This window comes from Ensifer sp. LC384 (assembly GCF_001695865.1).
Taxonomy (GTDB): Bacteria; Pseudomonadota; Alphaproteobacteria; order Rhizobiales; family Rhizobiaceae; genus Ensifer.
In genome coordinates, this window is the sequence record NZ_MBST01000001.1 from 337583 (window position 1) to 392684 (window position 55102).

Annotated in this window: 55 protein-coding genes and 1 riboswitch (1 of these 56 only partly in view); of the genes, 34 read left to right on the forward strand and 21 right to left on the reverse strand. The window is 63.4% G+C overall.

Annotation, left to right across the window (positions count from 1 at the left end; genetic code table 11):
- The 6 genes from BC363_RS01600 to BC363_RS01625 all read left to right on the forward strand — a co-directional run.
- Positions 1–1166 carry the 3' portion of an acetate--CoA ligase family protein gene (locus tag BC363_RS01600; RefSeq protein WP_065786666.1) on the forward strand. The gene continues 892 nt to the left of window position 1, outside the view, so the window shows 1166 of its 2058 coding nt (coding positions 893–2058); the start codon falls outside the window, past its left edge; its stop codon occupies positions 1164–1166.
- Positions 1167–1170: 4 nt separating this feature from the next.
- Positions 1171–1953 (forward strand): carnitinyl-CoA dehydratase, encoded by a 783-nt coding sequence (locus BC363_RS01605; protein WP_065786664.1) that lies wholly within the window; start codon positions 1171–1173, stop codon positions 1951–1953.
- A 338-nt stretch (positions 1954–2291) separates the two neighbouring features.
- Positions 2292–3881 carry an ABC transporter substrate-binding protein gene (locus tag BC363_RS01610; protein ID WP_053248331.1) on the forward strand — a complete coding sequence of 530 codons (1590 nt, stop codon included), beginning with the start codon at positions 2292–2294 and terminating at the stop codon, positions 3879–3881.
- On the forward strand, positions 3881–4996 hold the full coding sequence (locus tag BC363_RS01615; protein ID WP_065786662.1) for an ABC transporter permease: 1116 nt from the start codon (positions 3881–3883) through the stop codon (positions 4994–4996). Before BC363_RS01610 ends, BC363_RS01615 begins: the two co-directional genes overlap by 1 nt.
- Positions 4993–5820, forward strand: a complete 828-nt coding sequence (locus BC363_RS01620) for an ABC transporter permease (RefSeq protein WP_065786660.1) — start codon at positions 4993–4995, stop codon at positions 5818–5820. The genes BC363_RS01615 and BC363_RS01620 overlap by 4 nt, the downstream gene beginning before the upstream one ends.
- Positions 5813–7465, forward strand: a complete 1653-nt coding sequence (locus BC363_RS01625) for an ABC transporter ATP-binding protein (RefSeq protein WP_065786659.1) — start codon at positions 5813–5815, stop codon at positions 7463–7465. Before BC363_RS01620 ends, BC363_RS01625 begins: the two co-directional genes overlap by 8 nt.
- Before the next feature lie 95 nt (positions 7466–7560).
- Here BC363_RS01625 and BC363_RS01630 read toward each other — a convergent pair whose 3' ends face one another.
- Positions 7561–7815: a hypothetical protein gene (locus BC363_RS01630; RefSeq protein WP_065786658.1), complete on the reverse strand. Its 255-nt coding sequence runs from the start codon at positions 7813–7815 to the stop codon at positions 7561–7563.
- 170 nt (positions 7816–7985) lie between these two features.
- Here BC363_RS01630 and BC363_RS01635 point away from each other — a divergent pair, with 170 nt between their 5' ends.
- The gene (locus BC363_RS01635) at positions 7986–9437 is read left to right on the forward strand and encodes a LuxR C-terminal-related transcriptional regulator (RefSeq protein WP_065786656.1); all 1452 of its coding nucleotides are present in this window, start codon (positions 7986–7988) and stop codon (positions 9435–9437) included.
- A 7-nt stretch (positions 9438–9444) separates the two neighbouring features.
- On the opposite strand, the gene BC363_RS01640 is transcribed toward BC363_RS01635, so the two are convergent.
- Both BC363_RS01640 and BC363_RS01645 read right to left on the reverse strand, forming a co-directional pair.
- Positions 9445–9786, reverse strand: coding sequence for a PAAR domain-containing protein (locus tag BC363_RS01640; RefSeq protein ID WP_065786654.1), 342 nt, complete (start codon positions 9784–9786; stop codon positions 9445–9447).
- A gap of 172 nt (positions 9787–9958) precedes the next feature.
- Positions 9959–10753, reverse strand: coding sequence for a helix-turn-helix transcriptional regulator (locus tag BC363_RS01645; RefSeq protein WP_065786652.1), 795 nt, complete (start codon positions 10751–10753; stop codon positions 9959–9961).
- Between the two features lie 129 nt (positions 10754–10882).
- Between BC363_RS01645 and BC363_RS01650 the strand changes: the two genes are divergently transcribed.
- From BC363_RS01650 to BC363_RS01680, 7 genes are all read left to right on the forward strand, one after another.
- Positions 10883–12472, forward strand: a complete 1590-nt coding sequence (locus tag BC363_RS01650) for an ABC transporter substrate-binding protein (protein ID WP_065786650.1) — start codon at positions 10883–10885, stop codon at positions 12470–12472.
- A gap of 115 nt (positions 12473–12587) precedes the next feature.
- A complete protein-coding gene (locus BC363_RS01655; protein ID WP_065786648.1) occupies positions 12588–14582 on the forward strand; it encodes a CocE/NonD family hydrolase in 1995 nt (664 codons plus the stop codon).
- Positions 14583–14647: 65 nt separating this feature from the next.
- The gene (locus tag BC363_RS01660) at positions 14648–15142 is read left to right on the forward strand and encodes an HPP family protein (protein WP_065786646.1); all 495 of its coding nucleotides are present in this window, start codon (positions 14648–14650) and stop codon (positions 15140–15142) included.
- Positions 15139–15705, forward strand: a complete 567-nt coding sequence (locus BC363_RS01665; protein ID WP_065786644.1) for a TetR/AcrR family transcriptional regulator — start codon at positions 15139–15141, stop codon at positions 15703–15705. Before BC363_RS01660 ends, BC363_RS01665 begins: the two co-directional genes overlap by 4 nt.
- 139 nt (positions 15706–15844) lie before the next feature.
- A complete protein-coding gene (locus BC363_RS01670; RefSeq protein WP_065787016.1) occupies positions 15845–16306 on the forward strand; it encodes an SRPBCC domain-containing protein in 462 nt (153 codons plus the stop codon).
- A complete protein-coding gene (locus BC363_RS01675; protein WP_065786642.1) occupies positions 16299–17888 on the forward strand; it encodes an MFS transporter in 1590 nt (529 codons plus the stop codon). Before BC363_RS01670 ends, BC363_RS01675 begins: the two co-directional genes overlap by 8 nt.
- Positions 17889–18012: 124 nt before the next feature.
- Entirely contained in the window at positions 18013–18432 is a 420-nt protein-coding gene (locus BC363_RS01680; protein ID WP_065786641.1) for a GFA family protein, read from the forward strand.
- A gap of 75 nt (positions 18433–18507) precedes the next feature.
- Here the strand turns inward: BC363_RS01680 and BC363_RS01685 are convergent, their stop codons facing one another.
- Positions 18508–18909, reverse strand: a complete 402-nt coding sequence (locus BC363_RS01685) for an ACT domain-containing protein (RefSeq protein WP_065786639.1) — start codon at positions 18907–18909, stop codon at positions 18508–18510.
- Between the two features lie 175 nt (positions 18910–19084).
- On the opposite strand from BC363_RS01685, the gene msrA reads away from it, so the two are divergent.
- Positions 19085–19822 carry a peptide-methionine (S)-S-oxide reductase MsrA gene (msrA, locus tag BC363_RS01690; RefSeq protein WP_065786637.1) on the forward strand — a complete coding sequence of 246 codons (738 nt, stop codon included), beginning with the start codon at positions 19085–19087 and terminating at the stop codon, positions 19820–19822.
- Between the two features lie 60 nt (positions 19823–19882).
- Here msrA and BC363_RS01695 read toward each other — a convergent pair whose 3' ends face one another.
- A complete protein-coding gene (locus tag BC363_RS01695) occupies positions 19883–20782 on the reverse strand; it encodes an alpha/beta hydrolase (protein WP_065787015.1) in 900 nt (299 codons plus the stop codon).
- Positions 20783–20961: 179 nt separating this feature from the next.
- Here BC363_RS01695 and BC363_RS01700 point away from each other — a divergent pair, with 179 nt between their 5' ends.
- The 9 genes from BC363_RS01700 to BC363_RS01740 all read left to right on the forward strand — a co-directional run bounded on the left by BC363_RS01700 (position 20962) and on the right by BC363_RS01740 (position 29878).
- Positions 20962–21870 (forward strand): LysR family transcriptional regulator, encoded by a 909-nt coding sequence (locus BC363_RS01700; protein WP_065786635.1) that lies wholly within the window; start codon positions 20962–20964, stop codon positions 21868–21870.
- A 240-nt stretch (positions 21871–22110) separates the two neighbouring features.
- A complete protein-coding gene (locus BC363_RS01705) occupies positions 22111–23271 on the forward strand; it encodes an ABC transporter substrate-binding protein (RefSeq protein WP_065786633.1) in 1161 nt (386 codons plus the stop codon).
- A gap of 195 nt (positions 23272–23466) precedes the next feature.
- Positions 23467–24462, forward strand: a complete 996-nt coding sequence (locus tag BC363_RS01710; protein WP_139109881.1) for an ABC transporter ATP-binding protein — start codon at positions 23467–23469, stop codon at positions 24460–24462.
- Positions 24459–25409 carry an ABC transporter permease gene (locus tag BC363_RS01715; RefSeq protein ID WP_065786629.1) on the forward strand — a complete coding sequence of 317 codons (951 nt, stop codon included), beginning with the start codon at positions 24459–24461 and terminating at the stop codon, positions 25407–25409. The genes BC363_RS01710 and BC363_RS01715 overlap by 4 nt, the downstream gene beginning before the upstream one ends.
- On the forward strand, positions 25399–26214 hold the full coding sequence (locus BC363_RS01720) for an ABC transporter permease (RefSeq protein WP_065786627.1): 816 nt from the start codon (positions 25399–25401) through the stop codon (positions 26212–26214). Before BC363_RS01715 ends, BC363_RS01720 begins: the two co-directional genes overlap by 11 nt.
- Before the next feature lie 25 nt (positions 26215–26239).
- Entirely contained in the window at positions 26240–27667 is a 1428-nt protein-coding gene (locus tag BC363_RS01725; protein WP_065786625.1) for a gamma-aminobutyraldehyde dehydrogenase, read from the forward strand.
- A 68-nt stretch (positions 27668–27735) separates the two neighbouring features.
- A complete protein-coding gene (locus BC363_RS01730) occupies positions 27736–28227 on the forward strand; it encodes a nuclear transport factor 2 family protein (protein WP_065786623.1) in 492 nt (163 codons plus the stop codon).
- Between the two features lie 290 nt (positions 28228–28517).
- Positions 28518–29270 carry a siderophore-iron reductase FhuF gene (gene fhuF, locus BC363_RS01735; protein ID WP_065786621.1) on the forward strand — a complete coding sequence of 251 codons (753 nt, stop codon included), beginning with the start codon at positions 28518–28520 and terminating at the stop codon, positions 29268–29270.
- A gap of 86 nt (positions 29271–29356) precedes the next feature.
- A complete protein-coding gene (locus BC363_RS01740; RefSeq protein WP_065786619.1) occupies positions 29357–29878 on the forward strand; it encodes a hypothetical protein in 522 nt (173 codons plus the stop codon).
- Positions 29879–29953: 75 nt separating this feature from the next.
- Here BC363_RS01740 and BC363_RS01745 read toward each other — a convergent pair whose 3' ends face one another.
- A complete protein-coding gene (locus BC363_RS01745; protein WP_065786617.1) occupies positions 29954–30538 on the reverse strand; it encodes a cysteine hydrolase family protein in 585 nt (194 codons plus the stop codon).
- Positions 30539–30661: 123 nt separating this feature from the next.
- Here BC363_RS01745 and BC363_RS01750 point away from each other — a divergent pair, with 123 nt between their 5' ends.
- Positions 30662–31096 (forward strand): Lrp/AsnC family transcriptional regulator, encoded by a 435-nt coding sequence (locus tag BC363_RS01750; protein ID WP_244519790.1) that lies wholly within the window; start codon positions 30662–30664, stop codon positions 31094–31096.
- Between the two features lie 113 nt (positions 31097–31209).
- Here BC363_RS01750 and BC363_RS01755 read toward each other — a convergent pair whose 3' ends face one another.
- From BC363_RS01755 to BC363_RS01765, 3 genes are all read right to left on the reverse strand, one after another.
- On the reverse strand, positions 31210–32496 hold the full coding sequence (locus BC363_RS01755) for an aromatic ring-hydroxylating dioxygenase subunit alpha (protein WP_065786615.1): 1287 nt from the start codon (positions 32494–32496) through the stop codon (positions 31210–31212).
- A gap of 253 nt (positions 32497–32749) precedes the next feature.
- Positions 32750–35197, reverse strand: a complete 2448-nt coding sequence (locus BC363_RS01760) for an FAD-dependent oxidoreductase (protein WP_065786613.1) — start codon at positions 35195–35197, stop codon at positions 32750–32752.
- A complete protein-coding gene (locus BC363_RS01765; RefSeq protein ID WP_065787013.1) occupies positions 35194–37641 on the reverse strand; it encodes an FAD-dependent oxidoreductase in 2448 nt (815 codons plus the stop codon). Before BC363_RS01765 ends, BC363_RS01760 begins: the two co-directional genes overlap by 4 nt.
- 128 nt (positions 37642–37769) lie before the next feature.
- Between BC363_RS01765 and BC363_RS01770 the strand changes: the two genes are divergently transcribed.
- Positions 37770–38636 (forward strand): LysR family transcriptional regulator, encoded by an 867-nt coding sequence (locus tag BC363_RS01770; RefSeq protein WP_065793277.1) that lies wholly within the window; start codon positions 37770–37772, stop codon positions 38634–38636.
- Between the two features lie 93 nt (positions 38637–38729).
- Here the strand turns inward: BC363_RS01770 and BC363_RS01775 are convergent, their stop codons facing one another.
- From BC363_RS01775 to BC363_RS01790, 4 genes are read right to left on the reverse strand one after another with little or no spacing between them, the layout of a single operon-like run.
- Positions 38730–39416 carry an amino acid ABC transporter permease gene (locus BC363_RS01775; RefSeq protein WP_065786608.1) on the reverse strand — a complete coding sequence of 229 codons (687 nt, stop codon included), beginning with the start codon at positions 39414–39416 and terminating at the stop codon, positions 38730–38732.
- Between the two features lie 22 nt (positions 39417–39438).
- Positions 39439–40254: a transporter substrate-binding domain-containing protein gene (locus BC363_RS01780; protein WP_065786606.1), complete on the reverse strand. Its 816-nt coding sequence runs from the start codon at positions 40252–40254 to the stop codon at positions 39439–39441.
- Between the two features lie 11 nt (positions 40255–40265).
- A complete protein-coding gene (locus BC363_RS01785; RefSeq protein WP_065786603.1) occupies positions 40266–40568 on the reverse strand; it encodes a GYD domain-containing protein in 303 nt (100 codons plus the stop codon).
- A 60-nt stretch (positions 40569–40628) separates the two neighbouring features.
- On the reverse strand, positions 40629–41294 hold the full coding sequence (locus BC363_RS01790; protein WP_065786601.1) for an isochorismatase family cysteine hydrolase: 666 nt from the start codon (positions 41292–41294) through the stop codon (positions 40629–40631).
- Positions 41295–41443: 149 nt separating this feature from the next.
- Between BC363_RS01790 and BC363_RS01795 the strand changes: the two genes are divergently transcribed.
- Positions 41444–42334 (forward strand): LysR substrate-binding domain-containing protein, encoded by an 891-nt coding sequence (locus BC363_RS01795; protein ID WP_065786599.1) that lies wholly within the window; start codon positions 41444–41446, stop codon positions 42332–42334.
- Between the two features lie 19 nt (positions 42335–42353).
- Here BC363_RS01795 and BC363_RS01800 read toward each other — a convergent pair whose 3' ends face one another.
- The 4 genes from BC363_RS01800 to BC363_RS01815 all read right to left on the reverse strand — a co-directional run bounded on the left by BC363_RS01800 (position 42354) and on the right by BC363_RS01815 (position 47200).
- Complete coding sequence (locus BC363_RS01800) at positions 42354–44045, reverse strand: alpha/beta-hydrolase family protein (protein WP_065786597.1); 1692 nt, start codon at positions 44043–44045, stop codon at positions 42354–42356.
- Positions 44046–44289: 244 nt separating this feature from the next.
- Complete coding sequence (locus BC363_RS01805) at positions 44290–44922, reverse strand: LysE family translocator (RefSeq protein WP_065786595.1); 633 nt, start codon at positions 44920–44922, stop codon at positions 44290–44292.
- A gap of 173 nt (positions 44923–45095) precedes the next feature.
- On the reverse strand, positions 45096–46385 hold the full coding sequence (locus BC363_RS01810) for a mechanosensitive ion channel domain-containing protein (RefSeq protein WP_065786594.1): 1290 nt from the start codon (positions 46383–46385) through the stop codon (positions 45096–45098).
- 356 nt (positions 46386–46741) lie between these two features.
- Positions 46742–47200 (reverse strand): Lrp/AsnC family transcriptional regulator, encoded by a 459-nt coding sequence (locus tag BC363_RS01815; protein WP_065786591.1) that lies wholly within the window; start codon positions 47198–47200, stop codon positions 46742–46744.
- 126 nt (positions 47201–47326) lie between these two features.
- On the opposite strand from BC363_RS01815, the gene BC363_RS01820 reads away from it, so the two are divergent.
- Positions 47327–48610: a cystathionine gamma-synthase family protein gene (locus tag BC363_RS01820; RefSeq protein ID WP_065786587.1), complete on the forward strand. Its 1284-nt coding sequence runs from the start codon at positions 47327–47329 to the stop codon at positions 48608–48610.
- Between the two features lie 42 nt (positions 48611–48652).
- Here the strand turns inward: BC363_RS01820 and BC363_RS01825 are convergent, their stop codons facing one another.
- Positions 48653–49003: a VOC family protein gene (locus BC363_RS01825; RefSeq protein WP_065786585.1), complete on the reverse strand. Its 351-nt coding sequence runs from the start codon at positions 49001–49003 to the stop codon at positions 48653–48655.
- A gap of 68 nt (positions 49004–49071) precedes the next feature.
- Positions 49072–49653, reverse strand: coding sequence for a TetR/AcrR family transcriptional regulator (locus BC363_RS01830; RefSeq protein ID WP_065786583.1), 582 nt, complete (start codon positions 49651–49653; stop codon positions 49072–49074).
- A gap of 95 nt (positions 49654–49748) precedes the next feature.
- Here BC363_RS01830 and BC363_RS01835 point away from each other — a divergent pair, with 95 nt between their 5' ends.
- The 4 genes from BC363_RS01835 (at position 49749) to BC363_RS01850 (ending at position 52464) form a co-directional block, all read left to right on the forward strand.
- Positions 49749–50552 (forward strand): crotonase/enoyl-CoA hydratase family protein, encoded by an 804-nt coding sequence (locus BC363_RS01835; protein WP_065786581.1) that lies wholly within the window; start codon positions 49749–49751, stop codon positions 50550–50552.
- A 61-nt stretch (positions 50553–50613) separates the two neighbouring features.
- On the forward strand, positions 50614–51000 hold the full coding sequence (locus tag BC363_RS01840; RefSeq protein ID WP_065787012.1) for a metalloregulator ArsR/SmtB family transcription factor: 387 nt from the start codon (positions 50614–50616) through the stop codon (positions 50998–51000).
- On the forward strand, positions 50997–51557 hold the full coding sequence (locus BC363_RS01845) for an SRPBCC family protein (RefSeq protein ID WP_065786578.1): 561 nt from the start codon (positions 50997–50999) through the stop codon (positions 51555–51557). The genes BC363_RS01840 and BC363_RS01845 overlap by 4 nt, the downstream gene beginning before the upstream one ends.
- Positions 51558–51666: 109 nt before the next feature.
- A complete protein-coding gene (locus tag BC363_RS01850) occupies positions 51667–52464 on the forward strand; it encodes an SDR family oxidoreductase (protein WP_065786575.1) in 798 nt (265 codons plus the stop codon).
- Between the two features lie 45 nt (positions 52465–52509).
- On the opposite strand, the gene BC363_RS01855 is transcribed toward BC363_RS01850, so the two are convergent.
- A complete protein-coding gene (locus BC363_RS01855) occupies positions 52510–52989 on the reverse strand; it encodes an anthrone oxygenase family protein (RefSeq protein ID WP_065786573.1) in 480 nt (159 codons plus the stop codon).
- Positions 52986–53816 carry an NAD(P)H-binding protein gene (locus BC363_RS01860; protein ID WP_065786571.1) on the reverse strand — a complete coding sequence of 277 codons (831 nt, stop codon included), beginning with the start codon at positions 53814–53816 and terminating at the stop codon, positions 52986–52988. The genes BC363_RS01855 and BC363_RS01860 overlap by 4 nt, the downstream gene beginning before the upstream one ends.
- 103 nt (positions 53817–53919) lie before the next feature.
- Here BC363_RS01860 and BC363_RS01865 point away from each other — a divergent pair, with 103 nt between their 5' ends.
- Together BC363_RS01865 and BC363_RS01870 are read left to right on the forward strand one after the other, a co-directional pair.
- On the forward strand, positions 53920–54612 hold the full coding sequence (locus BC363_RS01865) for a TetR/AcrR family transcriptional regulator (RefSeq protein ID WP_065786568.1): 693 nt from the start codon (positions 53920–53922) through the stop codon (positions 54610–54612).
- Positions 54611–54880: riboswitch (cobalamin riboswitch) on the forward strand. It overlaps the preceding gene by 2 nt.
- 42 nt (positions 54881–54922) lie before the next feature.
- Positions 54923–55099: a CbtB-domain containing protein gene (locus BC363_RS01870; RefSeq protein ID WP_025427862.1), complete on the forward strand. Its 177-nt coding sequence runs from the start codon at positions 54923–54925 to the stop codon at positions 55097–55099.
- Positions 55100–55102: the final 3 nt, after the last annotated feature.

A 55102-nucleotide genomic window follows, 5' to 3' on the forward strand; every position in this document is an offset into this window, starting at 1 on the left:
AGATTTCGTCGATGAGCTGTTCGGGCGGCGAGGCCTCGCTGATGGCCGATGCCGGCGTGCGCTATCGGGTGAATTACCGTGCGCTTCGTGACGAGCAGCGCAAGCCCCTGAAAGAAGCGCTCGGCGAGATGGTGACGATCGCCAATCCGCTCGATTACCACACCTTCGTCTGGGGCAACCGCGAGAAGCAGACGACCGCCTTCGGCGCGATGATGAAGGGCGGCTATGCGCTCAACCTCATCGTGCTCGACTTTCCCCGCCAGGACCGCTGCGACGCCGCCGACTGGGTAACGACCTGCGACGCGGTGATCGACGCAGCGAAGGCGACCGGCGCGCGCGCCGGCATCGTCGCCAGTCTCAGCGAAAACATGCCGGAACAGACGGCGCTGACGCTGATGGCGGCCGGCGTCATCCCCTTTTTCGGCATCGACGAGGCGCTGGCGGCAGTGGAAACCGCGGCCGGCATCGGCGCGGCATGGGCCAGGCCCGCACCGCCAAAACTCCTGAACGGCGGCGCTTCCGACGGCGGCAATGCCATCACTCTTAGCGAGCATGAAGCCAAGACCGAGCTTTCCGCCTCCGGCCTCCAGATACCGCCGGGCAAGACCGCATCGACGCCGCAGCAGGCTGCCAGCGCTGCCGAAAACCTCGGCTTCCCCGTGGTGCTCAAGGGTTTGGGCGTCGCCCACAAGACCGAGGCCGGTGCCGTCAAGCTGAATCTGACAAGCCGCGCCGAGGTGCTTAGCGCCGCGGAGGGCATGGCTTCGGTGGCATCGGGATTTCTCGTCGAGAAGATGGTGGCAAAGCCCGTCGCCGAACTCATCATCGGCGCGATGCGCGACCCGGTGGCAGGCCCGGTGCTGACCATCGGCGCCGGCGGTATCCTTGTGGAACTGCTGGATGATTCCGCAATTCTGACGCTGCCGACGACGCCGGAGCTGATCCGCGAGGCGATCGACAGCCTGAAGATCCGCAAGCTGCTCGACGGTTATCGCGGCGGACCGAAAGGCGATTTCACAGCCCTTGCCGACGCTGTCGCCGCTGCGGCATCCTATGTCGTTTCAAACGCTTCAAAGCTCGAAGAACTCGATATCAATCCTTTAATGGTGTTACCGGAAGGCCATGGAGCCATCGCCGCCGACGCCCTGATCCGCCGGAGGAACTGACGCCATGACCGGACCGATCCTTACCCGCCGCGAAGGCGGCATTCTCGAAGTCACGATCGACCGGGCGAAGGCCAACGCCATCGACCTGAAGACCAGCCGGGTGATGGGCGAGATCTTCCGCGACTTTCGCGACGACGACACCCTGCGCGTCGCCATCATCACCGGCGCCGGAGAAAAGTTCTTCTGTCCGGGATGGGACCTGAAGGCGGCGGCGGCCGGCGATGCGGTCGATGGCGACTATGGCATCGGCGGCTTCGGCGGCATGCAGGAACTGCGCGACCTCAACAAGCCGGTGATATCAGCCGTCAACGGCATCTGCTGCGGTGGCGGTCTCGAAATCGCGCTCTCCACCGACCTGATCCTGGCGGCCGAGCACGCAACCTTCGCGCTACCGGAAATCCGCTCGGGCACCGTTGCCGACGCCGCCTCGATCAAGCTGCCGAAGCGCATCCCCTATCACATCGCCATGGACATGCTTCTGACCGGCCGTTGGCTCGACGTCGTCGAAGCCAACCGCTGGGGCTTCGTCAACGAGATCCTGCCTGCCGACAGGCTGATGGCGCGCGCCTGGGAGCTCGCCCGACTGCTCGAGAGCGGACCGCCGCTCGTCTATGCCGCCATCAAGGAAGTGGTGCGCGCCGCCGAGGGCGAGACCTTCCAGACAACGATGAACAAGATCACCCGTCGGCAGTTCAAGACCGTCGACATTCTCTATTCGAGCGAGGACCAGCTGGAGGGCGCAAAGGCGTTTGCTGAGAAGCGCGACCCGGTCTGGAAGGGCCGCTGACGGACGCTGCCACAGGCGGCGCAGTACTGACAACGAGCCGGTGGACCGGCGGAACGACGTCACCGAACGCGCGGGGCCATCTGCGTGCCGCCGAAGGCTTATCCATAAGCGCCACTTATGGAAATGAATTATAATTTAGGACGTTACAAGGCGCATCCAAGCGATTAGGCTTATCGATCTGGACCTGCAGCGTCCGCCCGAGAAAGGAGAAACAAGGCAATCGAAGACAAAGAATGGCCCAAACGGCCGATCCGAAAGCCATCCATAAGGTGGCGGTACGCAGCAATCTCTACCAACCACAACGAACGGCGAATGCCGACACAGAAGGGAACAGGGGAATGAGCGATTACAAGGATTACCTCACACGACAGGTCATGCTCGGCAAGATGAACCGGCGTGAATTTCTCGGACGCGCGGCTGCAGCCGGCATCCTCGCATCGACGGCAGGCACGCTGTTTGCCACCAGCGCCGCGGCCCAGGAGCCGAAGCGCGGCGGCCACCTGAAGCTCGGCCTCGAAGGCGCTGCCGCGACCGACTCGAAAGATCCGGCCAAGGCACTGTCGCAATTCATGTTCGTCGTCGGCCGGAACTGGGGCGACATGCTGGTCGAAAGCCACCCGACCACCGGCGCACCTGTGCCGGCGCTCGCCGAATCCTGGGAACCGTCTGCCGATGCCTCGACCTGGACCTTCGCCATCCGCAAGGGCGTAAAGTTCCACGACGGCAAGGAATTGACAGTCGACGACGTGATCAAGACCCTGCTGCGTCACACCGATGACAAGTCGGAATCGGGCGCACTCGGCGTGATGAAGTCGATCAAGGAAATCAAGGCCGACGGGGACAAGCTCGTGCTGGCACTGACGGAAGGCAACGCCGACCTGCCGTTGCTGCTTTCTGACTACCACCTCATCATCCAGCCGAACGGCGGCTTGGACAATCCCGACGCCATGATCGGCACCGGGCCCTACAAGGTGGCCAGCTTCGAACCGGGCGTGCGCGCCACCTTCGAAAAGAATGCCGATGACTGGCGCACGGACCGCGGCTACGTGGATACGATCGAAATCATCGCCATAAACGATGCGACGGCGCGTATCGCCGCGCTTTCCTCCGGTCAGGTGCACTTCATCAACCGTGTTGATCCGAAGACGGTCAACCTGTTGAAGAAGGCGCCCACTGTCGAGATCCTGAACACCTCTGGCCGGGGCCACTACGTGTTCATCATGCATTGCAACACCGCACCGTTCGACAACAACGACCTGCGCCTGGCGCTGAAATACGCAATGGATCGCGAGACCATGGTCGAACGCATCCTCGGCGGCTACGGCAAGGTCGGCAACGACTTCCCGATCAACGACACCTATGCCCTCTTCCCCGAAGGCATCGAGCAGCGCGCCTACGACCCCGACAAGGCGGCCTTCCACTACAAGAAGTCCGGGCACAGTGGCTCGGTGCTGCTGCGCACCTCCGACGTCGCCTTCCCGGGCGCGGTGGACGCGGCGGTTCTCTACCAGGAAAGCGCCAAGAAGGCCGGCATCGAAATCGAGGTCAAGCGCGAACCAGGCGACGGTTACTGGACCAACGTCTGGAACGTCCAGCCCTTCTCGACCTCCTACTGGGGCGGGCGACCGACCCAGGACCAGATGTATTCGACCGCCTACCACTCTGGTGCCGACTGGAACGACACGCGCTTCCAGCGCGAGGATTTCGACAAGATCCTGCTCGAAGCCCGCTCCGAGCTGGACGAGGCCAAGCGCAAGGACATGTACCGCACCATGGCGATGATGGTGCGCGACGAAGGCGGCCTGATCCTGCCGATGTTCAACGACTTCGTGAACGCCTCAACCAAGCAGGTGAAGGGTTACGTCCACGATATCGGCAACGACATGTCGAACGGCTACGTCGCAACCCGCGTCTGGCTCGACGCCTGATGATGGAAAGCGGACCGATGACTGGTCCGGTTCCGACGGATGGGACCGCGGATGGAGCACATCCGCGGTCCGCCGATCTTTCCGGTGCACCAGCGAAACCCAACCCCGCCGACGCCACGGGCGAAATCGGCGGCACCTTCTGGCGGCGCTTCACCTTTCGCCGCCCTCTCGCGGCGCTGATCCTTCAGCGCCTCGGTTTGAGCGTCGGGCTGCTCTTTGCCGTGTCGCTGATGATCTTCGGCGGCATCGAGGCTCTGCCCGGCGACTTCGCCACCACCTATCTCGGCCAGTCGGCGACCCCGCAGGCCGTGGAAAACATCCGTAAGGATCTCGGCCTCGACCGCCCCTGGAGCGAGCGTTATCTCTCCTGGCTCGGCGGCGCCGTGCAGGGTGACTTCGGCACCTCCTGGGCCAGCAAGAATTCGGTCGGCGAACAGATTTCCAAGCGTCTCGGCAATTCGCTGTTTCTCGCCTTCTTCGCCGCGATCGTCTCGGTGCCGCTCGCCGTCGGCCTTGGCATGCTGGCGGTGCAGTTCCGCAACCGGCTGCCGGACAAGATCATCAACGTCGTCTCGCTTGCGGCCATCTCCCTGCCCGAATTCTTCGTCGGCTATCTCCTGATCATGTTCTTCGCCGTCAAATTCGGCGTCGCGACCTTCCCGGCGACCGTCTATGACAGCATGAGCTTCACCGAACGGCTTTCGGCAATCGCGCTTCCGGTCGCAACGCTTGTGCTCGTCGTTCTCGCCCACATGATGCGCATGACCCGAGCGGCAATTCTCAACGTCATGTCGTCGGCCTATGTCGAGACGGCCGAGCTCAAGGGCCTCGGCATGTTTCGCATCATCGCCCGCCATGCCGCTCCCAATGCGGTGGCGCCCGTCATCAACGTCATCGCGCTCAACCTTGCCTATCTCGTCGTCGGCGTCGTCGTGGTCGAGGTGGTGTTCGTCTATCCCGGCATGGGCCAATACATGGTCGACGCCGTGACCGTGCGCGACATGCCGGTCGTGCAGGCCTGCGGCCTGATCTTCGCGGCCTTCTACATCTTCCTCAACATGGCGGCCGACATTCTCGCCATTCTCGCCAACCCGAGACTGAGGCACCCGCGATGAACCTGAAAGCCATTCCCATCAGCGCCTGGATCGGCATCGCCGGCATCGTGATCGCGATCTTCTGCGCCCTGTTCGCACCCGTCATCGCTCCCTTCGGCGAACGAGACATCGTCGGCGACATCTGGCTTCCCGCCGGCGGCGACTTTCTGCTCGGCACCGACAATCTCGGGCGCGACCTGCTTTCGCGCCTGATCTACGGCGCCCGCACCACGATCTTCGTGGCGCTGGCGGCAACCGTGCTGTCCTTCTCGCTCGGCATGATCCTTTCGTTCACCGCCGCGGTCATGGGCGGGTTCGTCGATCAGTTCTTCTCCCGCTTCAACGACCTGATGATGGCGATCCCGACGCTGATCTTCGCCCTCGTCGTGCTGGCGGTGCTGCCGCAGCATCTGTGGATCCTGATCCTGGTCATGGCCGTGCTCGATTCCACCCGCGTCTTCCGCATCGGCCGCGCGGTCGCGCTCGATGTCGCGGTCATGGAGTTTGTCGAGGCGGCACGGCTGCGCGGCGAAGGCAGCGCCTGGATCATCTTCCGCGAGATCCTGCCCAACACGCTGTCGCCGCTGCTCGCTGAGTTCGGCCTGCGCTTCGCTTTTTCCATCCTGTTTCTCTCCACTCTCTCCTTCCTCGGTCTCGGCATCCAGCCGCCGGCCGCCGACTGGGGCGGCATGGTCAAGGACAACAAGGACGGCATCATCTTCGGTATATCCGCCGCCCTGATCCCGGGTGCCGCGATCGCGACGCTGGCGATCTGCGTCAACCTCGTTGTCGACTGGCTGATGAAGAGAACCTCCAGCCTGAAAGGAGGGCGTGGCGATGCCTGAGTCTTCACCTGAAAAGAATGCGCTTCTTTCCGTCAAGAACCTGAAGATCGAGGCGACCAGCTACCCCCCCGGCGAACCGCCGAAAACCGTGACCCTGGTCGAAGGCGTGTCCTTCGACCTCCAGAAGGGCAAGGTGCTCGGCCTGATCGGCGAATCCGGCGCCGGCAAGTCGACCATCGGCCTGTCGGCGCTCGCCTATGGCCGCGGCGGCGTGCGCATCACCGGGGGCCACGTACTGCTTGACGGCAAGGACATCCTGACGCTCGACAAGAACGGCATTTGCTCGATCCGCGGTGCACGCGTCTGCTACGTCGCACAGTCGGCCGCCGCCGCCTTCAACCCGGCACACCGGCTCGGCGATCAGGTGATCGAGGCTTCGCTTCGCCACGGCATCATGAGCCGCGAGGAGGCGACGAAGCGCGCGCTCTATCTCTTTCAGGTCCTCGGCCTGCCGAGCCCGGAAACCTTCGGCGAGCGCTACCCCCACCAGGTTTCGGGCGGCCAGTTGCAGCGGGCAATGACCGCGATGGCGCTCTGCCCCAACCCGGAGCTGATCGTCTTCGACGAACCGACGACCGCGCTCGACGTGACCACCCAGATCGACGTGCTTGCGGCGATCAAGCACGCGATCGAGGAAACGCATACCGCCGCCCTCTACATCACCCATGATCTGGCCGTCGTCGCCCAGATCTCCGACGATATCATGGTGCTGCGCCACGGAAAGACGGTGGAATACGGCACCACGAAACAGGTGATCGAGGCCCCGGCCGAAGACTACACCCGGGCGCTGGTCAGCGTGCGCCAGACCAAGCGTGACGAGGCGCCGGACCAGACCGGCACGCAATTGAAGATCGAGCATGTCAGCGCTGGTTATGGCAACGGCTTCAAGGTGCTGCACGACGTTTCCATGCATCTGCCCAAGGGCCAGACGCTGGCGATCGTCGGCGAAAGCGGCTCGGGCAAGTCGACGCTGGCCCGTGTCATCACCGGCCTCTTGCCGCCGACCGAAGGACGCATCACCTTCGAAGGCAAGGAACTGCCGCGGGCGTTGAAGGGCCGCAGCAATGACGAACTGCGCCGCATCCAGATGATCTACCAGATGGCCGATACGGCGATGAACCCGCGCCAGACGGTGCGCGACATCGTCGGGCGGCCGCTGTCCTTCTACTTCGGCATGCATGGCGCCAAGAAGACGGCGCGGGTCAAGGAACTGCTCGACCAGATCGAGATGGGAACGCGTTTCCTCGATCGTTATCCGGCCGAGCTCTCCGGTGGCCAGAAGCAGCGTGTCGCCATTGCCCGGGCGCTGGCCGCAGAGCCGGAACTGATCCTCTGCGACGAACCGACCTCGGCGCTCGACCCGCTGGTGGCCGAGGGCATCCTGAATCTGCTTCTGAAGCTTCAGGAGGAAACCGCTGTTTCCTATGTCTTTATCACCCACGACATCGCCATCGTCCGGGCGATTGCAGACAGCGTGGCGGTGATGCACCGCGGCCGGCTGGTGCGGTTCGGGCCGAAGTCCAAGGTGCTGGCGCCCCCCTTCGACGACTACACCGACCTGCTTTTGAAGTCGGTTCCGGAAATGGAGATCGGCTGGCTGGAGCGCGTCTTGAAGACCAGGCGTATGGAAAGCGCCGGCAACTGAGGCAAGTCCGAAAGGCCAGAAACGACTTTCCTGGACTGCATGGCCAGGCTCAAGGGGAACCGACCGCGCGCGGGCGCCCGGTTCCCGCCTCGGCCCTAGCGCCGCCAGAAGGGCTTGGTCGTCTCGACAAAGACCTGGGCCTTTGTCAGGCCGACATCTTTGAGCAGTTCCGGTGTTTGTTCGGCCATCTTTGCAAGCTGGCGCCGAAAGCGGACACGTTCCTCCCAAACGGTCAGGATATCAAAGGGACCATGGCCGCCGGGTCGGCCGTCAAAGGTTCTGGCGGGCTCGTAAAGATCCTGCCAGATGGCGTGATAGAATTCGGACATTCCAGTCAGGAGGCCGCTCATCGTCGTTCTCGCATCTGCTGAGCCCCTCGGGGCGCGTTGAAGCAATGCCGAAACTCTAGGCCCGCCCGCCGATCGCCACATCGCGCAGTTGCTGTGTTTCCTCTCCTGCATTTGTAGTATTTTGCCTGGGCACCGTTGAAACCGGTCCGGTCGAATGGCAGGGAGCAGCCATGAACCACATCCAGACGTCACAGGCCGCCACCGAGGCGTTGTCAGACCGCGAGCGCTCCGTCGCGGAGCACTTTGCTGCCGGCCTCACCTATCGGCAAATCGGCGAGGCGCTCTTCATTGCGCCGTCAACGGTGCGCACGCACCTGGCGACGATCTACGGCAAGCTCGGCGTGCGCAACAAGATCGAGCTCGCGTCCTGCGTCGCGCAGATGGTGGCCGGCAGGACGACCACCGAGGCGGTGGCCCCAGTTCGGCTGGTCGAGCCGGCCTGGCCGGTGCTTGCCCTCTTTCCGATCGAAAGCCTCAATCCGGAGGAGCGTTGGCACCGTTTCGCCGACGGCCTGTCGTCCGATATCTGCGTCGACCTCGCCCGCTTTGCCGATATCCCCGTGATCGCCTTCCATACGATGAAGCTTCTCGGCAACCGGCCCGAGGCCTTCGAGGACCATGTCCAGGCGGTCGGGGCCGCCTATGCCATCACCGGCCAACTGCGCGCCGACGACCGGCGGGTTCGCCTGACGATCCAGCTTTCGGATACGCGCACCGGCATGATGCTTTGGAGCGAGCGCTACGAGCGCACCATGGAAGATGTCCTGACCCTGCAGGACAGCCTCTGCGAAAGCGTCATCAATGTCCTGGCGGGGTGTTTCGGCACGCTCGCGGCCCTCGGACGCAAGGCCAGCCGCCGCAAGCCGCCGGGCAGCCTGCAATCCTACGATTATTATCTTCTGGGCGTCGAGCAGCACAACCGGTTCAACCGCGAGGGCAACGCCGCCGCAATACAGTTGCTCTCGCGCTCGCTCGAATTGGACCCGGGTCGTGCGCGGGCCTGGACGGAACTTGCCTATGCCTATTCGGTCCAGGCCTGTAACGGCTATGCTAAGGATCTGGATGCCGCCCTTCAGGACTGGCGGCGTGCCGTCGACGAAGCGCTGCGGCTGGACCCCACCGACCCTGCCGGCTACACCTGTCTCGGCGATCTCAGGGCTTGCCTCGGCGACCTGACGGGTGCCGCCGAGGCGCATGCGCGCGCCTTCGAATTCGGGAAGAACCACGCCGATACCCTGGCGGTGCTTGCGGGAGGCAAGGCGCTGGTCGTCGGTGACCCCTTCGAAGCTATCCCCCTGATCGAACGCGCCCTCGCCTTGAACCCGCTCGGCCCGCCCTGGTACTACGGCATGCTCGGCCGCGTTCTGTTCGTCACCGGTCGCTACCGCGAATGCCTGCCGGCTTTCGAGAAGAGTTCGCAGGAATCGCCGAGCACGCTGATGTTCCAGGCCATGGCGCATGCTTGCCTCGGCGAAGCGCAGAAAGCGGCAGACGCCGCTCTCAGGCTGCGAAGCGAAATCCCGTCCTTCACCGTCGAGCGCTTCATCGCAGGCTACCCGGTCACCAACCCGCCCGCCCAGAGGGCCCTTCGGGAGGGGGCTCGGCTGGCGATGCTGGACTGACGGCGCGCTACTTCCGCCGGCAGTCGACGTCACCCACCCGTTGCGCCGCCTCACCTTCAAAGGTCACCGTGGCCTCACCCTTGGCCGAGCAATCGCCCTTGGCGCCGCTGCCAGCGCGGAAATGCACGACCGGTTGCCCCTCGATCATGATGCTCGGCACCACCTCGTAAAGCTCCGGCGGGCAGTTGGCGACGTCGGAAAGCCGGAGCGCCGGCTGCCCGCCGATCATGACGCTGGTGGAACCGGAAAGCGCGCAAGCCGGGATGGGCGGGCGCGCGTCTTCGGCGCCGGACGGCATGGCCGAGACCGCGAGCAGAAGTCCTGACATGGCGGCGATCGCAGCTTTCATCGGCTTGCCCTTCTTCGGTGCAGACACGGAATGCAACGCAATCTACAGCGCCGCGCGTCAAATATGACGCGCTAAGGACGCTGTAGCACTTATGCTTGGTGCATAATTTCACCCTTAAATCGGATCCGATTTAAGGAATTATGCAGTAGGCGGCGACGCCGACGCCGCTACCTCAATATACGGTCGGCACCGTCAGCACCTCGGCATCCGGCGTTTCGAGAAAGGCCCTGACCGTCTGGGGCATTTGCCGCGATCCGACGGCGAGCACGCCGCAGCGCGACAGCATCTGCCGGATATCAGGCTCTTGGCCGAGAGTGCGCCAGATCATGCGCGAGGCATAGGGCAGGTTTTCCTTGCGCCAGGAGACGCCCATGGTCGTGCCGCGCAGATAGACGCGCTGATGCACCTCGAACGGTATGAGGATCGTCTGCGACAGCATCGGCTGACGCCCGACGCTCCGCTCGGCGATGAAGATGCGATTGCGCCAGAAGGTGACGAGGCCGACATATTTCGAAAACTGCTGGATCTCGTTGGCGGCGTCACGGATGCGCTCGATCGATTTTACCCGGATCGAGCCGCTCTCCTCATGGATCCTGGCGCAGGAGCAGACGACGCGGCCGGGCCACGACGGCGAGAGATGATAGGTCTGGTAGTAGCCGACATGGCGGCGAAGCCCAGCGAGGTCGCCGGGAAATCCCTCGAGCAGCAGCCCGGCTTCCGAGCGGTCGCGATCGGGCCGGGTCATGCGGGCTTCGAACAGTTTCGACGACAGGGAAAAGTCCTGCGCCTGCAGCCCGAAGAAGCTGGCGATGCGGGCGACATTATGCGCCGACGGCCGCGCTTCGCCGCTGATGTAGCGGTTGAACTGCTGGCGATTGATGCCGATCTCGCGGCAGATCTGCGAGATCGAGCGCCGCGTTGCGCAGGCGAAACGAAGATTGGCGACGAATAGGTCGGCGTCGTGCAACACAGCTCTCCTGAAGTGTGATTTCAAGCAGCGTAAAGTCGCGTAAATCAGCGTCAAGTCGCGAAATTGTGCGACCTGTGGCAGCCGTTAGGTTTTCCCTTGAAACAAAACATCAGAGGGAACCTGCATATGAGCGAATTCACCAAGCGCCCCGACGGCCTTATCGTGCCGGTCGGCATCAACCGCCGCGGCTTTCTGGCGGGCACGGCGGCCCTGGGACTGGCGGCGGGCTTTGGCGGCACGATGGTGGCGGGCGATGCGCGCGCCGAAGAGCCCAAGCGCGGCGGCCATCTGAAGCTTGGCCTGAAGGGCGGCGCCACCACCGATACGCTCGATCCTGCCGGCTACAGCGGCTCGGTTTCCTTCGTCATCGGCCATCTCTGGGGCGACACGCTGGTCGAATCCGATCCGAAAACCGGCGCACCGCTGCCGGCGCTCGCCGAATCCTGGGAGCCCTCGGCGGACGCATCGCAATGGACCTTCAAGATCCGCAACGACGTCAGCTTCCACGACGGCAGCAAGATGACTATCGCCGACGTCATCGCCACGCTGAAGCGCCACTCGGACGAAGGGTCGAAGTCGGGCGCGCTCGGCTTGATGCGTTCGATCAAGACCATCGAGGAAAAGGCCGGTGCGCTGGTCCTTACGCTGACCGAAGGCAATGCCGACCTGCCGCTGCTTCTGACCGACTATCACCTGATCATCCAGCCGCGCGGCGGCGTCGACAATCCCGCCTCGCCTATCGGCACCGGCCCCTACAAGCTCGCAAGCTATGAGGCCGGCCTGCGCTCGACCTTCGAGAAGAACGCCAACGACTGGCGCCAGGATCGCGGCTTCGTCGACAGCGTCGAAATCATCGTGATGAACGACACGACCGCCCGTATCGCCGCGCTCTCCTCCGGCCAGGTGCATTTCATCAACAACATCGACCCGAAGACCGTGCCGCTGCTGAAGCGCGCGCCGCGCGTCGAGATCCTCCGGACCGCCGGCAAGGGCTTCTACAGCTTCCTGATGCATTGCGACACGGCGCCCTTCGACAACAACGACCTGAGGCTGGCGCTGAAATACGCCATCGACCGTCAGGCGATCCTCGACAGGGTCGTTGGCGGTTTCGGCACGCTCGGCAACGACTACCCGGTCAACGAGAACTATGCGCTGGCGCCTGAAGGCATCGAGCAGCGCGCCTATGACCCCGACAAGGCCGCCTTCCACTTCAAGAAGTCGGGCCACGACCGGCCGATCCTGCTGCGCACCTCGGATGCCGCCTTCCCCGGCGCCATCGACGCGGCGGTTCTGTTCCAGGAAAGCGCCAAGAAGGCCGGCATCGAGCTCGAGGTTCGCCGCGAGCCAGAGGATGGCTACTGGACCAATGTCTGGAACGTCCAACCCTTCTGCGCCTCCTATTGGGGCGGGCGGCCGACGCAGGATTCGCGCTACTCCACGTCCTACCTCTCCAGCGCCGAGTGGAATGACACCCGCTTCAAGCGCGAAGACTTCGACAAGCTCCTGCTTCAGGCCCGCGCGGAACTCGACGACGCCAAGCGCAAGGAGATGTACCGTACGATGGCGATGACGGTGCGCGACGAAGGCGGCCTGATCCTGCCCGTGTTCAACGACTACGTGAACGCCGCTTCGGCATCGCTGAAGGGCTTCGTCGACGACATCGGCAACGACCTTTCGAACGGCTATGTTGCCAGCCGCGTCTGGTTCGACAGCTAAGAGCAATTCCGGCGAAAGCGCAAAAAGCAAAGAGAGTGAGCATTTCCAGCAAAAGTGTGCAGCGGCTTTGCGCCAGGAAATGCGGAAAAACAAAGAGATTGAGCGGAACAACGATATGTCAGACCGTGAATTCACCCTGATCGAGAACGAATGGATCCGATTGAAGGACGGCACCCGGCTTGCCGCCCGCATCTGGATGCCTGTCGGCGCCGATGCCGAGCCGGTGCCGGCCGTGCTCGAATACCTGCCCTACCGCAAGCGCGGCGGCACGAGTCTCCGCGATGAATCGACCTATCCGGTCTTTGCCGCCGCCGGCATTGCCGGCATCCGCGTCGACATCCGCGGGTGCGGTGAGTCCGATGGCGTCATCGACGGCGAATATACGCCGCGCGAGCTTGCCGACGGCTGCGAGATCATCGAATGGATCGCCGCCCAACCCTGGTCGAACGGCAAGGTCGGCATGATGGGCATCTCCTGGGGCGGCTTCAACTGCCTGCAGGTGGCGGCGCTCAAGCCGCCAGCGCTGAAAGCGGTGATATCCATCGCCTCGACCGTCGATCGCTACAACGACGACATCCACTACAAGAACGGTTGCCATCTCTCCGCCCAGCTCTCCTGGGCGGCGACGATGCTTGCCTATCAATCGCGCTCGCCGGACCCTGATATCGTCGGCGATCGCTGGAGGGAGATGTGGCTGGAGCGCCTGGAGAACGAGCCGTACTTCATGGAGGAGTGGCTCGAACACCAGCGTCGCGACGCCTTCTGGCAGCATGGCTCGATCTCAGAGGATTTCGATGGCTTCGACGTTCCCGCGCTCGTCATCGCCGGCTGGGCCGACGGCTACCGCAACACGCCGCTGAAAGCCGTCGAAGGCCTCGGCGCGAAGGCCAAGGCGCTGATTGGCCCCTGGGTGCACAAATATCCGCATTTCGCCTGGCCGAAGCCGCGCGCCGATTTCCATGGCGAGGCGATCCGCTGGTGGAACCGCTGGCTGCGCGACGAGAAGAACGGCGCCGAGGGCGGACCGCAGGTGCGCGCCTATATCCTCGACGGCCCGCGACCGGCCGTCCGACGCGACAACGATCCGGGGCGCTGGGTCGCCAAGGAGATCTGGCAGAAACCCGAGATGCAGGTTCTTGGCGTAACGCTCGACGGCAGGCTTGCCACCGACGCAAAGGGCAAGGGCATCGGCGACGTCTATCTGAAGTCTCCGCTCGATACCGGCACGGCGTCGGGCGAATATTTCACTCTGAAGCCCGACGCCGAAATGGCCGGCGACCAGCGCATCGATGACGCCGGCGCGCTGACCTTCGAAACGCAGCCGCTGCTGGAGGCCGAGGACTATCTCGGCCAGCCCGTCGTGACGGTCGACGTGACGTGCGCCGCCGACACCGCCAATCTTGTCGCCCGCATCGTCGACGTGCATCCGGACGGCACCGCCACGCGCGTCGCCTTCGGCGTGCTCAATCTGGCCCATCGCGACGGCAATGCCCAGCCGCGTCCGATGGAAAAAGGTCGCAAGACGCGGATCACGCTGGTGCTCGACGCCTGCGGCTATCGCGTCCGCGCCGGCCATCGCATCCGTCTGTCGCTGTCGACCTCCTACTGGCCGCTGATCCTGCCGCCGCCGAGCGATCCGGGTCTGACGATAGATACGGCCAGCCTCTCGCTCGCGCTTCCCCTGCTCGGTCAGCATCGGGAGATCGTCGTTCCCGAGCCGGAAAACCCCGATCCGCTGCCGAAATATCGCGACCTGTCGCGCGGAAGCACCAGCCGGACCGTCGAGCGCGACATGACCCACGGCATGACCCATTATCGGATCTATGAGGACACCGGCCTCTCCCAGCATCCCGACACCGGACTTGCGACCCAGGACATCCGCGACGAAACTTGGTCCATCTCGCCCGACGACCCGCAGTCGATGATCGGAACGTCGACATGGACCTGCATCGCCAAGCGTGACGGCTGGTCGGTGCGCACCGTATCGACCTCGACGCTTTCTTGCACAGAAAGCGAATGGATCACGGAGGCCGAGGTCGTCGCCTATGAAGGCGAGACGCAGATCTTCGAGAAGACCTTCGCGAAGCGCATCCGCCGCGATCTCATGTAAGCCTTCTTGACTTTCGCACACAAGGTCTGTACCGATCGGTAAACAATTTACCGATCGGTACAGACATGCGCCATTTCTTCCTGCGTCATCAACCACCCACCCATATCGGCCGAGGCCTGCTTGCCGGCATCGGCGGCCTCGTGGCCATTGCCGCCGTCGGCGCCCTCACCAACATTGTCGGTGAACCGCTGCTGATGGCGCCGTTCGGCGCCAGTTGCGTGCTGATCTTCTCGGTTGCGGGCAGCCCTCTGTCCCAGCCTGCCAATGTCGTCGGCGGCCATTTCGTCGCCACGCTGGTCGGCCTCATCTTGCGTTCGATCTTCCCCAATGAGTGGTGGGCGGTCGGGCTTGCCGTCGGTGCGGCGATCGCGCTGATGGCGGCGCTGCGCATCACCCATCCGCCGGCCGGCGCCAATCCGCTGGTGGTCTTTGCCAGCGATCCCGGTTTCGAATTCCTACTCTTCCCTGTTCTCACCGGTTCGCTGGTGCTGGTCGCGGTCGGAACGCTGTTCCACCGGTTCGGCAAGGTCGAATATCCGCTGCTGAGGAAACCCGCATGAGCCGCGTCGTCGCCGAACGCCAGGACGTCATCACCATGCTTGCCGAGATCTTTCGCGAGCACGGCTATGACGGTGCGAGCCTCAGCCTGATCACCGAGAAGACCGGGCTCGGCAAGGGCAGCCTCTATCACTTCTTTCCCCGCGGGAAGGAGGAGATGGCCGAGGCGGTGCTGGGCGACATCGCCTCATGGTTCCAGACCAACATCTTTAACCGGTTACGCAACAGCGAGCCGCCGGCGGCGGCGATCGACGACATGTTTGCTTCCGTCGACAGCTACTTTCGCCAGGGCCGCCGCCTGTGCCTGATGGGCGTCATCGCCACCAGCGGCGCCCATGATCGCTTTTCAGCCGAGATCAACCGCTATTTCGCCGACTGGCGGACCGCTCTTGCCGAGGCGTTCGGCCGCCAAGGCATCGCGGAGGACGAACGAAAGGCGCTGGCCGAGGAAGTGATCGGCGGTATCCAGGGCGCGCTCATCCTTGCCCGCAGCCTTGGTGATCCCCAGGCTTTCGGCCGCGTGCTCACCCGCCTCAAAGCCCGATGCACGCTGTCGCATAACTGACAAAAATCAGATCTCAGAGCCCTCCCGCCTTGACAAGGGCCTCCGCACCCAGTTATTAACCGACAAGTTAAATAACTTTCAAGTTAAAGAACGGCCGCGCTTTGCGACTGCGCTGGCCGCGGGAGGAGTCGTTATGGCAATGACCACTGAAAACGCATCGCGCGAACACAGACTGAGCCTGGAGATCACCAGGATCTTCGACGCGCCGCGCAGCCTGGTGTTCAAGGTCTGGTCGACGCCCGAGCACGCATTGCGCTGGTGGGGGCCGCGCGACTTCACCCCGCATTCCCTGAAGATGGATTTCCGCCCCGGCGGCGCCTGGCGCGGCTGCATCCGTTCGCCGGAAGGGCGCGACTATTGGATGGGTGGCGTCTATCGCGAGGTGATCGAGCCGGAGAAACTCATCTTCACTTTCGCTTGGGACGAGGAAGGCGAGCCGGGGGCCGACACACTGGTCACGGTTTCCTTCGCCGATGTCGGCGGCAAGACGCGCCTGACGTTCCACCAGACCCCATTCGACAGCGTCGATGAGCGCGACTCGCACCAGGAGGGCTGGAGCGAGTGCCTCGAAAGGCTGCAGGAGTATCTTTCCCATGTCTGAGACAATCGGCACATCGGGCAACGTCCCCGGCCCGAAGGCGACGCAGCGGGAATGGGTCGGCCTTGCCGTCCTCGCCCTGCCCTGCATGCTCTACTCGATGGACCTGACGGTCCTGAACCTGGCGGTTCCGCAACTGACGGAGCAGCTGAAACCCTCGGCCTCGCAGTTGCTCTGGATCGTCGACATCTACGGCTTCATGGTGGCCGGTTCGCTGATCACCATGGGCACGCTCGGCGACCGCATCGGCCGGCGCCGACTGCTGATGATCGGCTCGGTCGCCTTCGGCATCGCCTCGGTGCTGGCCGCTTTTGCCTGGAGTGCGGAAACGCTGATCCTCGCACGCGCCATTCTCGGCGTCGCCGCAGCGACTTTGGCGCCCTCGACGCTGTCGCTGATCCGCAACATGTTCCTCGATGACAGGCAGCGCACGCTGGCCATCGGCATCTGGATCGCCAGCTTCTCCGCCGGCGGCGCCATCGGCCCGGTCGTCGGCGGGCTGATGCTGTCGCAGTTCTGGTGGGGTTCAGTCTTCCTGCTGGCCGTCCCCGTGATGATCCTGCTGCTGATCCTCGGCCCCATGCTTCTGCCGGAATTCCGCGACCCCAATGCAGGCCGGCTCGATTTCCTCAGCGCGGGGCAGTCGCTCGTCGCCGTGCTGTCGATGATCTACGGCATGAAGCGCATCGCCGAGGACGGTCTTGACGTCACCGCCGTGTTCTTCATCCTGCTCGGGCTGACCGTCGCCATTCTGTTTGCCCGGCGCCAGAGCCGGCTTGCCGATCCACTGATCGACCTCGCTCTGTTCAGAACCCCGGCTTTCAGCGCGGCGCTCGGCGTCAACATCCTCGGCCTGTTCGTCGGCTTCGGCGCCTTCCTGTTCGTGGCGCAGTATCTGCAGCTCGTGCTCGGCCTGTCGCCCTTCGTCGCTGGCCTGTGGTCGGTGCCGACGGGGGTTGCCATGGTGCTTGGTTCGATCCTCGTGCCGTCGCTTGCCGCCCGTTATGCCGCCTCCAACCTGATCGCTGCCGGTTTCGTGCTGACCGCCATCGGCTTTGCCATCTGCACCCAGGTCGAAACGACAAGCAGCCCCCTGCTCGTCACCATCGGCCTCGTCGTGCTCTGCCTCGGCTTTGCTCCGGTCGGCACGCTGACGACGGACCTGATCGTCGGCTCCGCTCCGCCGGAGCGGGCGGGTGCGGCATCGGCGATCTCGGAGACCAGCTTCGAATTCGGCGGTGCGCTCGGCATCGCGGTGCTCGGCAGCATGCTGACATCAGCCTATCGCAGCCGCATGGACGCGGTCGTCGTGACCGGCCTTCCCACTGAGACCGTGGAGGCCGCACGCCAGACGCTGGGCGGCGCCGTCGCCATTGCCGAGCAACTGCCGGGCGACCAGTCCGAACGGCTGTTGTTTGCCGCCCGCGACGTGTTCACCAGTTCGTTTGCCTTCACCGCATCGATCTGTGTGGCCCTGTCGCTGCTGACTGCGCTGCTCGCCTTCCTGCTTCTGCGCAAGGCAACCGGCACCGGCAACGACCCGGCAATCGCCGACGAGGCGGAAGCTTCCGTCAAGGCCGGATAGCGGCTGGCGTCCGCGCAACGGACGCCGGTCCATAATACGCATCCACGTTCACCTCGACAGCGTCATCTTCCCGGTCGAAAGACCGTGGAACGATGACGTCCGTCCAAAGACAGGAGCCCGTCCGATGAAAAAGCTCTATCGCGGCAGCTGCCATTGCGGCGCCGTTGGGTTCGAGTGCCAGCTTGATCTGGCGCAAGGCATTCGCCGCTGCAATTGCAGCTTCTGCGCCAAGACGCGCATGCAGAAATCATTCGCGCTTCGCGACGAGTTTGCCATCACCAGGGGCAAGGAGGCGTTGACGAGCTACCGGGCGCAGCCTTCGAACTGGCGGGAGGGTGACGTCGACCACTATTTCTGCAGCCGCTGCGGCATCCGGCCGTTTTCACGCGGCTACCTCGAGGACTTCCTTGGCCATTTCTACGCCGTCAACGTCGCCTGCCTCGACGGCATCAGTGACGAGGAACTGGGCACGGCACCCATTGTCTATGAGAACGGCCGCGACGACGACTACGAAAACCCGCCGCGGGATACCCGCTTCATGTGATTTCCGTCGGACCAAAGCATTTCCAGGAAAAGTGTGAAGCGGTTTTCCGGCAGGAAATGCCTAAGCGGGAATGCCTCAGGCGGGGCTCAGCGCCCGCAGCGCCTCGAGCGCGCGCTCGGCATCCGCCTCCGGCACGAAGATGTGGTCGTGATAATAGGCGGCCACGACATTGGCGCTGATGCCCTCGCGCGTCAGCACTGTTGCCACCGCCGCCGTCAGTCCGACGGCTTCAAGCGCCGAATGCACATTGAGCGTGATGCGCCGAAGCAGCGGACCATAGGAAAGGTCGGCGGCATCCGCGGCGCCCCGCTCCAGGATCAGCGTCAGCCCTTCGTCCTCACGGTAGGTGGCAAGCGGCTCCAGCGGCATATAGCGCTGCGCCTCGTCATGGGGCACGGTGCAATAGACATAGGTCTGCGGAAACAGCACCGGCGCCATCGTCGCCAGCAGCGTCGTCAGGTCCGTTTCTCCGGCCATCACCCCTCCTCCGAACTTCCCACGATCCTCATCCTGCAAGATCGCAGCGCCACCGCAGTGGTAGCGGATCGTCACATTGCCGTGAAGCACGCGCTTGCGATTTGCTTTCGGCCGGGCACACGAAAAACATGGATCAGTACACGGCCGCCTCCCGAACGCGGCAGGGGAGCAACCCATGGCTTCGACACGCGACATTCCGCCGTTCTCTGCCACGATCGGCCGCCACCTGCGGCTGCTGGCTCCGGCGCTTGCCCTCTGCGCCACGCTGTCCATCGCTGCCATGGCAAAGGCCGCCGAACCGGCAGTGTCCATTCCGCCACCGTCGCTGGATGAAAAGGCCGCAAGCGGGCCGGAGACCGCGGTGTTTGCCGGCGGCTGTTTCTGGGGCGTCCAGGGCGTGTTCCAGCATGTGAAGGGCGTGACCAACGCTGTCTCGGGCTATTCCGGCGGCAGCCGCGACACCGCTTCATACGAGGCCGTCAGCAATGGCGACACCGGCCATGCGGAATCGGTGGAAGTGACCTACAATCCGAGCCAGGTGAGCTACGGCAAGCTGCTGCAGATCTTCTTTTCCGTCGGCCACAACCCGACGCAGCTGAACTATCAGGGCCCCGATCACGGCACGCAGTATCGCTCGGCGCTGTTCGTCGCCACGCCACAGCAGAAGAAGATCGCCGAGGCCTATATCGCCGAACTCGGGAAATCAGGCGTCTTCCCGGCCGAGATCGTCACCGAGATCGCGCCGCTGAAGGGCTTCTATGTCGCCGAGGGCTACCATCAGGATTTTTTGACGCGCAACCCGACCTATCCCTACATCGTCTACAACGACATGCCGAAGATCGAGAGCCTGCGCAAACTGTTCCCGCAGAGCTTCCGCGCCAATCCGGTGCTGGTGTTCAAGGCGAAGAGCTAGCCCAGTTCCAGGAGAAACGTTTTTCCGTCCACGGTTGCCCTGCGGTCAAATCCAAAACGGTCAGCCGGTTCCGACGAGAACGGCAATACCCTCGGCCAACCGGCGGAAACCCTCCCGCGCGCCCTCGCTCATGTGCCGTGCTCGCAGCCAGGCATGGATCATCTGCGGCTCTTCGCGAAACGTGACGTTGACGCCGGCGGTTGCAAGCCGTGCGGCATAGAGCCGGGCGTCGTCGCGCAAGGGATCAAAATAGGCCCCAGTGATGTAGGTCGGCGGCAGGCCGGAAAGATCCGTGGCAGCCAGCGGCGCCGCAAACGGATTACCGGCCGGCGCCTGCAGGACCTTTCGGTAATAGCTGGTGTCGGCGGTCGTCAGTCCCGGCGCCACGGCCATTTCCACATAGGAACCGGAAACGAGATCGCCGCCAAGGCCGGGATAGATCAGCGCCTGGCCGACGATACCCGACAGTCCGTCCGCCCGGGCCTTCAGGACGATTCCCGCCGTCAGGTTTCCGCCGGCGCTGTCGCCGGCGACGACGACCGGGCGACCATCGGCCAGGAGGAAATTCAGCACCGCGAAGCAATCCTCGAAGGCTGCCGGCCAGACATGCTCCGGCGCCAGCCGATAGTCGACCGAGACCAGTTCGGCACGGGCGAAATCGGCAAGCTCGGCGCAGATGGCATCATGGCTGTCGAGCGAACCGACGACGAAGCCGCCGCCGTGGATGTAGTAGATGCGGGTCTCGGTCGAGACGGTCGCCGGCCGATAGCGTCTGATCGGAATGCGGCCGCCGACAAGCCCGTCCTCGCGCGCAAGGCCCGCCGGCGACGGCGCGTCGAACTCGGCGCAGAGCGCATCGTACCATTTGCGTTGCTGTCCGATCGATGCATCGACCGCATCGGCGGGGTAGAAGGCTTCGCAGCGCTGGTGAAAGGCGAGAATGCCCTTCTCCGTCGGCATCGGTTTCAATACGGCCTGATCCAAAGTCCGCCTCCATGATTTCTCCGGCAGAAGTCTAGCATCGGTCTGCCCACCTTCTATCCGGAAACCGACATCACCAGGAAAATCCCGCCGCGGTTGCGTGGGACGATCTCTCGCCTGTACTTGCAAGCACCCCACGACCGCGATTAACTGCGCGGATGGCGTTCACCTTCAGACAGTTGCAGTATTTCGTCGCCGTCGCCGAGCAGGGCTCGATCACCCGCGCGGCGCAGAACCTCTCGATCTCGCAATCCTCGATCACCGAGGCGATCAAGGAGCTTGAAGGCGACCTCGGCGTCGAGCTGTTCGACCGGCATCCCCGCGGCCTTTCGATCACCCATAACGGCCACCAGTTTCTGCGGCATGCGACGAAGATCCTTTCCAATGTCTCCGACGCGAGGCGCAGCTTTTCCGACAGCCGCGAGGAGACTGGCGGCAAGCTCAATCTCGGCGTCACCTCGCTGGTTGCCGGTTACGTGCTCTCGGACCTGCTCGCCCGCTATCGCCGCGCCTGCCCCGGCGTCGAGGTCAGCGCCATCGAGGACAATGGCTCCTATCTCGAACATCTCCTGATCGGCGGCGAACTCGACGTCGCCGTCATGGTCATCTCCAACCTGCGCGACCGCATGGCGCTGCAGGCCGAGATCCTGGAAACCTCGCCCTATCGGCTTTGGCTGCCGATCGGCCATCCGCTCGTCAGTGCCGACATCATCTCGATCAGTGATATCGCCAAGGAGCCGCTGATCATGCTGACGGTCGACGAAATCGAGGAGAACACCGGCAAGCTCCTGTCAGCGCTCGGCGCCCGGCCGCATGTTGCCTTTCGCACCCGCTCGGTCGAAGCGGTGCGCAGCCTGGTGGCGACAGGTGCGGGCATCGCGCTTCTGCCCGACCTCGTCTACCGCCCCTGGTCGCTTGAAGGCGACCGCATCGAGAGCCGCGACGTCTCCGGCGCCCTGCCCGTCGTTCAGGTCGGCATGGTCTGGCGCAAGGGCTCCAGCTTGCCGCAATCGGCACGCGATTTCGTCGGCATTGCCGAAGCTCTGCGCAGTGCCCGCCCGCGCTGACGCTCGAGCACTTTCGCCGTCTGCTCCTGAACGCAGAACGCATGCAGGAGTGTTCTATCCCTTTGTTTTTACGCAATTCCGGACGCAAAACCGCTGCGCACTTTTGCTGGAATTGCTCCTGATATCGGCAAAACCGATAGCGGCATTCTGATTAATGAATTTGCGAATACGGAGAAATCAAGGCACGCTTCAACCTGGGAACGAAGCCGTAAAATGCGGCTCAACACTGGGAGAATTCAGATGAAGCAGATCCTGAAATCCTGCACCGCGCTGACGCTGTCGCTCGGCCTCGTGGCGCCCGCCTTGGCGCAGGAGCCGCTGAAGGAACTGGGCAAGGGCGAAGGCGAATTGTCGATCGTCGCCTGGGCCGGCTATATCGAGCGCGGCGAGACCGACAAGAACTACGACTGGGTCACCGATTTCGAAAAACAGACCGGCTGCAAGGTCTCGGTCAAGACCGCCGCCACCTCCGATGAAATGGTGGCGCTGATGAACGAAGGCGGCTTCGACCTCGTCACCGCCTCGGGCGACGCCTCGCTGCGCCTCGTCGCCGGCAAGCGCGTCCAGCCGATCAATACCGACCTCATCCCCAGCTGGAAGACCATTGACGAGCGCATGCAAAGCGCGCCCTGGCACACCGTCAACGGCGTTCACTACGGCACCCCCTATGTCTGGGGCCCGAACGTGCTGATGTACAACAAGGACGCCTTCAAGGGCGAAGCGCCGAAGAGCTGGAACGTCGTCTTCGAGGAAATGAACCTGCCGGACGGTAAGTCCAACAAGGGCCGTGTCCAGGCCTATGATGGCCCGATCCACGTCGCCGATGCCGCCAACTACCTGATGGCCCACAAACCCGAGCTCGGCATCAAGAACCCTTACGAACTCAACGAAGACCAGTACAAGGCTGCGCTTGATCTGCTTCGCACCCAGCGCACGCTCGTCGGCCGCTACTGGCACGATGCGATGATCCAGATCGACGACTTCAAGAACGAAGGCGTCGTCGCCTCCGGCTCCTGGCCGTTCCAGGTCAACCTGATGGAAGCCGAAAAGCTGCCGATCGCCTCGACCATTCCGGACGAAGGTGTCACCGGATGGGCGGACACCACCATGCTGCACGCCGAAAGCGCGCATCCGAACTGCGCCTATATGTGGATGGAGCATTCGCTATCGTCCAAGGTGCAGGGCGATGTCTCCGCCTGGTTCGGCGCCAACCCCTCCGTCGGCGCTGCCTGCAAGGGCAATGAACTCTTGACCGACGAGGGTTGCAAGACCAACGGCTACGAGGACTTCGAGAAAGTGAAGTTCTGGAAGACGCCGGTGACGAAATGCGAAAGCCAGGGCGAATGCGTGCCCTATCACCGCTGGGTCTCCGATTATATCGGCGTCATCGGCGGGCGGTAAGCCGCCACGACCACATCGCAAGCATTCCGCCCCTCACCCTAGCCCTCTCCCCGCCTGCGGGGAGAGGGAACGCCCCCGGCAAAGCTCTCACCCGGCATTTTAGGTGAGCTGCGGCCGCGAGCCTCCTTCTCCCCGCAGGCGGGGAGAAGGCGCCCGTTAGGGCGGATGAGGGGCCAAACTTTCCGGAGCATTCCTATGACCGCCGTGCTTTTCGACAATGTTTCCCGCCACTTCGGCGCCGTGCGCGCCGTCGATGGCGTGAACCTCGAGATCGCCGAGGGCGAATTCTTCGCCATGCTCGGCCCTTCCGGCTCGGGCAAAACCACTTGCCTGCGCCTGATGGCCGGCTTCGAACAGCCAACCGGCGGCCATATCGAAATCTTCGGCGAGACGGCAGAAGGCGTGCCGCCCTATCGCCGCAGCGTCAACACCGTCTTCCAGGACTATGCCCTGTTCCCGCATCTCTCGATCCTCGACAATGTCGCCTATGGGCTGATGGTCAAGGGCGTCGGCCGGGAAGAGCGCCGCAAGGCCGCCGAGGATGCGCTCGCCATGGTCAAGCTGCCGAACTACGGCAGCCGCCGCCCCGGCCAGCTCTCGGGCGGCCAACGCCAGCGCGTGGCGCTCGCCCGCGCGCTCGTCAACAAGCCGAAGGTGCTGCTGCTCGACGAGCCGCTCGGCGCTCTCGACCTGAAGCTGCGCGAACAGATGCAGGAGGAACTGAAGAGCCTGCAGAAATCGCTCGGCATCACCTTCGTCTTCGTCACCCACGACCAGGGCGAAGCGTTGTCGATGGCCGACCGCATCGCCGTCTTCAACGATGGCCGCATCCAGCAGCTCGGCAGCCCCGAAGAAGTCTACAAGCAGCCGAAGACGCGCTTCGTCGCCGATTTCGTCGGCTCGTCAAATGTGCTGCCGGCAAGGCTGTGCCAAAGGCTGGGGGTCACATCCTCCTATGCCAGCCTTCGCCCCGAGGCGATCGTGCTGTCGGCACCGCGCGACGGCGCGCTCAGCCTCTCCGGTACCGTGTCGGCCCATAGTTTCCTCGGCGCGGTCAACCGGGTCGTCGTCGACGTCGAAGGCGCGCGCATCGCTGTCGCAAGCCCCGTCTCGCTCGTTGTGCCCAAGGTCGGCAGCCCCGTCACCATCAGCTTTGCCGCCGACGAGCTGCACCCGATGGAGGACGCATGACCGCCGTCGCCGAGAATCTCATGTCTCCGGAACGCCGCGGCCCGACCGGCCGGCTTTCGGACTTCTTCTGGAAGCACCCGCACGTGCTGCTGACCGTCCTGCTGGCGCCGCCACTGCTGTGGCTCGGCGTCGTCTATATCGGCTCGCTCTTTGCTCTCTTGCTGCAGAGCTTCTTCTCGATCGACGACTTCTCGGGCCTGATCAATTACGAGTTCACCTTCGCCACCTATCGCCAGCTGCTCAGCGAGACCAATCTCGACATCATCCTGCGCACCGTGTCGATGGCGGCAATCGTGACGCTCGCCTCCGCACTCATCGCCTTCCCGATCGCCTACTACGCGGCGCGTTACGCCCAGGGAAAATGGAAGGTGCTGTTCTATCTCGGCGTCATGCTGCCGCTCTGGTCGAGCTATCTGGTCAAGATCTATGCCTGGAAGCTGATCCTTGCCAAGGAAGGCATCGTCACCTGGTTCTTCGAAAAGCTGCATCTGCTGTGGCTGCTCGACGCCTGGCTCTCGCTTCCCGTCGTCGGCGGCAACTCGCTCTCCGTCAGCTACACCGGCACCTTCATCGTCTTCGTCTATGTCTGGATGCCGTTCATGATCCTGCCGATCCAGGCAGCGCTTGAGCGCGTGCCGACCAACCTGATCGAGGCCTCCTCCGATCTCGGCGGCACGCCGGCCCAGACCTTCCGCCACGTGCTCTTCCCGCTGGCGCTGCCCGGCATCGTCGCCGGCTCGATCTTCACCTTCTCGCTGACGCTCGGCGACTACATCATTCCGCAGATCATCGGCTCCTCCCGGCTGTTCATCGGCCAGGCGGTCTATGCCCAGCAGGGCACGGCCGGCAACATCCCGCTTGCCGCCGCCTTCACCGTCGTGCCGATCGTCATCATGGGCGCCTATCTCTGGATGGCCAAACGCATGGGGGCCTTCGATGCGCTCTGATCGCCTCAACCGCTCACCCCTCGGCCTGAAGATCGCGGCCGCCGCCGGCCTCGCCTTCATGCATGTGCCGATCCTCTTGATCTTCCTCTATGCCTTCACCACCGAGGAAAAGAGCTACCAGTTCCCGCCGCCGGGGCTGACGACGCAATGGCTCGCGGTTGCCTGGAACCGACCGGACGTCTGGGCGGCGCTGACGCTCTCGGTCAAGGTCGCCTCGATCGCGACCGCGGTCGCCCTGGTGCTCGGCACGCTTTGCGCCGCCGCCGTCAGCCAGACGCGCTTCTTCGGCCGCGAGACGATCTCGCTCTTGGTCATCCTGCCGATCGCGCTGCCCGGCATCATCACCGGCATCGCGCTGCGCTCGGCCTTTTCCATGGCGGAGATCCCGTTTTCCTTCTGGACGATCGTGCTCGGCCACGCGACCTTCTGCATCGTCGTCGTCTACAACAATGCGGTCGCCCGCTTCCGCCGCATCTCAGGCTCGCTGGTCGAAGCCTCGATGGATCTCGGCGCCGATGGTTTCCAGACCTTCCGCTACATCATCCTGCCCAATATCGGCACGGCGCTTCTGGCCGGCGGCATGCTCGCCTTCGCACTGTCCTTCGACGAGGTGATCGTCACCACCTTTACCGCCGGCCAGCAGTCGACGCTGCCGATCTGGATGCTCGAAGAACTCATCCGTCCGCGCCAGCGGCCGGTGACCAACGTGGTCGCCATGATCGTGGTGCTGGTCACTTTCCTGCCGATCCTCGGCGCCTACTACCTGACCCGCGACGGCGACCAGATCGCCGGCGCCGGCAAATAAACTCGACTTTCAAGGGAGAACAGACATGGACACCCAGCTTTTGATCGGATCGCGCTTCGAAGCCGGAACCGAGGCCGAGGAGCATATCCTGAACCCACGCACCGGCGGAAAGATCATCGACCTCGCCGAAGCCTCGCACATGCAGGTCGAAGCGGCGGTGGATGCCGCGGAACGCGCCTTCGTCTCCTGGTCGACGACGACGCCGGGCGAGCGCTCCGGCTATCTGCTTAAGGTCGCCGACGCGATCGAGAAGAACGCCGACGATTTTGCAGCCCTTGAAGCGCTCAACTGCGGCAAGCCGATCAACGCGGTGAAGAACGACGAGCTGCCTGCCATCATCGACTGCTGGCGCTTCTTTGCCGGCGCCATCCGCAACCTTCATGCGCCGACGGCCGGCGAATACCTGCCCGGGCATACCTCCATGGTCCGCCGCGACCCGGTCGGCATCGTCGGTTCGATCGCGCCCTGGAACTACCCGCTGATGATGATGGCGTGGAAGCTGGCGCCGGCGATTGCCGGCGGCAACACCGTCGTCTTCAAGCCGTCCGAACAGACGCCGCTGACCGCGCTGAAGCTCGCCCGCCTTTTGGCCGACATCCTGCCGGAAGGCGTCGTCAACGTCGTCACCGGCCGTGGCGAAACCGTCGGCAATGCGCTGATCAACCACCCGAAGATCGCGATGGTCTCGATCACCGGCGACATCGCCACCGGCAAGAAAGTGCTGGCGGCCGCCGCAAAGACCGTCAAGCGCACGCATCTGGAGCTCGGCGGCAAGGCCCCGGTCATCGTCTATGACGACGCCGACCTCGAAGCCGTCGTCAACGGCATCCGTACCTTCGGCTATTACAATGCCGGCCAGGACTGCACGGCCGCCTGCCGAATCTATGCCGAAGCCGGCATCTACGAAAAGCTCGTCGCCGACCTGAGTTCGGCCGTCTCGACCATCCGCTACAATCTTGCCGACGACACGGAGAACGAGATCGGCCCGCTGATCTCGCGGCGCCAGCGCGATCGCGTCGCAAGCTTCGTCGAACGCGCCGCCGACCAGAAGCACATCGAGATCACCACCGGCGGCGGCCCGGGCAGCGCCGACGGTTTCTTCTTCCAGCCGACGGTGATTGCCGGCGCGACCCAGGAAGACGAGATCGTGCGCCGCGAGGTGTTCGGGCCGGTCGTTTCGGTCACCCGCTTCACCGGCAGGGACGATGCCGTCGCCTGGGCCAACGACAGCGACTATGGCCTCGCCTCCTCGGTCTGGACCAAGGATATCTCCAAGGCGATGAAGGCGGCCTCGCGCCTGCAATACGGTTGCACCTGGATCAACACCCACTTCATGCTGACCAACGAGATGCCGCATGGCGGCGTCAAGCAGTCGGGCTATGGCAAGGACATGTCGGTCTATGCGCTCGAGGACTACACCGCCGTTCGCCACATCATGATCAACCACGGCTGACGCCGCGCACGACGTTGGCCGCGGTGCGGACAAAGCATGCAAACGAAGACAACCGGGAGGAAATTGCCATGTACCGTCGTCAACTGCTTGCTGCTGCAGGTGCTTTGGGTCTGAGCACCTTTCTTCTGGCGCCCGCCGGCTTCGCCGCCGACGCGGCGCCCGATGTCGTCGCGGCCTACGTCGCTGCGTGGAACGCCCATGACTCGAGCAAGGCCGCGTCCTACTTCGCCGATGACGTCACCTATTACGATGCGTCCGTCGGCAAGCCGGTGACCGGGAAGGATGCCGCCAAGACCGGCGTCATCGACAACTTCCTCAACGCGGTCCCCGATGCCGTCTGGACCATGAAGGGTGATCCCATCGCCGCCGGCGACAAGGTTTCCTTCGAATGGGAATTCTCCGGCACCAACAGTGGCGCCTGGGCCGATGGTACGGCGGCAACGGGCAAGAGCTTCAAGTTCACCGGAGCCTCGGTCTTCACCGTCAGGGACGGCAAGATCGCCGCTCAAAACGACTATTATGATGCGCTCGGCTTCTACAAACAGCTCGGCTTGATGTAGGCGGCCGTCGAGCCGGCGGCACCGGCCCTTCAGCAGCCGCAAGCCCGAGCTTGCGGCTGTCCTCGCGCCTCGCCCGCGAGTTAAAACATGCGGACAAAACTCATAAAACGGCTTGCACAACGAAGAAACATGAGTAACACGGTCACCTTATGAATGTCTGACCCGTTCAGAAGGTGTCGCATGGTTGCAAGAAGGCGTCTGTCCGCTCCCGCGTTTGTGTTCGCGACGGCTCCGCGCCGCGGGCCCAGCAACGGCAGTGGGCCGGCCGCGGGCCACATGCGGGTGCCCCAATGACCGCCGCCTCCGAGCCGGTCATGGAGACGGGCGGCCCCAGGGCACTCTCATCCGCCTTTTCCGGCCCGCACGCCTGGTGCAACGAGAAGATGGTGCTGTCTGACGAGCTTTCCGATGGCATGGCGCTGCCCGAGTTCTTCGCCTCCGGCGCCTTCGACCGGGCGCTTGACACCTACGCTGAAAAGTCCGGCGGCACAGATCGCCGTGCGGTCGCGTCCATGTGGTCGCTCTATTACTTCTCGGCGCTCACCATCCCCTACCTCGTTGCCCGCGTGCTCGACCATCAGGTATTGCCGGTCTCGTTCGCCCGCATGAAGGTGGCGCTCGCCGAAGACGGCCTGCCCCGCGCCTTTGGCGTCGCCGATGCCGGCGACTGGCAGGCCGGCGATGACGACGACGTCTTTGCCACCCTGGCACCGCTGATGGGCGAGCACCTGCGCGACGTCGTCGGCTATCTCAAGTCGACCGGCGGCATCGCCCCGAAACTCGCCTGGAACAATGCGCTGGTCTACATCGACTATGCCCTGCGCGCCGCCGGCGTCGAGCCGCTTCATGCCCGGGCAGAGGCTCTCATCGGCAGCAGATCCCTGCCCGACGGTTCACCCAACCCCTTCTTCGATTGCCTGCGCCACGAGGAAGAGGACGGCGCGCGGGTCTGCCGGCGCAAGATCTGCTGCCTGCGCTACCTGCTACCCGGGGTGCGCAGCTGCGGCAGCCTCTGCGCCCTTCCCAGCCAACGCAAACAGTAGCCCTGAGGGTCAGGACCCTCGACCGCTCCGTGGCGATATTGCCACTCGCCCCTCACCCTATATAAGGGTGAATGAGGAGGAGCTTCATGCTTTGGTTGGTAGCGTTGGTTTGCGTGGCGATCGTGTATCTGGCGGCGCGTTTCAGCCGCTTTCGCCGGTGGGCCGAACCCATCCTGTCGGTCGCAGTGGCAATCGCCCTGCTCTCTGCCTTCATCATCTGGATCAGCGACCGCGGCGAGCGCAAAGCTCCGGCGCCCGAGCCGGTGACGACAGCTCCGGCGGTTCCGGCCACCGAGAACATCAGCCTCGAGGGCATGACATTCGAACAAAGCCAGCCGGAACGAAGCTTCCGCCTGCGCGGCACGGTCACCAACAACGGCCAGACGCCACTCGAATATTTCCGCCTGTCGGTAACGCTCGAGGATTGCCCGCAGGACGCCTGCGAGAAGATCGGCGACGACACCGCCCTCGTCCTCGCCCGCGTGCCGGTCGGCCAAGCGAAACCTTTCGAGACCTTCCTCACCTTTCCGAGCCGCGAGGGTGAGAGCCTGACGGCACCGAAATGGACCTACCAGGTGCTGGAAGTCCGCGGCGCCGCCAGCCGATAGGCCACCGCATCACTCCTCAATCGGCATCGACTTGAGGAGAAGTTGGTGTGGCAGGCTGCAAGCGCTGCAGCGCCCTTACGCCGCCGACGCTGGCCGCAGGGCCGAGACGATCGCAACCGTCGTCGTCACCTCGGCGAATTCCGCCCGCAACGTGGCGACATGGGCACGGTGGATTTCGCGCGCCGGGATCACGGCGCCATTTCCGTCCGACAAATCGAAGCAATCGCAGGCATCTTCCACGAGGATGACCCGATAACCGAGATTGGCCCCGACCCGCACCGAGGTCGAGACGCACATATCAGTCGAGATGCCGAAGAGAACGATCGTATCGGCGCCGAGCCGGCGCAGGCGCAGATCGAGGTCGGTGCCGATGAAGGCCGCGTTGACGCTCTTGCTGACCAGCGGCTCGTCGCCGGCGGGTTCGAAGCCCGGGCGCGGCGCATTGCCGGCCGCAGCCGGGCCGAGCGTCGAGCCCGGCGCGACGCTGTCGTGACGCACATGGATGATCGGTCGGCCGGCGGTACGCCAGGCGGCGAGCAAAGCGCGCCCGTTGTCATCGACATCAGCATTCCACCGTGGCGGCCAAGGGGCAGCGTCGAATGCCTGCTGCATGTCGATCGGGATCAGGACGGCATTGTCGGGAAGTCTCGGAATGGTCATGGCTAACGCTCCTTGGTTGCGTCAGGAAGCTAGCCATCCTATCGTCCGGTTTCACTGGACATGATGACGGCAGGCCGGACGTTCTTCCGGCCAGATGACCAAGAGGGCGACATATTGACCGAAATGGATGAGAAGGACCGGCTGCTGTTGGCCGCCTTGCGGCAGGATTCGCGCCAGAGCCTGGTGGCGCTCGCTCGCCATGCCGGCCTGTCGCGCAGCGCCGCCCATGAACGTCTGCGCCGGCTCGAAACGCGGGGCGTCATTGCCGGCTACACGATCCGCATCGGCATAGAGGACAAGGCGCCGGTCGTGCGCGCGCTGATCGCCGTCTCCTTCCAGCCCGGCAAGAATTGCGACCACATCGTGCCGCATCTCGCCGGCATGCCGCCGGTCGTCAGTTGCTGGTCGCTTGCCGGCGAGACCGACCTGATGCTGCTGATCGAATGCGCCTCGAACGGTGATCTCGACACCATCCGCCGACAGATCTCGCTGATATCCGGCGTTGCGACGGTGCAGACGCATGTGGCGCTGCGCACCCATTTCGACCGAAGGGACTGATCGCTACAGCCCACCCGCATCCCTCATTCCTGTGCTTGTCACAGGAATCCAGCGACGGCGCGTTTGCACGGTCAGTGACGTTCTTCATCACATCAGGCGCTTTCAACGCCCCTTCACACGGCCGTTGCGGCGCTGCTCGCGTCCCGCGGCCGAGACGCCGATGAGCCGTGGGTCGGCCGGCTGATCTCGTCGAGATACCAGTTGATGTAGCGCAGTTCGTTCTGCTCCATCGGCGCGATCGGCCCCGGCACGAAATAGTGCGAGCGCACGCCACGCGAGGTGTGTTCGATGATCGCCTTGTCCTCGTCGGTCGTCACCGTCCACAGCCAGGTGAGCTTTTCGAGATCGTAGTCCCGCCCCTCCTCGGCCTTGCCGTCGACGAGCCAGATCAGTTCCATCTCGCAGGTCCCAGCCGTCTTCGGAATGAAGCGGTAGATCATGCCGTGGTCAGGATAGCAGACGAGGAATGTCGTGCCGCCGAGATGAATGGAGGTGACGCCGCCGTCGAAATCGCTGAACCGGCCCATCAGGGTGCTGAGCGGTCGGCCGTCCTTGCTGCCGGTCTTGACGCCGTCATAGAGCGCGTAGCGGAAGGCATGGACCGTTTCCTTGCCGCCCGCCGAACTCTGCCAGTGGTCGCCGGAGCCGACCTCGATGCCGAGCGCGCAGGTGCGCGCCTCCATCTTGGCATTCAGCTCCTCGATCATGTGCAGCGGCTGTTCGAGCGCGTGCGTCTCGGAATATTCCGGATGCGCCGGGCCGCAATGGTAGCACTCGACATAGTTCTCGACCGCGAGCTTCCAGTTGGCATCGACAGGATAGGACTGCCGGTGCGCGACCTTGGCCTCGGCCCAGCCATATTGGCCGCAGGTCGCACGCAAGAGGTTCTCGACCTCGGTAAAATCGAGCGGCTCGTCGGCAAACGAGATGAAGATCAACCCCTCGACCACGCGCACGTGAAGTTTCTTCAGCCCATGATCCTCGCGCTTGAAGTCCTTCGGCATCAGCCGCGCCGCCTTCAGCGCGCCGTCATTGCCATAGGTCCAGGCGTGGTAGGGACAGACGAAGGCGCGGGCATTGCCCTTGTCCTTGGTGCAGACCTCGGCGCCGCGGTGGCGGCAGACGTTCAGCATGGCATGGATCGCGCCCGTGGCGGTGCGGGTGACGATCACCTGCTCGGAGGCCATGCGAAAGACTTCGAAATCATTGGGGTTCGGGATCACGCTTTCATGCGCGACGCAGTGCCAATGGCGGCGAAACACCCGGTCGAGATCCCGCTCGTAGATATCCTCGTCGTGGTAGAAGGCCCTGACCAGCCCATGGCCCGGCCGATGCGCCGCGACCAGCTGATCAATGCGGTCGCCCGCGACGGTCGTATTGGAAAGGTCCGATGCGAACATGGGCCTGAACTCCCGAAAGAAGAACCGGAAGACCCGCGTTCCGGCGCGCGTATGCTAGATTTGCGTTGGCGTACGAGGCTGCCCCTCACCCTAGCCCTCTCCCCGCCTGCGGGGAGAGGGAAAACCTCTCGCCCTGAGTTGCCCGCCTCGCCTCGTTCGTGGGCACGAAGCCCACAACGCGTCTCCTTCGCCCGTCAAAACGGGGAGAAGGTGGCCGGCAGGCCGGATGAGGGGCAGCCGCAAACGTCGTTCCCTACATCCTCACCCGCTCGGAGCGCGGATCGTACATCGCCTTCAGCGACGCCTCGGCTTTCACCCGCGTGCCGGCGATCTCGATCTCGAAACTTGAACCGAGCACGTCGGCGTCGCTTTCGCCTTCGGAGGGCACGTAGCCAAGGCCGATGGCGCCGCCGAGATGGTGGCCGTAATTGCCTGAGGTGATGGTGCCGACGATCTTTCCATCACGCACGATCGCCTCGTTGTGGAAGAGGAGCGGCTCCGCATCGGCCAGCCGGAACTGCACCAGCCGGCGCGAAAGCCCGCGATTGTGCTTGGCGAGCACCGCCTCGCGGCCGATGAAATCACCCTTGTCGGGTTTGACAGCAAAGCCGAGCCCGGCCTCGAGCACGTGGTCCTCGTCTGTGATGTCGTGGCCGAAATGTCGAAAGGCCTTTTCGATGCGGCAACTGTCGAGCGTGTGGATGCCACAGAGCTTCAGCCCGAGATCCTGCCCCGCCTCCTCCAGCGCCTCGAACACATGCGCCGTCTGGTCGGTGGAAACATAGAGTTCCCAGCCGAGTTCGCCGACATAGGTGACGCGGTGGGCGCGGGCGAGGCCCATGCCGATCTCGATCTCACGCGCCGTGCCGAAGGGATGCGCGGCATTCGAAAAATCGTTCGGGCTCACCTTCTGCATCAGGTCGCGCGCCTTCGGCCCCATGACGCAGAGCACGCTTTCGCCGGCGCCGACATCGGTGATGACGACGAACTCGTCGCGCACATGCTTGCGCAGCCAGGCAAGATCGCGCTGCAACGTGGCGCCTGGCACCACCAGCAGGAACGCGGTTTCCGAAAGGCGCGTGACCGTCAGGTCGCTTTCGATGCCGCCGCGGCCGTTGAGCATCTGGGTGTAGACGATGCGGCCGGCCTCGACATTCATCTCGTTGGCGCAGAGCCGCTGCAGGAAGGAGAGCGCATCGCGCCCCTCAACCCGGATCTTGCCGAAGGAGGTCATGTCGAACAGGCCGACGCCGTTGCGAACCGCCAGATGTTCGGCCTTCTGGTTTTCGAACCAGTTCTGCCGTTTCCAGGAATAGCGGTATTCGCGTTCCTGGCCTTCCTTCGCAAACCAGTTGGCGCGCTCCCAGCCGGCGACCTCGCCAAACACGGCGCCGCGCGCCTTCAGATGTTCGTGCAGCGGCGAGCGCCGTACCCCACGCGCCGTTGCCATCTGGCGATAGGGGAAGTGATCGGCATAGAGCAGCCCCAGCGTTTCGGAGACGCGATCCTTCAAGTAGGCGCGGTTCTTCTGGAACGGCTGGGCCCGGCGGATGTCGACTTCCCAGAGGTCGAAGGGCGGCTCGCCGTCGTTCATCCATTGCGCCAGCGCCATGCCGGCGCCGCCTGATGAGACGATACCGATCGAGTTGTAGCCGGCCGCGACCCAATAGCCTTTCACCTCCGGCGCCTCGCCAAGATAGTAGCGGTCGTCCGGCGTAAAGCTTTCCGGACCGTTGAAGAAGGTATGGATGCCCGCCGTCTCCAGCATCGGCATGCGATTAACCGCCATTTCGAGGATCGGCGAGAAATGGTCGAAATCGTCAGGCAGCTGATCGAAGCAGAAATCCTCGCGGATGCCGTCCATGCCCCAGGGCTTGGCCTTGAGCTCGAAGGCGCCGACCAACATCTTGCCGGCATCCTCCTTGTAGTAGGTGCATTCGTCCGGCACGCGCAGCACCGGCAGCCGCGTGAGTCCCGGGATCGCCTCGGTGACGATGTAGAAATGCTCGCAGGCATGCAGCGGCACGGTGACGCCTGATTGCCGCGCGAACTCCCTGCCCCACATGCCGGCACAGTTGACGACGTTGTCGGTCTCGATCGTGTAGCTCTCGCCGTTCTGCTCGCAGGTCACGCCCGTCACCCGGCCGTCCTTCTTCAGGACCGACGTGACCTTGACGCCCTCGATGATCGTCGCCCCGTTCTGGCGCGCACCCTTGGCGAGCGCCATGGCGATGTTGGCCGGATCGCACTGGCCATCGAGCGGCAGATGCACCGCCGCCCTCACGTCCGAGGTATTGAGATGCGGATACATCGCCTTGACCTCGTCGGGCGTGATCTCGCGCACGTCGACGTTGAAGGCACGCGCCAGCGATGCCTGGCGGTAGATTTCCTCCTTGCGCTCCTCCGTCAGCGCCACGGTGATCGAACCGTTCTGGCGCATGCCGGTGGAAATGCCGGTTTCGGCCTCAAGCTTGACGTAGAGGTCGGCCGAGTATTTCGCCAGCCGCGTCATGTTCTGCGAGGCGCGCAGCTGGCCGATGAGGCCGGCCGCATGCCAGGTCGTGCCCGATGTCAGTTGCTTGCGCTCCAGGAGCACCACGTCGGTCCAGCCGAGCTTGGCGAGATGATAGGCGACCGAACAGCCCGAGACGCCGCCACCGATGATGACTGCTCTGGCTTTCGAGGGGATCGGCTTCGTCATGCGCGCAGTCTTTCATTGGAGGGATCCCAGAGCGGTTGGTCCGTCTCGACCGTCGCCTTGAAGCGATCGCCGAAGATCTCGACCTCGATCTCGTTACCGGGCACGGCGAGATCGGCACGCAGCATGCCGAGCGCGATCGACTTGCCGACGCGGTAGCCCCAATTGCCCGAGGTCGTTTCGCCCACCACCTGGCCGTCCGACCAGAGCGTCGACATGTAGGGCGCGTCGCAGCCGTCGGCGGCGACCGTCAAGGTGACGAAGCGTTTGCTGACGCCCTGCTGCTTCTCCCGCTCCAGTGCCGCCTTGCCCTTGAAGGCCGGCTTCGCCCAGTCGACGAAACGCTCTAACCCGCCCTGCAGGATGGTGTAGTCGGTGGAGAGATCGCCCTTCCAGGCGCGGTACCCCTTCTCGATGCGCAGGCTGTCGAGCGCCTCCATGCCGAAGGGCTTCAGGCCATGCTTCTGACCGGCCTCCCAGACAGCGTCGAAGATGACGGCGGTATCGTCCACCTTCGTATGGATCTCCCAACCGAGTTCACCGGCAAAGGACACACGCACCAGCTGACAATAACGCCCGGCGATTTGCGCCGTCTGGTGCGTGAGCCAGCCCTTGGCGAGATCCGCATCGCTGACTTCGGCCAAGATGTCGCGAGACTTCGGCCCTGTCAGGATCTGGCAGGAAAACTGGGTGGTGACATCGTCAAGCGTGAAGGCGGCATTGTCAGGCAGATGCTTCCGCAACCATTCGAGATCGTGCCATTGCGCTGTTGCCGCCGTGATCAGGAAGAAGAAATCCTCGTCCAGCATCATGACCGACATTTCCGTGACGATACGGCCCTTGTCATCGGAGAAATAGGCAAGGCCGATGCGACCCGGCTTCGGCACGCGGCCAGTGATCAGGCCGGAAAGCCACGCGGTCGCCCCCTTGCCCTTGACCCGGAAGCGCGAGAACCCCGGCAGGTCGAGGATGCCGGCGGCATCGCGCACGGCCAGGCATTCTTCTTCGATGCGCTTGGCCCACGGCCCTTGCCGGCCCCAGGTCTGCGTCGCCTCCTCTGACGTGTCGTCGCCGGGTTTGGCATACCACATCGCCCGTTCCCAGCCGTTATAGGGTTTGAACTGCGCGCCGAGTGCGGCGATACGATCGTGGATCGGCGACAGCTTCTTGCCGCGTCCGGCGGCCCAATAATGCTTCGGAAAATGCATCGCATATTCGTGGCCGTAGATCTCCATGCCCTTGGCGATGCAATAATCCTGGTCGGTATAGTCGGTGTAGCGCCTGGGATCGCAGGACCACATGTCCCACTCCGTCTGGCCCTCGGTGATCCATTCGGCCAGCACCTTGCCGGCGCCGCCGGCCTGACAGATGCCGAAGGTGAAGACGCAGGCCTCAAACGCGTTCGGCACGCCCGGCATCGGCCCGATCAGCGGATTGCCGTCGGGCGCATAGGGGATCGGGCCGTTGATGACCCGCGACAGCCCCGCGGTTCCAAGGATGGGCACCCGTTCGACGGCGTCGTTCAGATACCATTCCAGCCGCTCGAGATCGTCAGGGAAGAGCTGGAACGAAAAGTCTTCGGGCATCGGGTCGTCGGGCGTCGTCCAGTGCGCACGGCAGTTGCGCTCGTAGGGTCCGAGGTTCATGCCGTTCTTCTCCTGGCGGAGATAGTAGGAGCTGTCGACATCGCGCAGCAGCGGCAGCTTGTGGCCAACCTCCTTCGACCAGGCGGCAAGCTCCGGGATTTCGTCGAACAGGATGTATTGATGGCTCATCACCATCATCGGCACGTCGCGGCCGAACATCTTGCCGACCTCGCGGGCGTAATAGCCGGCGGCATTGACGACATATTCGCAGCGGATCTCGCCCTGCGGCGTCGAGATCACCCATTCGTCGTTTTCGCGGCGCGCCGCCGTGACGGGACAGAAGCGGATGATCTTTGCTCCCATATCGCGCGCGCCCTTGGCGAGCGCCTGCGTCAGCTGCGCCGGGTCGATGTCGCCGTCATAGGGGTCGTAGAGCGCGCCGGTCAGCTCATGGGTTTCGAGGAACGGATAGCGGCTGCGCATCTCGTCCGGCGTCAGGATATCGAGGTCCATGCCCTGGTAGCGGCCCATGCCGACCACGCGCTTGAACTCCTGCAGCCTCTCCTTGGAGTGGCCGAGCCGTATCGAGCCGGTGACGTGGTAGTTCATGGGATAGTCGACGCGCTGCCCAAGATCGCGGTAGAGCGACGCGGAATAGCGCTGCATGTTCATGATCGACCAGGACGACGAAAACGTCGGAACGTTGCCGGCGGCGTGCCAGGTCGAGCCGGCCGTCAGCTCGTTCTTTTCCAGAAGCACGCAGTCGGTCCAGCCGGCCTTGGCAAGATGGTAGAGCGAGGAAGCGCCGATCGCTCCCCCACCGATGATCACGACCCGCGCGTGAGACGGCAAATTCGACATGCACTGTTCCCTCGTTTTGCCGGAATTCTTGCCGTCGAAACGGGGCGCCATCAAGCGATGGAAACAGGCTTTATTGATCGACAATTTCGATTAGATTGGGCGAATCTTCGAAACCGGACGGGATGCCGATGCAAGTGGATCTGATCGAGACGTTCCTGGACCTGATGGAGACACGCTCCTTCAACCGCACCGCCGAGCGGCTGAACATCACGCAATCGACGGTGTCCCACCGGGTCAAGGCGCTGGAAGCCCAGTTCAACCGCAAGCTCTTTACCCGCAACAAGGGCGGCACGGTGCCGACGGCTGCCGGCCTGCGGTTCCTGGATTACGCGAAAGCGCTGCAAAACCAGTGGCATGAGGCAACACGCGCGGTCACCAATGCCGGCGCGCTGGAGCGCTCGATGCGACTCGGCATCCAGCACGATCTGGCCGAAGCCTTTGCCGGCGAATGGCTCTCCGCCATCCGCCGCGAGCTACCGACAACCGAGATCTACATGGAGGCCGATTACTCCAACCAGATGAACCGGGATCTCGGTGCCGGCGAACTCGACCTCGCCATGCTCTATACTCCGCATTATCTGCCCGATCTGCATTATGAAAGGATCGGCGATCTGCATTACACGATGGTGAGCACGGCTGCCGCCGCCTTGTCGGATATCAGGATCGAGACCTATATCCAGGCGATCTATTCGCCGGCCTTCGATCGCGCCCATCGGCTGGCTCTGCCGCATCTCTCCGCAGCACCGGTGGCAACCGGCCAGAACCTGGCGATCACGATGCTGCTGCATTCGCTCGGTGGCGCCGCCTATGTCACCACCGCAACGGCCCGCAGGCTCATGCAATCCGGGAGCGCCACCCTTGTTGCCGACGCGCCGATGATCGCGCAGACGGTCTATGCCGCCACCAGCCTGCGCACCCGACACGCCCACCAGCACCGCAAGATCATCGGCGGGATGCAGGCGCTGCTTTCCGCAAATGACGAAGGCGCTGGCTGAAGGGCCTACAGCGCCGCGCGTCTATTTAGACGCGCAAAGGTCGCTGTAACACTTTGAGTTGCTGCATAATTTTGTCCTTAAATCGATTCCGATTTAAGGAATTATGCAGTAGGCCATGCGGCGCTGGATCAGCCGCTGCAGGAACATCAGGATCGAGACGATCGCCAGATAGTAGACGAGTGCTGCCGAATACCATTCGACGAAGCGGAAGCTCGACGCGATCGCGTCGTTGACGACGGCCATGATCTCCCGCATCGAAATCACATAGGCAAGCGAGGTCAGCTTGATCAGGTTGATGAACTCGTTGACGAGCACCGGCATGACGATGCGCAATGCCTGCGGCAGGACGACGAGGAAGAAAGTCTGCAGCCGGTTGAGCCCGAGCGCGCGGGCCGCATCCGTCTGTCCCTGGCCGATCGCCGCCAGCGCCCCGCGCATCGCTTCGGCCATATAGGCGGTCGTTACCAGCGTGAAGGCGATGAAGGCGGCGGCAAAGGGCGTGTACCAGGGCGCCCGCGTCAGGCCTGGAAAGAGCTGCGGCGCGCCGTTCCAAACGATCAGCAGCACGAGAATGAGCGGGGCCGAGCGAAACAGCCAGACATAGATCTGGGCTGCAGTGCGGCGCACCGCCGCCATGGAATTCAGGGCGACGGCAAGCGGCAGGCAGAGCAGGAACGATGCGACCTGAACCAGGATGGACAGCAGGATGGCGATGGCCGCGCCCTGCAGCATGACCGGCATGGTCAGGGCATCCAGAAACAGTTTCGTATCGAAGTTCATTCCCTGCCCACCTTCTCAAGCATCAGCGGTCGTAATCGACGTCGAAGAGCGCCGGATCGAGGCCGTACTTCTTGGCGATGCCACCAAAGAAACCCTGTTCCTTCAAGATCTTCAGCCCCGCCTTGACCGCGGCGGCATCGCTGCCTTCGCGTCTGGAGTAGATGCCGTAGGTGAAGTCCGACGCCCAGGTGTAGGGAAGCTGCAGCTCTCCGTCGGAGCGCGAGGCGCGGTAGGCGCCTTCGGCCTCCTCGGTCACCGTCGCATCGACGCGGCCGACGAGGACCTGCTGGTAGGCCGCCTGCTGGGTCGGATATTCCTGCACCTCGACCGGCGGTTGGCCCTTGGCGATCAATGCCTTGTTCAGGGGCTCGATCCGCTCCTCCTTGTAGTAGGCGCCGGCTTCGAGCGCGATCACCTTGCCGCTCAGATCTTCCGGCACCTTGATGGCGTCGCTGCCGGCCTTGGTCACCATAGCGGTGGCCGATTTCATGTAGGACACGCCGTCATAGGTCTCGCGGCGCTTGGCGTTGATGTAGATGCCGCTGACGATCATGTCGCAGCGCCCTGCTCCGAGCGTCGGCAGCAGCCCGGCAAATTCCGTGACGGTATAGTTGACCTTGGCGTTCCAGAGACCGGCGAGCGCCTCGACGATCTCGACATCGATGCCGGTAGGCTTCGCATCGGCCGGGCTCTCCTTGAAGGTCAGCGGCGGAAAGGCTGCGGTGGTGCAGACGCCGATGTCGCCGTCGGCGGCAAAAGCCGGCGCTTCCGCATGGGCAAGCCCCGCCGACAGCAGGATGGTCCCGAGAAGGGTCGCATGCGATGCCAGTCTGATCATCTCTATTCCCCTCATTGAGTTGGTGAAACGCGCCCGACGATGTCGCCATAGGTCTGGCCGTCGAAGGCGGGAAGGATAAGCGGGTCCACGAACCCGTCGCGTCGTGCCGTCAGCACGTATTGCATCATCGAGGCATTGTCCGGCATCTCGAAAACCTGGACGAAATCGTAAGCTCCGAGCGTGGCGTAGAAGGCGACCGAGCGACCGCCGAGCGAAGAGACGCGGTCTTCGCTCACCTTGCGCCGCGCGCCGCTATCGGCGAGTTCGGCCAATCCCTTGGCCGTCAGTTTCATCAGCGAGATATATCGTTGCATGGGGCATCATTCCGTTGAAACGGTTGGCATAGAACCAGCGATGTGGTGGTGGTGTCGGTGTTAGCGGCTTGCGTTCGCCAGGCCGGCGATGACCGCGTCGCTGGTCGAGACCGTGCCGAAGACGCCGTTCTCGATCGAGATCATGTTGATCGCCGCCTCATGCGCCCATTGCTCGCCGCTGGCGCAGCAATCCGAGATCGTCAGGCACTGGAAATTGCGGTCGCAGGCCTCGCGCAGCGTCGTATGCACGCAGACATCGGTGGTGCAGCCGGCAAACAGCATATGGGTGATGCCCTGCGCCCTCAGCACGTGCTCGAGATCCGTATAGGTGAACGAGCTGTTGCAGGTCTTGTCGATGATGACGTCACTCTCCGCGACATCGAGTTCGGGCAGAAGCTGAAAGCCAGGGCTCGAACGCAACAGCACCTGCGTGTTCTCCAGACCTGAGCGCTTGCGGCGCCATTTCTCATAGGGCGTCATGTCGGCGAGGTCGGCACGGTAGCCCTGGCGCGTATGGACGATCAGGCAGCCGGCTTGTCGCGCGGCTGATATGACGCGGTTGACCGCCGGCACGATGGCGGCGAGCGGTGCCGGATCGTAGCCCATCGAGGCGAAGTAGCCGTCGGGCGAGCAGAAGTCGATCTGAAGGTCGATCACCATCAGCGCGGTCTGTGACGGAACCAGCTTGCCGTCATAAGGAAAATCAAATGGTTGCGCCGCGATCATGGTGTCTCTCCCTCTCTCCGACCCGATTCATAGGAGTAAAAATCGATTGGGAATAGCGATTTTTTGTGCTTGATATTGTCTAGTTTGGCTAAACGATTGCGGGTTCCGACCCGAATGCAATCAGCGGCAGATCAGGGTTCGGAGGTAGAATGAAGGCGCTGCATTTCCTGCCCTATCTCAGGGCTTTCGAAGCCGTCGCCCGGATCGGATCGGTCCGCCAGGCGGCCGACGAGCTGGGCCTCAGCCCGGGTGCGGTATCGCTGCAGCTGCGCCGGCTTTCGGAGACGACGGGGCTGACGCTTCTGGAGAAATCGGGGCGCAATATCCGTCTGACCGCGGCCGGGCGCGACTTCGCCCAGACCGTTTCCCATGCCATCGGCAATCTTGCCGTCGCGGTCGAGAACGGTGCCGAACGGAAGCTCGAAAACCACCGGAAGAAGCTGACGGTCGCGCTGCCACCGGCGCTGGCGATCGCCTGGATGGCCGGCCTCCTGGTGCAGTTTGCCGATACGCGCGGCGTCACCGATCTCGCCATGCGCAGTTGCATCCGCGCAGGCGACGTCCTGTGGGACGATGTCGATCTTGCTATCGTCTACGACAATCCGCCCTTTGACGGACTTTGGTGGCAGGTGGTCAGCGACGTGAAGCTCAGGACCATATGTTCGCCGCTCTTGTTCCCGCGACTGGAAGGGTCACACCGCGACAGGAAACTGCGCGACGTCACATTGCTGCATGAAGATGACGGCCGGGAATGGACACGCTGGTCGGCCGCCTCGCGTATCTCGCTCGAAGGCAGCCGCAGCGTCCGGGTGCCCTCGGTCGCCGTCGCCGTGGCATCGGCCCTGCAGGGACAGGGGATCGCACTCGTCTCGGATGTGCTGACCCGCTCCTACCTGCAGGAAGGCCGGCTGATCCAACCGTTCCCGACGGCGATACCGGCATCTGCGGGATACTATCTCCTCTGCCCGACGGAAAAGGCCGAGGAACCGCTGATCCAGGCGCTTGCCCATCAGATCGCCGCACATCTGCGCGGCGACTGAAAGAGCCTCTGCCAGACGATCAATAGCGCCCCTTGAGCAGCGTCTTCAGCCTTGCAGTATCATCCGTCGTCACGCCGGGCGGATCGACCACCTGCATCCATGCATCGATATAGTGTTCCGGCGCATAGACATGGCCGTAGCCGATCGGCGTCGTCGTGCCCATCGCCATGTCGGCCAGCAGCTGGAACATCGTCACAACGGGGAACCATCTAAGGTCGGGCGAGACATCATGGCCGCGCGGCGCCTTCATCCAGTCCGGCTCGCGGTAGAAGGAATGCGGATCGAAGAAGGTGATCGGGTCGCTGGCATATTGCAGATAGACGATCCGCACCCCGCCCCACTGGGCGCCGGGAATGTCGAGCGCATTCTCCTGGCTGGTGAAGCGGACGACAGAGCCGTCGCGATAGCGCGGCAGCCATTCCGGCGAGCCCGGATTGCGGCCGGCCGTGACCGAAAGCCAGGTCTTCGTGGGGAACGGCGAGCCGACCCAGAGCGCACCCTGGAAGGGATCGCTGATGATATCGAACGGGTCGACCGATCCTTGCGAATTCATCGAGCCGAGGCTGAGGCCGTAGAGGTAGAGCCGCGGCCGCTTGTCCTCGGGCAGCGTCGTCCAGTAGCCGTAAACCTCGTCGAACAGCGCATTGGCGGTCTCGGCGCCATATTCCGGCTCGACCAGCAGCGACAACCAGCTGGTCAGGTAAGAGTATTGCACCGCGACGCTGGCGACGTCGCCTTTCAGCAGATACTCGGCCGAATCGAGCCCCGGCGGATCGATCCAGCCGGTGCCGGTGGGCACGACGATCAGAAGGGTGGACCGCTCGAAACCGCCGACGCGCTTCAGTTCCTCCAGCGCGAGCTTCGCCCGCTCCTTGGCCGTCTCGGCCGAATTGAGCCCGGCATAGACCCGCAGCGGCTCCTGCGCTTGCCCGCTGAAGAACGCGCCGATATCGGCCGCCGTCGGGCCTGTCGCGATGAATTGGCGACCCTGGCGCCCCAGCTGGTCCCACTGCATCAGCGAGGCGGCGCTGCCTGTCTTGACCGCGTCGCTCGGCGGCGCAATGTCGGCGTCGATGAAGGCGTCGAGCCTCTGGAAGGAACTGTCGGCCGCATGCAGCGCGAAGCGGAAGATCACCCCGTCGACCGCCGACCAGAACAGCGCGATCGCCGCCAGCGCACCGACGGCCTTGGCCAGCGGTCGCGTCAGGACATATTCGAGCCGCTTCGAGGCGAACCGGAACGTCAGGCGAAACAGCCGCGCCACAAGCACGATGGCGACGAAGACCACGACGGCGATGAGGCCAAGCTTCAGCGGTTCGGCGCTTTCGACCGGGTCGAGACCCATGAGGCTCCGCACCGTGTTCTGCCACGCGGCCGCCCGCCAGAGGAAGGCGAGCGCAACGACAACGCAGCCGAGGGCCGCCGCAAGCTTGAGGAACAGGCAGGTCCTTGGGCGCACATCGGGCAATTCGAGAAACGACCAGAGCCAGCGAAGGAACACGCCGATGGCGTATCCGGCAGCAAGCGAAAGTCCTGATATGACCGCCTGGATGACATAGGGGCGCGGGATCAGGCTCGGCGTCAGCGACGTGGCGAAGAACAGCACCCCGACGATGAGGCCCGTCGTCGAAAATGACGCCCAAAGCTCGGACACGAACTGTGGAACGGGCCACTTCGCTCTGCGCAGACCCGTCTCTTGAAGGTGATCCACCGGCAGGCTCCTTGTTCAAGATCGTTCATCGAGCGCACCAAAGCGACTACTGCATAATTCCTTAAATCGGAATCGATTTAAGGCAAAGATTATGCAGCAAGCTTAAAGTGTTACAGCGTCCTTAGCGCGTCATATTTGACGCGCGGCGCTGTAGCGCGCCTTCCGATTGATAGCCGCCAGCCACGGCGGGGACAACCTTGCGTTGGCCGTGCCTGCGCTGGGCGTCGCCCAGGGGCCGTGCCGATCAACTCTTCTGGAAAGCCAGATGAACACCCAGCCCGACGAGCACACCCCCGCCGACCCGTTGCATGGCGCGCTGCGCCATGCTCGAACGCTTGAGCCGGGCGATCAGCACGCCCGCCAGGATGACGCAGGCAATATCGGCCGAAGAAAACATCAGGTTGACGATCGTGCCGAGGATGACGAACTGCAGCCAGACCGGAAACGCCGCAGATGCATCAATGAACTGCGGCAGGAAGGCCACGAAAAAGATCGCCGTCTTGGGGTTCAGCACTTCGACCGTAATGCTCTCGAAGAAGGCGCGCCGGCCGGATTTCGCCTCGATCCCGGGCAAGTCGCCCGCCCCTTGCGCCTTGGCGCGAAACAGCGAAATCCCGAGCCAGACGAGGTAGGCCGCACCGGCAAACTTGACGATCATGTAGAGCACCGGCACCGCGTGAAACAGCACGGAGAGCCCGGCAGCAGCCGCAAAAACATGCACATAACCGCCGAGGTGGATGCCGAGCGTCGCCATCAATCCGGACCAGCGGCCGCGCGCCATCGTCTGCGCCGCCGCATAGAGCATCGCAGGGCCGGGGATATAGGCGAAGATCACCGTGGTCGCGAGGAAAGCCAAAAGCAGTTCCATAGACGGCATCGATGTGCTCCCAATGGGTCGGATGGTGCGGAACAGCTGGCAATAGACAATGCCTGCGCCCGCTTGGCAAGGCGAGATCGCTCCCTGCCCGCACGCGGGCATTGCAGGGCTTCCCTCGCCTCGCCGCCCAGGAAGGCGCAGATATCGTTCGCCGACGGCTTGTGCGTGCCGCGTCACGCGCGGGTCACCTCGACAGGTGTCTTCATGATGATTTCACGGTGCGGGAACGGGATCGAAATGCCGGCCGCCTTGAACGCATCCCATAGAGCCATGAGCACCTGACCGCGAATATTCGTCAGTCCGTTGCTCGGATCGGAAATCCAGAATCTCAGCTTGAAATCGAGCGATGATGCACCGAAACCGGTCATCCAGCAGACCGGCCGGGCATAGGTGCTGGCGACCCGTGGAATCGATGTGGCGGTCTCGATGGCGATGCGCGCGACCTCATGCGGATCGCTGTCATAAGACGTTCCGAAGTCGATCTCGATGCGAACATAGTCGCTGGAAAACGACCAGTTCACGACCTGCTGCGAAATAAAGTCTTCGTTTGGAATGAGGTATTCCTTGCCGTCTCTCGTGATCACCGAGACGAACCGGGAACGCAGGTCGCGGACCGAGCCGAAGGTATCGCCGAGTGTAATCGTGTCGCCCGGTTTGATGGATTTATCGAGCAGGATGATGATCCCCGAGATGAAGTTGGAGACCACCTTCTGCAGACCAAAGCCGATGCCGACACCGACGGCACCCGAAAAGATCGTCAATGCGGTCAAGTCGATGCCGGTTGCGTTCAGCGCGATTACGCCCGCAAAGCCGATCAGTCCGATCTTGACCAATTTGCTGATGAGGACCTTGAAGGAGGGTGTGAGATCAGCAGACCTCTGTATCCAATGCGACGAGACGTTGCCCATCAGAACGGCCAGCCAGACCAGCGCAAAGGAAAGGATGATGGCCTTCAAGACAAGCAACAGCGAAAGGCGAACCGCGCCGAGATTGAACGCTACGCCATCGAGCGTCGTCAGGATCACGCGATCGAGCCCGATCGCGTAGAGCGCAAAATAGATCCAGCCAGTGACGGCAACAACACGCGCCAGCGTCGGGTTTCTGATGATACGCGTGAGGACCGAGATGACAAACCACGCCGCCGTAAGCGTAAGCGCGGTGGCGACCAGCCATCGGTACGACGGCCATCCAAAGCGCAACAGCATCGCATCGGCGATCCATAGCCATATCATCAGGAAGAGCCACCGTAGCCGCCGCATCAAAGCGATGATGACGCGCAGCAGGTCTGGATTGCCCTTGATGGTGCGTGCGCGGGCTTCGATTGCCGGCTCTATCCGTTTTGCCAGAAGGCCGCAAACCAGGTAGCCGGCGACAATCAAGGCGAGTTGATAGAACGTCCACTCGTTGAGAAGGACGATCCGCATCCAGGAACCGACGGCGTCGAACGCTTCTACGAAATCCATCGCCTTTCTCCGCGAGCGCCACGCGTCCATCTGAGCGCACGAAAGTGGGATGAAAAAAGTGGGCGCGGTTTCCGCCCGCATCCCGCCCTGACTAGAATCGATCACGTTCATGATTTTGGGTCGATCGACCGAAAATCATCGTGATCTAGGGACGCTCTCTTTGAATCTAGTGCATCCTTTGCACTTTCAAAGTCGCCGCTCGAAAACCTGATGCCGTAGCCTCGGGATCCATTGATTTCAGGCGTCGCGCAAGACGGATCTCATCCCTCAATATGAGGACTACGACAGAAAATACGAAATTCCCTCAAAGCTTTATGGTATCGGAAAACGCGGCCTCCGCCATATAGAGCGGTCCACTAGATCCGCCGCTCCTTGATCGTGTTCATGACGAAGCTCGTCTCGATCGAGGCCACGCATTTGAGCCGGGCGATCTTCTCCTTGATGAAACGCTCGTATTGCTCGAGCCCGGCACTCATCACCTTCAGCACGTAATCGCGCGAGCCGGTGACGAGGTGACATTCGAGCACTTCGTCCCAGCCGCGGATCGCCTGCTCGAACATGACGATCTCGTCCTCGTGCTGGCGGCTAAGCCTGACGGTCGCGATCGCCGTCATCGTCCAGCCCTCCACCGCCGGGTCGATCAGCGCGGTGTAGCCGCGGATGACGCCGGTTTCCTCCAGCCGCCGCAGCCGCCGCAGGCAGGGCGAAGCCGACAGCCCGACGCGCCCTGCCAGGTCGTTGTTGGTGATGCGGGCGTCGGCCAGCAATTCCTTCAGAATTCGGCGGTCTGTTTCGTCGGCAATTTTCTGCGTCATATTTTCCCGATCCCGGCAATTCTTTGCGCAACTCAAGGGCATGTGATCGCAAATAGCAAGGATCGGTCCAAGCGTCTGATATAATTTGCCTGTCAGACGCACCCGTTTCGCTTCAGGAGAAAAGCCATGACCGCGCCGCACCCCTCCAAGACCCATATCGGAAACCACAAGCTGCATCCCGAAACCCTGATGCTGAACTATGGCTACGACCCAGAACTGTCGGAGGGGGCCGTCAAGCCGCCGGTATTCCTGACCTCCACCTTCGTCTTTCGCTCGGCCGAGGAAGGTCGTGACTTCTTCGATTTCGTTTCGGGCCGCCGCGAGCCGCCGGCGGGCGTCGGCGCCGGCCTCGTCTATTCGCGCTTCAACCACCCGAACAGCGAGATCGTCGAGGATCGCCTCGCCGTCTATGAGCGCACGGAAAGCTGCGCGCTGTTTTCCTCCGGCATGTCGGCGATCGCAACGACGCTGCTCGCCTTCGTGAAGCCCGGCGACGCGGTGCTGCATAGCCAGCCGCTCTATGGCGGCACGGAGACGCTGCTGGCGAAAACCTTCCTCAATCTCGGCGTCTCGGCCGTTGGCTTTGCCGATGGCGTCAACGAGGCCGCGGTGACCGCCGCTGCCGAAGTGGCGATGGCGAAGGGCCGCGTCTCGGTGATCCTCATCGAAACGCCGGCCAATCCGACCAACAGCCTCGTCGACGTCGCCATGATCCGCCGCGTCGCCGACGCGATCGGTGCCAGGCAGGGGCATACGCCTGTGATCGCCTGCGACAACACCCTGCTCGGCCCGGTCTTCCAGCGGCCGATCGAGCACGGCGCCGATATCTCGCTCTATTCGCTGACCAAATATGTCGGCGGCCACTCCGACCTGATCGCCGGCGCCGTACTCGGCTCGAAGGCGGTGATGAAGCAGTTGAAGGCGCTGCGCGGCGCGATCGGCACGCAGCTTGATCCGCATTCCTGCTGGATGCTCGGCCGCTCGCTTGAGACGCTTTCGGTGCGCATGCAAAAGGCCAATGACAATGCCCGCATCGTCGCCGAATTCCTGCGCGATCACCCGAAGGTCGAGCGCATCCACTACCTGCCGTTCCACGACGAGGCCTCGCCCGTCGGCCGCACCTTCGCCGCACAATGCACCGGCGCGGGCTCGACCTTCTCGTTCGACATATCAGGCGGCCAGGAGGCGGCCTTCCGCTTCCTGAACGCGCTGCAGATCTTCAAGCTCGCCGTCAGCCTTGGCGGCACGGAATCGCTGGCAAGCCACCCGGCGGCGATGACCCATTCGGGCGTGCCGATCGACGTGCGCCGCCGCATCGGCGTTCTCGACACGACGATCCGGCTTTCGATCGGCATCGAACATCCGGACGATCTGGTCGCCGACCTCACCAACGCGCTGACGCTGGCCTGATTTCGAGGAACCGGCCGCCGATCCCTTCGGCGGCTGGCCTCTTCAATGGGACAGGATATTGATCACATTTCCGAACGGGTCGCGCAGATAGAAACGCCGGACACCCCAGGGCTCGTCGGTGATGTCATAGACGATCGTCACGCCCCTTGCCCGGGCTTGGGCATAGACCACATCGGCATCGTCCACCTCGATCGAAAGCACCGGCACCGGCGTGTCGGACCCGCCCTGGCTCGCCACGCTGACCTGCGGCATCGCCGCCTGCCCCTCCGCCGCAAACGTCAGGATCCAGCCGTGATCCATCACCACCTGGAGCCCGAGCAGGTCGGCGTAAAAGGCGTGCGCGGCACGCGGATCTGGAGCGAATAGATTGGACACGATGCGTCTAACGGCCATGTCGTCCTCCCGGGTTTCGTGGGGTTCAATCTGTATCGCGGCACCGATTTTGCCAAGAGCACCCGAGATCAGCGGGCCGCCATCGCCACGCGAACCAGCGTCGCAGCCGCCTTGCCCGCGCTCTCCATGTAGCTTGCATCCCGGTGCAGAAGGACGACCGCAAAACTGCCGTCGAGCAGCAACAGCGTCTGGCGCGCCAGTTCGCCCGCATCATCGATGCCTGCCTCGGAGAATACCTGCGTCAACCAGGCTTCGAATTTCTTCTTGTGGGCAGCACCGATGCGGATTGCCGGATGGCCGGGCATGTTGGCGAGCTCGGCCGAGGTGCGCAGGAAACCGCACCCCTTCCACCGGGGATGACGGGCAGCGCGGGCGAGATTGACGAAGATCGCCTCGACCTTCGCGGCAAGATCGCCGTCTGTGGCATAGAACCATTGGCGGAAGAGCGACAGGTTCGGCTGGTCGCGGCCCTCGAGATAGGCGGCAATCAGCTCGTCCTTGCTTTCGAAGTGATAGTAGAGCGTGCGCTTCGTCACCTCAGCAGCTTCCGCCACCGCATCGACGCTGACGGCGCGAATGCCCTCGGCATAGAAGAGTTTCGAGGCGGCATCGATGATGCATTCCCGGGTGGTGCGCTCTGGTTTCGCCATCTCTATGTATACCGACTAGTGAATATACATTCGATCTTCCCTCACCTAACCTCCCCCCGTCAATGCCTCGCTCGAAGCGACAAAGGGAGACCACGATGTCCGACACCGTATTGCTGCAGATTTCCGATGGGATCGCGCTTCTGACGCTGAACCGGCCGGCCAGGCTCAATGCGCTCAACTACGAACTGATCGATTGGTTCTTAAGCCTGCTCGACATGCTCGAGGTGAACGACAATGTCGGCGCCGTGATCATCACCGGAGCCGGCGAACGCGCCTTTTCGGCCGGCGGCGACATCCACGAGTTTTCCGGGAGCGTTGCCAAGGGCGCAAACACCGCCGTGCGTGATTTCGTCCGCCGCGGCCAGCGCTTGACCACAAGGCTGGAGGCGTTTCCCAAGCCCGTCATCGCCGCCGTCAATGGTCTGGCCTATGGCGGCGGTTGCGAAATCACCGAGGCCGTGCACCTTGCCGTCGCCAGCGAGCACGCCCGCTTTGCCAAGCCCGAAATCAAGCTGGGCATGCCGCCGACCTTTGGCGGCACGCAGCGCCTGCCCCGGCTCGCCGGTCGCAAACGCGCGCTGGAACTTCTTTTGACCGGCGACGACTTTTCGGCCGACCACGCGCTTGAACTGGGATTGGTCAACACCGTCGTTGCCCATGAAGAACTCATGCCCGCCGCCCGCGGGCTTGCCAAACGCATCCTGCGCCACTCGCCGCTTGTCGTCCAAACCATCATCACCGCGGTCACCCGCGGCCTCAACATGTCGATATCAGAGGGGCTTCTGGTGGAAAGCGAACAATTCGCCCGCATGGTGCCGACCCCGGACCTGACTGATGCGCTGGCGGCCTGGACAGACCGAAATGGGGCAAGGAGCAAGGCCAACGCAGTGGCTGTTTGAACAGCCGATACATTCAACCAATCGGTTGACAATAACGGTGGCATCGGCGATATTCAACGACATGGTTGAATATATGAACGATCGGCTCGACGCCGTATTCCATGCGCTCTCCGACCCGACGCGGCGGGCGATGCTTGAGGATCTATCGGCGGGCGAACGGCTGGTGGGCGAGCTTGCGGCACCCTTCTCCATTTCGCTTGCCGCCGCGTCGAAACACATCAAGGTGCTCGAAGGCGCCGGCCTCGTGCGGCGCGAGGTGCGCGGCCGGGCGCATGTCTGCCGGCTCGACGCCGAACCGATGCATGCCGGCATGGAATGGATGCGCCACTACGAGGCCTTCTGGCGCCAGCGCATCGACGTGCTGGAGGCGCTGCTTCTGGCCGAAGACGCCGCCAACGGCGAAAAGACTGAGACCACGGCGCGACCGGAAACGGAGAAGGAGCAATGACATCGCATACGGGCACTGACGACGGATATGCTCGGATCGTCGCGCCGGACGCGGCGCGCATCGAGCGGCTGCTGCCGGGACCGATCGAGCGCATCTGGGCCTATCTCACGCAGGAGGACAAGCGCCGCCGATGGATGGCCTCAGGAACCATCGGCGCTACGGCCGAAACGGCGGTCGAACATATCTTCCGCCATGAGGAACTCGGCACGGATTGCGGCCAACCGCCAGCCAAATATGCGGCCCTTGCCGGCGAAAGCCGCATCCATGGCCGCATCATTGCCTGTGAACCGCCGCACCTGCTGGCCTATACCTGGGGTGAAGGCACGCCGACGCCGTCGCAGGTGCGGTTCGATCTGGAAACCAAGGGCTCAGAAGTGCTGCTGGTGGTCACCCATTCGCGCATCGCGACACAGGAGATGATGGCAAGCGTTGCGGCCGGCTGGCACACCCATCTCGACATTCTCGCCGACGTGGTTTCCGGTCGCACATCGCATGGTTTCTGGAACAAGCATACCCGGCTCGAGCAGGAATATGCGCGGCAGATCGCTGCGCGCTAACGTTCTTTAAGTCATTAAAAGTGCTGCATGATTTTCTCCCTGGATCAGCGCCGATCCAAGGCATCATGCCGCATGCCCATTCACCCCGACAGGATCAAGGGAGGCTGTAATGTTGCTTCGTGAAAAGAGTGCGATTGTCTATGGCGGCAGCGGCGCGATCGGCGGTGCTGCGGCGCGTGCCTTTGCCCGCGAAGGCGCGAGCGTCTTCCTGGTCGGGCGGACGGCCGAAACCTTGAACCACACGGCCGAGACAATTCGGGCGCAGGGCGGGAAGGCGGAGTTCGACGTCGTCGACGTCCTGGATCAGGCTGCCGTCGAGCGGCATGCGCAATCGGTCGTCGAGCGAACCGGCCGGATCGACGTCGTCCTGACCGCCGTCGGCTTTGCCCATATTCAGGGGCCACCGCTTTCGGAGCTGACGCTGGAACAGTTCGAGCGCCCGATCGCAGCCTATACCCGCGCCAACTTCATCACTGCCAAGGCAGCCGCGGCGCATATGCAGAGAAACGGCAGCGGCGTCATCCTGACGCTTTCGACGCCGGGCTCGCGCATGTCCGGTTCGGGTTTCCTTGGCTATGGCACCACCTGCGGCGCCATCGAGACCTTCTCGCGCATTCTCGCAGGCGAACTCGGCAGCCATGGCATTCGCGTCATCTGCCTGCGTCCGGACGCCATTCCCGAGGCGCTGGCGGTTTCGCACGCACGCGCCGTCTTTCAAGGCTTTGCGGACCGCTTCGATACGACCGTTGAGGAGATGCTCGACGGGCGGGCGAAGACCGGCACGTTGCTTGGGCGCTTCCCGAGGCTCGACGAGATCGCCGACTATGCCGCCTTCGTCGCCTCGGACCGAGCTGGCGCCATGACAGGGGCGATTGCCAATCTGACCTGCGGTTCGCTGGTCGACTGATGGAGACAGCCGGCGGATCTCAAAAAGTCCGCCGGCGCGCGGTCTTCAGCTGCGTGCAAAGCCCAGAATGAAGAGGGCCAGCGCACCGATCGAGGAAATCGTGCGCACATGGTTCCACCAGACCCAGTCGGTCAGGTAGCGCTGCTGCCAGATTTCGGTCGCCGCCTGCCCGGGCGTGGCCGCCGCCAGCGCATCGTTCATCGGTACGTTGAAGACGATGGTGACGATCAACACGCCGACGACGTAAACGATGCCGCCCGCTGCCAGCAGTAGGCTGCCCTCGCCTCCCCAAACAAAAGCAGCAACTGCCAGGACCAGCCCCAGAAGCGCCGTACCCATGAAGGCGCTGAGGAACAGCGGATTCTGGATCACCACGTTGATGGCGTTCATCGCCGCGATCCCCTGCTCCGCCGGAAGCCGCGACAACGCCTGCATGATGCAGACCGAGAAGATGAAGAACAGCCCGGCCATCAGGCCGGAGCCGATCGCGGCGGCAAACGCCAGAGCGGGGATCAGCGGGATCATGCGGCAATACTCCAGACACCTGTTGCAGCGGTCTCCCGGGCGTAGTCGGCGAAGTCGCGCGGTTTACGCCCAAGCACGCGCTCGACATCGGACGTCAGTTGCGAATTGCGTCCGTCGAGCACCGATGTGAAGAGATAGCGGATGAGTTCGACATAGTCATCAGGCAAACCATCGGCCCGCAACTGCGCGGTGAAGTCGGCAACCGGCACGGACTGGTAAGCGATCCGGCGGTTGGCAGCCGCGGCGATCTCGGCCACAGCCTGGGCAAAGGTCATCAGTCGCGGGCCGGTCAGTTCATAGATCTTGCCGATATGCCCGTCGTCCAGAAGTGCTGCAACCGCGACATCGGCAATGTCGTCGCTGCCGATGAAAGGCTCGGTGATCTCATCCGGCGGCAGGAAGACGGAACCGCTGCAAACGGCATCGGCCAAAAAATCCTCGCTGAAATTCTCGAAGAACCAGCTTGCCCGGATGATCGTCCAGTCGGCGCCGGAGGCCTGCAACTCGCGCTCAGCTGCTTCCGCCTCGTCCTCACCGCGCCCCGACAGAAGCACCAGCCGCTTGATGCCCGAGCGGACGGCAAGGCTCGAGAATTTGCGAATGACGTCGACGGCGCCCGGCACCGCCAGATCCGGCTGATAGCAGACGTAGATGCGCTCGACATTTTCGAGCACGGGCGCCCAGGTCGCCTCATCCGTCCAGTCGAAGGAAGGCGACGCCGAACGGGCGCCGATGCGCACGGCAACACCGCGCTCCTGAAGGCGGGCAGCGATCCGCCGCCCCGTCTTGCCCGTACCGCCCAAAACCAGTGTGAGTTTGTCAGTCATCACTTCCTCCTGAGGTTAATTCACAAATATGAGCAACTCTCACATTTGCAAATGTGATAAATCCTCGTATTTTAGGAGTCAAGTCAAAATGTGAGCATCACTCATGATTCTAGAGATAAGCCCAGCTGCGGTTCCCGCTGACGACGTGACCGCGCTGCGCCGGACGCCGAGCCAGAAACGCAGCCGCGAGCGCGTCGAGCAAATCCTTGCCTGCGCTACGGCGATCATTCAGGAGAAGGGCAGCGACGCCATGCGCATGAGCGAAGTTGCTGAAAAGGCTGGAATTTCGATCGGCTCTCTCTACCAGTACTTCCCCGACAAGGCGGCGATCGTGCGCACGCTGGCCGAGCGTTACAATGCAGTCTGCCGCGAGTGCATCGAAGCCGAGCTTGCCAAGGTGACGTCGATCGCAGAACTTCGTGACGCCTTCTCTGTGCTGTTCGACATCTATTACGATATGTTCCTGGCCGAGCCTGTGATGCGCGACATCTGGTCGGCGATGCAGGCCGACAAGGCGCTGCGCGAGATCGACCTTTCGCAAAGCCGCGCCGGCGGCCGGCTGCTTGCTGACGTCTGGGCGCGGTTTGCGCCCGACACGCCGCGTGAAACGATCGACAGCGCTGCCTTTTTGATCATGCATCTGGGCGATTGCACGATGCGGCTTGCGGTCTCCGTCGACCGGGCAGAGGGCGACCAGATCGTCGAAGCCTATAAACGCATGATCCTTCGGGATTTTGTCGCGGATGGGCCGGGCCGCGGCGCAAGTCCAATTGACATCTCCGGGGTGCGATCCTAATCATCATGGATCGATTGGTTCTCGCAACGCGAACGCGTTTCGGGAGTAAACGGGAACGTGACGGATGGACCCATGCTGGGCATTCAAATCACGGCCGACCCCGCGACTGTAGAGCGACGTGAATGCGCCGTTCCGGAGCGATCCGGAAAAAGCCACTGGAGACGAGACCGCGAGAGGGCGGCCCTTGATCTGGGAAGGCGAGGCAAATCCAGGGTGATCTCACCCGACGTCCTGAGCCAGGAAACCTGCCAGTCGATACGGGCATAGGGCCCAAACCGGGAAATATCCCGATGCCATCACGGAGGTTGTCATGGCTACATCTACAGTTTCGAGCATTCCGCTCTCCCTCAGCGATCGTCTGACCGCAGGTATCATCGCGCTCCTCATCGGCGGCTTCCTCGTCTTCGGCGCCGGCCTGGCGAACTCGGCCGTGCTGCACGATACCGCGCACGACACCCGCCACTCCTATGGCTTCCCCTGCCACTAAGCG

What these genes read in the sequence shown, in the direction of transcription:
- BC363_RS01820 (WP_065786587.1), top strand. Translation starts at nt 47,327, where the DNA reads ATGACCGCGCCGCACCCCTCCAAGACCCATATCGGAAACCACAAGCTG.
- BC363_RS01695 (WP_065787015.1), bottom strand. Translation starts at nt 20,782, where the DNA reads ATGCCGACGGAGAAGGGCATTCTCGCCTTTCACCAGCGCTGCGAAGCC.
- BC363_RS01870 (WP_025427862.1), top strand. Translation starts at nt 54,923, where the DNA reads ATGGCTACATCTACAGTTTCGAGCATTCCGCTCTCCCTCAGCGATCGT.
- BC363_RS01785 (WP_065786603.1), bottom strand. Translation starts at nt 40,568, where the DNA reads ATGCAACGATATATCTCGCTGATGAAACTGACGGCCAAGGGATTGGCC.
- BC363_RS01840 (WP_065787012.1), top strand. Translation starts at nt 50,614, where the DNA reads ATGGTTGAATATATGAACGATCGGCTCGACGCCGTATTCCATGCGCTC.
- BC363_RS01720 (WP_065786627.1), top strand. Translation starts at nt 25,399, where the DNA reads ATGCGCTCTGATCGCCTCAACCGCTCACCCCTCGGCCTGAAGATCGCG.
- BC363_RS01655 (WP_065786648.1), top strand. Translation starts at nt 12,588, where the DNA reads ATGTCAGACCGTGAATTCACCCTGATCGAGAACGAATGGATCCGATTG.
- BC363_RS01640 (WP_065786654.1), bottom strand. Translation starts at nt 9,786, where the DNA reads ATGAAAGCTGCGATCGCCGCCATGTCAGGACTTCTGCTCGCGGTCTCG.
- BC363_RS01745 (WP_065786617.1), bottom strand. Translation starts at nt 30,538, where the DNA reads ATGACCATTCCGAGACTTCCCGACAATGCCGTCCTGATCCCGATCGAC.
- BC363_RS01715 (WP_065786629.1), top strand. Translation starts at nt 24,459, where the DNA reads ATGACCGCCGTCGCCGAGAATCTCATGTCTCCGGAACGCCGCGGCCCG.
- BC363_RS01805 (WP_065786595.1), bottom strand. Translation starts at nt 44,922, where the DNA reads ATGCCGTCTATGGAACTGCTTTTGGCTTTCCTCGCGACCACGGTGATC.
- BC363_RS01765 (WP_065787013.1), bottom strand. Translation starts at nt 37,641, where the DNA reads ATGTCGAATTTGCCGTCTCACGCGCGGGTCGTGATCATCGGTGGGGGA.
- BC363_RS01830 (WP_065786583.1), bottom strand. Translation starts at nt 49,653, where the DNA reads ATGGCGAAACCAGAGCGCACCACCCGGGAATGCATCATCGATGCCGCC.
- BC363_RS01725 (WP_065786625.1), top strand. Translation starts at nt 26,240, where the DNA reads ATGGACACCCAGCTTTTGATCGGATCGCGCTTCGAAGCCGGAACCGAG.
- BC363_RS01705 (WP_065786633.1), top strand. Translation starts at nt 22,111, where the DNA reads ATGAAGCAGATCCTGAAATCCTGCACCGCGCTGACGCTGTCGCTCGGC.
- BC363_RS01740 (WP_065786619.1), top strand. Translation starts at nt 29,357, where the DNA reads ATGCTTTGGTTGGTAGCGTTGGTTTGCGTGGCGATCGTGTATCTGGCG.
- fhuF (WP_065786621.1), top strand. Translation starts at nt 28,518, where the DNA reads ATGACCGCCGCCTCCGAGCCGGTCATGGAGACGGGCGGCCCCAGGGCA.
- BC363_RS01630 (WP_065786658.1), bottom strand. Translation starts at nt 7,815, where the DNA reads ATGAGCGGCCTCCTGACTGGAATGTCCGAATTCTATCACGCCATCTGG.
- BC363_RS01665 (WP_065786644.1), top strand. Translation starts at nt 15,139, where the DNA reads ATGAGCCGCGTCGTCGCCGAACGCCAGGACGTCATCACCATGCTTGCC.
- BC363_RS01610 (WP_053248331.1), top strand. Translation starts at nt 2,292, where the DNA reads ATGAGCGATTACAAGGATTACCTCACACGACAGGTCATGCTCGGCAAG.
- BC363_RS01605 (WP_065786664.1), top strand. Translation starts at nt 1,171, where the DNA reads ATGACCGGACCGATCCTTACCCGCCGCGAAGGCGGCATTCTCGAAGTC.
- BC363_RS01865 (WP_065786568.1), top strand. Translation starts at nt 53,920, where the DNA reads ATGATTCTAGAGATAAGCCCAGCTGCGGTTCCCGCTGACGACGTGACC.
- BC363_RS01815 (WP_065786591.1), bottom strand. Translation starts at nt 47,200, where the DNA reads ATGACGCAGAAAATTGCCGACGAAACAGACCGCCGAATTCTGAAGGAA.
- BC363_RS01620 (WP_065786660.1), top strand. Translation starts at nt 4,993, where the DNA reads ATGAACCTGAAAGCCATTCCCATCAGCGCCTGGATCGGCATCGCCGGC.
- BC363_RS01625 (WP_065786659.1), top strand. Translation starts at nt 5,813, where the DNA reads ATGCCTGAGTCTTCACCTGAAAAGAATGCGCTTCTTTCCGTCAAGAAC.
- BC363_RS01650 (WP_065786650.1), top strand. Translation starts at nt 10,883, where the DNA reads ATGAGCGAATTCACCAAGCGCCCCGACGGCCTTATCGTGCCGGTCGGC.
- BC363_RS01850 (WP_065786575.1), top strand. Translation starts at nt 51,667, where the DNA reads ATGTTGCTTCGTGAAAAGAGTGCGATTGTCTATGGCGGCAGCGGCGCG.
- BC363_RS01825 (WP_065786585.1), bottom strand. Translation starts at nt 49,003, where the DNA reads ATGGCCGTTAGACGCATCGTGTCCAATCTATTCGCTCCAGATCCGCGT.
- BC363_RS01760 (WP_065786613.1), bottom strand. Translation starts at nt 35,197, where the DNA reads ATGACGAAGCCGATCCCCTCGAAAGCCAGAGCAGTCATCATCGGTGGC.
- BC363_RS01700 (WP_065786635.1), top strand. Translation starts at nt 20,962, where the DNA reads ATGGCGTTCACCTTCAGACAGTTGCAGTATTTCGTCGCCGTCGCCGAG.
- BC363_RS01750 (WP_244519790.1), top strand. Translation starts at nt 30,662, where the DNA reads ATGGATGAGAAGGACCGGCTGCTGTTGGCCGCCTTGCGGCAGGATTCG.
- BC363_RS01680 (WP_065786641.1), top strand. Translation starts at nt 18,013, where the DNA reads ATGAAAAAGCTCTATCGCGGCAGCTGCCATTGCGGCGCCGTTGGGTTC.
- BC363_RS01810 (WP_065786594.1), bottom strand. Translation starts at nt 46,385, where the DNA reads ATGGATTTCGTAGAAGCGTTCGACGCCGTCGGTTCCTGGATGCGGATC.
- BC363_RS01770 (WP_065793277.1), top strand. Translation starts at nt 37,770, where the DNA reads ATGCAAGTGGATCTGATCGAGACGTTCCTGGACCTGATGGAGACACGC.
- BC363_RS01660 (WP_065786646.1), top strand. Translation starts at nt 14,648, where the DNA reads ATGCGCCATTTCTTCCTGCGTCATCAACCACCCACCCATATCGGCCGA.
- BC363_RS01860 (WP_065786571.1), bottom strand. Translation starts at nt 53,816, where the DNA reads ATGACTGACAAACTCACACTGGTTTTGGGCGGTACGGGCAAGACGGGG.
- BC363_RS01835 (WP_065786581.1), top strand. Translation starts at nt 49,749, where the DNA reads ATGTCCGACACCGTATTGCTGCAGATTTCCGATGGGATCGCGCTTCTG.
- BC363_RS01710 (WP_139109881.1), top strand. Translation starts at nt 23,467, where the DNA reads ATGACCGCCGTGCTTTTCGACAATGTTTCCCGCCACTTCGGCGCCGTG.
- BC363_RS01790 (WP_065786601.1), bottom strand. Translation starts at nt 41,294, where the DNA reads ATGATCGCGGCGCAACCATTTGATTTTCCTTATGACGGCAAGCTGGTT.
- BC363_RS01795 (WP_065786599.1), top strand. Translation starts at nt 41,444, where the DNA reads ATGAAGGCGCTGCATTTCCTGCCCTATCTCAGGGCTTTCGAAGCCGTC.
- BC363_RS01780 (WP_065786606.1), bottom strand. Translation starts at nt 40,254, where the DNA reads ATGATCAGACTGGCATCGCATGCGACCCTTCTCGGGACCATCCTGCTG.
- BC363_RS01615 (WP_065786662.1), top strand. Translation starts at nt 3,881, where the DNA reads ATGATGGAAAGCGGACCGATGACTGGTCCGGTTCCGACGGATGGGACC.
- BC363_RS01675 (WP_065786642.1), top strand. Translation starts at nt 16,299, where the DNA reads ATGTCTGAGACAATCGGCACATCGGGCAACGTCCCCGGCCCGAAGGCG.
- BC363_RS01670 (WP_065787016.1), top strand. Translation starts at nt 15,845, where the DNA reads ATGACCACTGAAAACGCATCGCGCGAACACAGACTGAGCCTGGAGATC.
- BC363_RS01635 (WP_065786656.1), top strand. Translation starts at nt 7,986, where the DNA reads ATGAACCACATCCAGACGTCACAGGCCGCCACCGAGGCGTTGTCAGAC.
- BC363_RS01845 (WP_065786578.1), top strand. Translation starts at nt 50,997, where the DNA reads ATGACATCGCATACGGGCACTGACGACGGATATGCTCGGATCGTCGCG.
- BC363_RS01775 (WP_065786608.1), bottom strand. Translation starts at nt 39,416, where the DNA reads ATGAACTTCGATACGAAACTGTTTCTGGATGCCCTGACCATGCCGGTC.
- BC363_RS01685 (WP_065786639.1), bottom strand. Translation starts at nt 18,909, where the DNA reads ATGGCCGGAGAAACGGACCTGACGACGCTGCTGGCGACGATGGCGCCG.
- BC363_RS01730 (WP_065786623.1), top strand. Translation starts at nt 27,736, where the DNA reads ATGTACCGTCGTCAACTGCTTGCTGCTGCAGGTGCTTTGGGTCTGAGC.
- BC363_RS01855 (WP_065786573.1), bottom strand. Translation starts at nt 52,989, where the DNA reads ATGATCCCGCTGATCCCCGCTCTGGCGTTTGCCGCCGCGATCGGCTCC.
- msrA (WP_065786637.1), top strand. Translation starts at nt 19,085, where the DNA reads ATGGCTTCGACACGCGACATTCCGCCGTTCTCTGCCACGATCGGCCGC.
- BC363_RS01755 (WP_065786615.1), bottom strand. Translation starts at nt 32,496, where the DNA reads ATGTTCGCATCGGACCTTTCCAATACGACCGTCGCGGGCGACCGCATT.